This is a genomic window from Bradyrhizobium iriomotense, from assembly GCF_030160715.1.
Lineage (GTDB): Bacteria > Pseudomonadota > Alphaproteobacteria > Rhizobiales > Xanthobacteraceae > Bradyrhizobium > Bradyrhizobium iriomotense.
In genome coordinates this window covers 57,672-114,648 of sequence record NZ_BSOW01000030.1, presented here as the reverse complement: position 1 = coordinate 114,648, position 56,977 = coordinate 57,672, and the positions used below count along the sequence as shown (strand labels likewise).

Annotated in this window: 55 protein-coding genes and 2 pseudogenes (1 of these 57 running past the window's edge); 8 read left to right on the top strand and 49 right to left on the bottom strand. The window is 58.0% G+C overall.

Annotation, left to right across the window (positions count from 1 at the left end):
- The 7 genes and pseudogenes from QQL28_RS34020 to QQL28_RS33990 form a co-directional block, all read right to left on the bottom strand.
- A protein-coding gene (locus QQL28_RS34020; RefSeq protein ID WP_284272720.1) for a HyaD/HybD family hydrogenase maturation endopeptidase crosses the window boundary here: on the bottom strand, positions 1–329 show its 5' portion. It extends 220 nt beyond the left edge of the window; the window shows 329 of its 549 coding nt (coding positions 1–329); the start codon lies at positions 327–329; its stop codon lies beyond the left edge, outside the window.
- 51 nt (positions 330–380) lie between these two features.
- Positions 381–1,115: pseudogene (gene cybH / locus QQL28_RS34015) on the bottom strand (Ni/Fe-hydrogenase, b-type cytochrome subunit); the annotation flags it as partial.
- A gap of 15 nt (positions 1,116–1,130) precedes the next feature.
- Entirely contained in the window at positions 1,131–2,912 is a 1,782-nt protein-coding gene (locus QQL28_RS34010; RefSeq protein WP_284272681.1) for a nickel-dependent hydrogenase large subunit, read from the bottom strand.
- A gap of 21 nt (positions 2,913–2,933) precedes the next feature.
- Entirely contained in the window at positions 2,934–4,025 is a 1,092-nt protein-coding gene (locus QQL28_RS34005; protein WP_284272679.1) for a hydrogenase small subunit, read from the bottom strand.
- A 1,011-nt stretch (positions 4,026–5,036) separates the two neighbouring features.
- Positions 5,037–6,362, bottom strand: coding sequence for a DUF3422 family protein (locus tag QQL28_RS34000; RefSeq protein WP_284272677.1), 1,326 nt, complete (start codon positions 6,360–6,362; stop codon positions 5,037–5,039).
- A 74-nt stretch (positions 6,363–6,436) separates the two neighbouring features.
- Positions 6,437–6,652, bottom strand: a complete 216-nt coding sequence (locus tag QQL28_RS33995) for a hypothetical protein (protein ID WP_284272675.1) — start codon at positions 6,650–6,652, stop codon at positions 6,437–6,439.
- Positions 6,653–7,610: 958 nt separating this feature from the next.
- Complete coding sequence (locus tag QQL28_RS33990) at positions 7,611–7,970, bottom strand: hypothetical protein (RefSeq protein WP_284272673.1); 360 nt, start codon at positions 7,968–7,970, stop codon at positions 7,611–7,613.
- A 490-nt stretch (positions 7,971–8,460) separates the two neighbouring features.
- Here QQL28_RS33990 and QQL28_RS33985 point away from each other — a divergent pair, with 490 nt between their 5' ends.
- Positions 8,461–8,814 (top strand): hypothetical protein, encoded by a 354-nt coding sequence (locus QQL28_RS33985; protein ID WP_284272672.1) that lies wholly within the window; start codon positions 8,461–8,463, stop codon positions 8,812–8,814.
- Positions 8,815–10,524: 1,710 nt separating this feature from the next.
- On the opposite strand, the gene QQL28_RS33980 is transcribed toward QQL28_RS33985, so the two are convergent.
- The 10 genes and pseudogenes from QQL28_RS33980 to nifH (QQL28_RS33940) form a co-directional block, all read right to left on the bottom strand.
- Entirely contained in the window at positions 10,525–11,337 is an 813-nt protein-coding gene (locus QQL28_RS33980; protein WP_284272669.1) for a class I SAM-dependent methyltransferase, read from the bottom strand.
- 175 nt (positions 11,338–11,512) lie between these two features.
- Positions 11,513–11,809, bottom strand: coding sequence for a ferredoxin family protein (locus tag QQL28_RS33975; protein ID WP_284272667.1), 297 nt, complete (start codon positions 11,807–11,809; stop codon positions 11,513–11,515).
- Positions 11,810–11,847: 38 nt separating this feature from the next.
- Complete coding sequence (locus QQL28_RS33970; protein WP_284272664.1) at positions 11,848–13,155, bottom strand: FAD-dependent oxidoreductase; 1,308 nt, start codon at positions 13,153–13,155, stop codon at positions 11,848–11,850.
- Positions 13,156–13,167: 12 nt separating this feature from the next.
- A complete protein-coding gene (locus QQL28_RS33965; RefSeq protein ID WP_284272662.1) occupies positions 13,168–14,280 on the bottom strand; it encodes an electron transfer flavoprotein subunit alpha/FixB family protein in 1,113 nt (370 codons plus the stop codon).
- A 237-nt stretch (positions 14,281–14,517) separates the two neighbouring features.
- A pseudogene (locus QQL28_RS46295) lies at positions 14,518–14,601 on the bottom strand (nitrogen fixation protein FixA); the annotation flags it as partial.
- A gap of 373 nt (positions 14,602–14,974) precedes the next feature.
- Positions 14,975–15,313, bottom strand: coding sequence for a nitrogenase stabilizing/protective protein NifW (nifW, locus tag QQL28_RS33960; protein ID WP_284272660.1), 339 nt, complete (start codon positions 15,311–15,313; stop codon positions 14,975–14,977).
- Positions 15,314–15,449: 136 nt separating this feature from the next.
- Positions 15,450–16,616 carry a homocitrate synthase gene (gene nifV / locus QQL28_RS33955; RefSeq protein ID WP_284272658.1) on the bottom strand — a complete coding sequence of 389 codons (1,167 nt, stop codon included), beginning with the start codon at positions 16,614–16,616 and terminating at the stop codon, positions 15,450–15,452.
- Positions 16,617–16,754: 138 nt separating this feature from the next.
- Positions 16,755–17,150, bottom strand: a complete 396-nt coding sequence (locus QQL28_RS33950; protein WP_284272656.1) for a Fur family transcriptional regulator — start codon at positions 17,148–17,150, stop codon at positions 16,755–16,757.
- A gap of 106 nt (positions 17,151–17,256) precedes the next feature.
- Positions 17,257–17,991, bottom strand: coding sequence for a nitrogen fixation protein NifQ (locus QQL28_RS33945; protein ID WP_431309688.1), 735 nt, complete (start codon positions 17,989–17,991; stop codon positions 17,257–17,259).
- Positions 17,992–18,043: 52 nt separating this feature from the next.
- Positions 18,044–18,934 (bottom strand): nitrogenase iron protein, encoded by an 891-nt coding sequence (gene nifH, locus QQL28_RS33940; RefSeq protein ID WP_284272655.1) that lies wholly within the window; start codon positions 18,932–18,934, stop codon positions 18,044–18,046.
- Positions 18,935–19,694: 760 nt separating this feature from the next.
- On the opposite strand from nifH (QQL28_RS33940), the gene QQL28_RS33935 reads away from it, so the two are divergent.
- Entirely contained in the window at positions 19,695–20,174 is a 480-nt protein-coding gene (locus QQL28_RS33935) for a thioredoxin domain-containing protein (RefSeq protein ID WP_284272653.1), read from the top strand.
- 62 nt (positions 20,175–20,236) lie between these two features.
- On the opposite strand, the gene QQL28_RS33930 is transcribed toward QQL28_RS33935, so the two are convergent.
- From QQL28_RS33930 to QQL28_RS33860, 15 genes are all read right to left on the bottom strand, one after another.
- Complete coding sequence (locus QQL28_RS33930; protein ID WP_284272651.1) at positions 20,237–20,575, bottom strand: (2Fe-2S) ferredoxin domain-containing protein; 339 nt, start codon at positions 20,573–20,575, stop codon at positions 20,237–20,239.
- 225 nt (positions 20,576–20,800) lie between these two features.
- A complete protein-coding gene (locus tag QQL28_RS33925) occupies positions 20,801–21,034 on the bottom strand; it encodes a BolA/IbaG family iron-sulfur metabolism protein (RefSeq protein ID WP_284272649.1) in 234 nt (77 codons plus the stop codon).
- Positions 21,035–21,220: 186 nt separating this feature from the next.
- Positions 21,221–22,357 (bottom strand): DegT/DnrJ/EryC1/StrS family aminotransferase, encoded by a 1,137-nt coding sequence (locus QQL28_RS33920; RefSeq protein WP_284272647.1) that lies wholly within the window; start codon positions 22,355–22,357, stop codon positions 21,221–21,223.
- A gap of 71 nt (positions 22,358–22,428) precedes the next feature.
- Positions 22,429–22,698: a DUF6129 family protein gene (locus QQL28_RS33915; RefSeq protein WP_284272644.1), complete on the bottom strand. Its 270-nt coding sequence runs from the start codon at positions 22,696–22,698 to the stop codon at positions 22,429–22,431.
- 10 nt (positions 22,699–22,708) lie between these two features.
- Positions 22,709–23,062, bottom strand: a complete 354-nt coding sequence (locus tag QQL28_RS33910) for a DUF3024 domain-containing protein (RefSeq protein ID WP_284272643.1) — start codon at positions 23,060–23,062, stop codon at positions 22,709–22,711.
- Positions 23,059–23,313: a nitrogen fixation protein NifZ gene (locus QQL28_RS33905; protein WP_284272641.1), complete on the bottom strand. Its 255-nt coding sequence runs from the start codon at positions 23,311–23,313 to the stop codon at positions 23,059–23,061. The genes QQL28_RS33910 and QQL28_RS33905 overlap by 4 nt, the downstream gene beginning before the upstream one ends.
- Positions 23,310–23,630, bottom strand: coding sequence for a nitrogen fixation protein NifZ (locus tag QQL28_RS33900; protein ID WP_283037595.1), 321 nt, complete (start codon positions 23,628–23,630; stop codon positions 23,310–23,312). Before QQL28_RS33900 ends, QQL28_RS33905 begins: the two co-directional genes overlap by 4 nt.
- A 119-nt stretch (positions 23,631–23,749) precedes the next feature.
- Positions 23,750–24,280: a hypothetical protein gene (locus QQL28_RS33895; protein ID WP_284272639.1), complete on the bottom strand. Its 531-nt coding sequence runs from the start codon at positions 24,278–24,280 to the stop codon at positions 23,750–23,752.
- Positions 24,281–24,616: 336 nt separating this feature from the next.
- Positions 24,617–24,841 carry a 4Fe-4S binding protein gene (locus QQL28_RS33890; RefSeq protein ID WP_284272637.1) on the bottom strand — a complete coding sequence of 75 codons (225 nt, stop codon included), beginning with the start codon at positions 24,839–24,841 and terminating at the stop codon, positions 24,617–24,619.
- A 14-nt stretch (positions 24,842–24,855) separates the two neighbouring features.
- Positions 24,856–26,400: a nitrogenase cofactor biosynthesis protein NifB gene (gene nifB, locus QQL28_RS33885; RefSeq protein WP_284272635.1), complete on the bottom strand. Its 1,545-nt coding sequence runs from the start codon at positions 26,398–26,400 to the stop codon at positions 24,856–24,858.
- Positions 26,401–26,708: 308 nt separating this feature from the next.
- Complete coding sequence (locus QQL28_RS33880) at positions 26,709–27,575, bottom strand: SIR2 family NAD-dependent protein deacylase (RefSeq protein ID WP_284272633.1); 867 nt, start codon at positions 27,573–27,575, stop codon at positions 26,709–26,711.
- Positions 27,572–27,796: a putative nitrogen fixation protein NifT gene (nifT, locus tag QQL28_RS33875; protein WP_284272631.1), complete on the bottom strand. Its 225-nt coding sequence runs from the start codon at positions 27,794–27,796 to the stop codon at positions 27,572–27,574. The genes QQL28_RS33880 and nifT overlap by 4 nt, the downstream gene beginning before the upstream one ends.
- Entirely contained in the window at positions 27,793–28,989 is a 1,197-nt protein-coding gene (nifS, locus tag QQL28_RS33870; protein WP_284272628.1) for a cysteine desulfurase NifS, read from the bottom strand. Before nifS ends, nifT begins: the two co-directional genes overlap by 4 nt.
- Complete coding sequence (locus tag QQL28_RS33865) at positions 28,964–29,302, bottom strand: NifU family protein (protein WP_284272626.1); 339 nt, start codon at positions 29,300–29,302, stop codon at positions 28,964–28,966. Before QQL28_RS33865 ends, nifS begins: the two co-directional genes overlap by 26 nt.
- A 36-nt stretch (positions 29,303–29,338) precedes the next feature.
- Positions 29,339–29,659 carry a HesB/IscA family protein gene (locus QQL28_RS33860; RefSeq protein WP_284272717.1) on the bottom strand — a complete coding sequence of 107 codons (321 nt, stop codon included), beginning with the start codon at positions 29,657–29,659 and terminating at the stop codon, positions 29,339–29,341.
- A gap of 314 nt (positions 29,660–29,973) precedes the next feature.
- Here QQL28_RS33860 and QQL28_RS33855 point away from each other — a divergent pair, with 314 nt between their 5' ends.
- The gene (locus QQL28_RS33855) at positions 29,974–30,564 is read left to right on the top strand and encodes a hypothetical protein (protein ID WP_284272624.1); all 591 of its coding nucleotides are present in this window, start codon (positions 29,974–29,976) and stop codon (positions 30,562–30,564) included.
- A 515-nt stretch (positions 30,565–31,079) separates the two neighbouring features.
- Positions 31,080–31,394: a hypothetical protein gene (locus QQL28_RS33850; RefSeq protein ID WP_284272622.1), complete on the top strand. Its 315-nt coding sequence runs from the start codon at positions 31,080–31,082 to the stop codon at positions 31,392–31,394.
- A gap of 268 nt (positions 31,395–31,662) precedes the next feature.
- On the opposite strand, the gene fdxB is transcribed toward QQL28_RS33850, so the two are convergent.
- The 9 genes from fdxB to nifH (QQL28_RS33805) all read right to left on the bottom strand — a co-directional run bounded on the left by fdxB (position 31,663) and on the right by nifH (QQL28_RS33805) (position 40,309).
- The gene (fdxB, locus tag QQL28_RS33845; protein WP_284272620.1) at positions 31,663–31,947 is read right to left on the bottom strand and encodes a ferredoxin III, nif-specific; all 285 of its coding nucleotides are present in this window, start codon (positions 31,945–31,947) and stop codon (positions 31,663–31,665) included.
- Position 31,948: 1 nt separating this feature from the next.
- A complete protein-coding gene (locus tag QQL28_RS33840; RefSeq protein ID WP_284272618.1) occupies positions 31,949–32,158 on the bottom strand; it encodes a CCE_0567 family metalloprotein in 210 nt (69 codons plus the stop codon).
- A gap of 8 nt (positions 32,159–32,166) precedes the next feature.
- Positions 32,167–32,637: a NifX-associated nitrogen fixation protein gene (locus QQL28_RS33835; protein WP_284272616.1), complete on the bottom strand. Its 471-nt coding sequence runs from the start codon at positions 32,635–32,637 to the stop codon at positions 32,167–32,169.
- An 11-nt stretch (positions 32,638–32,648) separates the two neighbouring features.
- Positions 32,649–33,044 carry a nitrogen fixation protein NifX gene (nifX, locus tag QQL28_RS33830; protein ID WP_284272614.1) on the bottom strand — a complete coding sequence of 132 codons (396 nt, stop codon included), beginning with the start codon at positions 33,042–33,044 and terminating at the stop codon, positions 32,649–32,651.
- Between the two features lie 22 nt (positions 33,045–33,066).
- Positions 33,067–34,449 (bottom strand): nitrogenase iron-molybdenum cofactor biosynthesis protein NifN, encoded by a 1,383-nt coding sequence (nifN, locus tag QQL28_RS33825; RefSeq protein WP_284272611.1) that lies wholly within the window; start codon positions 34,447–34,449, stop codon positions 33,067–33,069.
- A gap of 21 nt (positions 34,450–34,470) precedes the next feature.
- Positions 34,471–36,129: a nitrogenase iron-molybdenum cofactor biosynthesis protein NifE gene (gene nifE / locus QQL28_RS33820; RefSeq protein ID WP_284272609.1), complete on the bottom strand. Its 1,659-nt coding sequence runs from the start codon at positions 36,127–36,129 to the stop codon at positions 34,471–34,473.
- A 103-nt stretch (positions 36,130–36,232) separates the two neighbouring features.
- Complete coding sequence (gene nifK / locus QQL28_RS33815; RefSeq protein WP_284272607.1) at positions 36,233–37,792, bottom strand: nitrogenase molybdenum-iron protein subunit beta; 1,560 nt, start codon at positions 37,790–37,792, stop codon at positions 36,233–36,235.
- Between the two features lie 47 nt (positions 37,793–37,839).
- Positions 37,840–39,342 (bottom strand): nitrogenase molybdenum-iron protein alpha chain, encoded by a 1,503-nt coding sequence (gene nifD, locus QQL28_RS33810; RefSeq protein ID WP_284272605.1) that lies wholly within the window; start codon positions 39,340–39,342, stop codon positions 37,840–37,842.
- Between the two features lie 76 nt (positions 39,343–39,418).
- Positions 39,419–40,309 (bottom strand): nitrogenase iron protein, encoded by an 891-nt coding sequence (gene nifH / locus QQL28_RS33805; RefSeq protein WP_284272603.1) that lies wholly within the window; start codon positions 40,307–40,309, stop codon positions 39,419–39,421.
- 381 nt (positions 40,310–40,690) lie between these two features.
- Here nifH (QQL28_RS33805) and QQL28_RS33800 point away from each other — a divergent pair, with 381 nt between their 5' ends.
- Complete coding sequence (locus QQL28_RS33800) at positions 40,691–41,128, top strand: response regulator (RefSeq protein ID WP_284272600.1); 438 nt, start codon at positions 40,691–40,693, stop codon at positions 41,126–41,128.
- A gap of 725 nt (positions 41,129–41,853) precedes the next feature.
- Here the strand turns inward: QQL28_RS33800 and QQL28_RS33795 are convergent.
- The 3 genes from QQL28_RS33795 to QQL28_RS33785 form a co-directional block, all read right to left on the bottom strand.
- Positions 41,854–42,048 carry a 4Fe-4S binding protein gene (locus QQL28_RS33795; protein WP_284272598.1) on the bottom strand — a complete coding sequence of 65 codons (195 nt, stop codon included), beginning with the start codon at positions 42,046–42,048 and terminating at the stop codon, positions 41,854–41,856.
- Positions 42,049–42,518: 470 nt separating this feature from the next.
- Complete coding sequence (locus QQL28_RS33790; RefSeq protein ID WP_431309687.1) at positions 42,519–43,358, bottom strand: SDR family NAD(P)-dependent oxidoreductase; 840 nt, start codon at positions 43,356–43,358, stop codon at positions 42,519–42,521.
- An 886-nt stretch (positions 43,359–44,244) separates the two neighbouring features.
- A complete protein-coding gene (locus tag QQL28_RS33785; protein WP_284272596.1) occupies positions 44,245–44,460 on the bottom strand; it encodes a hypothetical protein in 216 nt (71 codons plus the stop codon).
- Between the two features lie 339 nt (positions 44,461–44,799).
- Between QQL28_RS33785 and QQL28_RS33780 the strand changes: the two genes are divergently transcribed.
- Entirely contained in the window at positions 44,800–45,657 is an 858-nt protein-coding gene (locus tag QQL28_RS33780) for a host specificity protein (protein WP_284272595.1), read from the top strand.
- Between the two features lie 529 nt (positions 45,658–46,186).
- Here QQL28_RS33780 and queD read toward each other — a convergent pair.
- The gene (queD, locus tag QQL28_RS33775) at positions 46,187–46,543 is read right to left on the bottom strand and encodes a 6-carboxytetrahydropterin synthase QueD (protein ID WP_284272593.1); all 357 of its coding nucleotides are present in this window, start codon (positions 46,541–46,543) and stop codon (positions 46,187–46,189) included.
- A gap of 505 nt (positions 46,544–47,048) precedes the next feature.
- Here queD and QQL28_RS33770 point away from each other — a divergent pair.
- Positions 47,049–47,960 (top strand): pectinesterase family protein, encoded by a 912-nt coding sequence (locus QQL28_RS33770; RefSeq protein WP_284272591.1) that lies wholly within the window; start codon positions 47,049–47,051, stop codon positions 47,958–47,960.
- Between the two features lie 220 nt (positions 47,961–48,180).
- On the opposite strand, the gene QQL28_RS33765 is transcribed toward QQL28_RS33770, so the two are convergent.
- The 4 genes from QQL28_RS33765 to QQL28_RS33750 form a co-directional block, all read right to left on the bottom strand.
- A complete protein-coding gene (locus QQL28_RS33765; RefSeq protein WP_284272590.1) occupies positions 48,181–48,981 on the bottom strand; it encodes a glycoside hydrolase family 12 protein in 801 nt (266 codons plus the stop codon).
- 610 nt (positions 48,982–49,591) lie between these two features.
- Positions 49,592–50,704 (bottom strand): glycoside hydrolase family 28 protein, encoded by a 1,113-nt coding sequence (locus QQL28_RS33760; protein WP_284272589.1) that lies wholly within the window; start codon positions 50,702–50,704, stop codon positions 49,592–49,594.
- Positions 50,705–51,211: 507 nt separating this feature from the next.
- Positions 51,212–53,038, bottom strand: a complete 1,827-nt coding sequence (gene glmS, locus QQL28_RS33755) for a glutamine--fructose-6-phosphate transaminase (isomerizing) (protein WP_284272588.1) — start codon at positions 53,036–53,038, stop codon at positions 51,212–51,214.
- Positions 53,039–55,052: 2,014 nt separating this feature from the next.
- Positions 55,053–55,232: a hypothetical protein gene (locus QQL28_RS33750; protein ID WP_284272587.1), complete on the bottom strand. Its 180-nt coding sequence runs from the start codon at positions 55,230–55,232 to the stop codon at positions 55,053–55,055.
- A gap of 433 nt (positions 55,233–55,665) precedes the next feature.
- Between QQL28_RS33750 and QQL28_RS33745 the strand changes: the two genes are divergently transcribed.
- Positions 55,666–56,283: a hypothetical protein gene (locus QQL28_RS33745; RefSeq protein WP_284272584.1), complete on the top strand. Its 618-nt coding sequence runs from the start codon at positions 55,666–55,668 to the stop codon at positions 56,281–56,283.
- Positions 56,284–56,977: the final 694 nt, after the last annotated feature.

Here is a 56,977-nt window from a genome sequence, read left to right as displayed (position 1 = left end):
AGATGTTTCGGGCAATGTCCGAGCAGGCAACATGCACTGATAACTTCCTGAAAGCCGGTATGATGCAGGCTCATCTTCCTGACACCCGTGAAGCGCGGCACCTCCTCGTCACGCACGAGCTTCAACTCTCCAGGCTCCAGGCCATAATCGATCGCGTCGAATACGATCAGGCGGTGGGATTCCTGAAGATAGTTCACGAGTTGGAGCCCCTGCGTACCACCGTCCAGGATTGTGACCTCAGCGGGTACGGCGTAGCGGTGATGGAATTCCTCCACTGCACGCACCCCAAACCCTTCATCTGCCCAAAGAATGTTGCCGATACCGAGCAAAAGGACGCGCCTTGGCTTTGAACATATCGGCGCCGCTCCTCTTCTCCTGTTGTCGCGGCACTGGCGTACACCCGAGATCATCGAGGAGATGATGCTCTGGGGCGACATGATGTCTTCGCGGACGGCGGCATAGATATGGACCATCAAGAATATGGTGAGCGCCCACATGCCGAGACGATGCCAAGTGTGAACGTCGTGGCTGTTCGGCCAAAGGGCGAACACCCAACCAAACAGCTCGTGCTGCCAGCTGTCGATCCCCGCGCCTTCCGAAAAGAGCGCAAAGCCTGTGACGATCATGAAGGGGACCAACAGCGTGAAGCCCGTGAATATCGCGGTCTGCGCCAGGGGATTGTGGTCGACATATATCTTAGGTTCGCGTTCCAGGAAGGCGTACCAGCGAATCTCGTGCAAGACGTCCTTCCAGAACTGCTTGCGATGCACCGGAATGTAGAAAATCTGCCGTGAGTGATGGTTCCCGAACAAGGCCCATAGGATACGTACGAGAAAGAATACCGCGAGCACCTGCGCCGCCGCGAAATGAGCAAACCGGATGTAGCCAATCACGAAATTGCCGGACGCCGCGACCATCGGCGGCGGTGTGCCGATCAGATAGCCGCTCACCATAAGAACCAGGATCGACAACGCATTCACCCAGTGGCAGGTCCGAACCGGCGCTTCGTAGACATAGATGGTGGGCCGAGCGGCGGCTTGTTCGCCAGCGGCATCAAGCGCGATTGCTGCAGAGGCCAGCTCTGACTCTGCCGGACGTGAACCTGCATCCATCATGACGTTCCTGCCTCTTTACCTGACTCTGACGGCTGCCATTTCCTGACCGTCCGGGCTCATCACGTGGGTCGAGCACGCAAGGCAGGGATCGAAGGAGTGGATCGTACGTAGGATCTCCAGGGGCTGTTCCGGCGCCGCCATCGGCGTATCCATCAGCGCAGCTTCAAAGGCGCCGATGTTGCCCTTGGGATCCCGTGGCGATCCGTTCCAGGTGGTCGGCACCACGCACTGGTAGTTGTCGATCTTCATCTCCTTGATCTTGATCCAGTGCGCGAGCGCGCCACGCGGCGCCTCGGTGAAACCATAGCCCCTGGCTTCCTTCGGCCAGCTCTCCGGCTCCCATTTGTCGATATTGGCAGTTGAAGAGTCGCCCGCCTTGATGCGTGCCACCAGCTTGTCCTGAAAATAGCGCATCTGGTTGGCCGCCCATTCGCATTCCAGCGCGCGTGCCGCGGTGCGGCCGAGAGTGGAAAACAATGCGGTGGCCGGCAGGCCGAGCGTCTTAAGCAGCTTTTCGGTCGGCTCCTTGAATTCGGGCTTGTTCTGCGCGCAGCCCACGATGTAGCGGGCGAGCGGCCCGACCTCGACGGCATTTCCGCGCCACCGCGGAGCCTTGATCCAGGAATACTTGCCGCCTTCGTCGAGCTCCTTGATGTCGGTCTTGGTGCCCTTGGCATTGGGACCGAGCAAGTAGTTCGGTTCGGTGATGCCGTCCCAGGGATGTCGGCCCTTAGACTCATCGTCATATTTATACCAGGAGTGACTGACAAACTCCTGTATCTGCTCGGGATCGGCATGGTCGAGCGGCAGCACCTCGTTGAGATTGCCGTTGATGATCACACCGCGCGGCAGTTTCAGGTTCTTCGCAGAATAGTCGTTGGCGTTCTCCGGAATGTCGCCATAGGCCATGACGTTCTTGCCAGAGAGCCCGCCGCCATAGAGCCAGTTCTTGTAGAAGGAGCCAATCGTGACGATGTCGGGCAGGTAGACCTTTTCGGTGAACTCGATGCAGCGATCGATGACGGACGAGACGAGGTTCAGCCGCTCCATGTTGATGGCGCCGACCGCGCCGGTGCCATCGACATTGATCGCGCAGGATACCCCGCCCACCAGCCAGTTGGGATGTGGATTCTTGCCGCCATATATGGCGTGGATCTTGACGATGTCCTTCTGGAAATCGAGCGCTTCCAGATAGTGCGCGACTGCCATCAGGTTCGCCTCCGGCGGCAGCTTGTAGGCGGCATGCCCCCAATAGCCGGACTTGAACGGACCGAGCTGACCGGACTCGACGAACTTTGTCAGCCGGATCTGGAGGTCTTTGAAGTAGCCGGGAGAGGACAACGGCCAGGACGAGATCGATTGCGCCAGCGCAGAGGTCGCCTTTGGATCGGCCTTCAATGCCGACATCACATCGACCCAGTCGAGCGCGTGCAGGTGATAGAAATGCACGAGATGATCATGCACCTGGAGGCACAGCTGCATGATGTTTCGGATCGAGTTGGCATTCTCCGGAATGGCGATGCTCAGCGCGTTCTCAACCGCACGGACCGAGGTGAGCGCATGCGTTCCGGTGCAGACGCCGCAGATCCGCTCGGTGAAGGCCCAAGCGTCGCGCGGATCGCGGCCGTTCAGGATGATTTCGATGCCCCGCCACATCGTGCCCGACGAGACCGCGTTGCGGATCACGTTGTTGGAGTCGACATTGACCTCGACCCGCATGTGACCTTCGATCCGGGTTACCGGGTCGACCACGATGCGCTTGCCGGGCTTGAATCCCTGGGATCCGTGGAGTTCCACTTTTGCCTTACCTCAAAACACTCAGTGACGCCGGTTCGCATCATCGCGTTTACCGGCGTAGCGCTTGAGGGCCGTCACCGCCGCATGTACGCCGATCCCTGCGCCGACGGCGCCAGCCGCCACCATACCGATCTGGTCCGCATTTTTCTCGATACCAAATTGCTTGATGTTGGTGAGGCGGTCGTAGAACGAGCCCTTGTCCCAGAAGCCATCTTCTGAGCAGCCGATGCAGCCGTGGCCCGACTGGATCGGAAAAGAGACGCCGCCGTTCCAGCGCACTGACGAACAGGCGTTGTATGTCGTCGGCCCCTTGCAGCCCATCTTGTAGAGGCAATATCCTTTGCGCGCCGCCTCATCGTCCCATTCCTCGACGAATTGGCCTGCGTCGAAATGCGCCCGTCGGTAGCATTTGTCGTGAATGCGCTGCGAGTAGAACATCTTCGGCCGGCCCTGCCGGTCGAGTTCAGGGGGCTTGCCAAAGGTGGTGATGAAGGTCACTACGCCCGTCATCACTTCCGCGATCGGCGGGCAACCCGGCACCTTGATGATAGGCTTGTTGGTGATGACCTTGTCGATGGGCGTAGCCTGCGTCGGATTGGGCCTTGCCGCCTGAACGCAGCCCCATGCAGCGCAGGAGCCCCAGGCGATGACCGCCATCGCGTCCTCGGCCATCATCTTCAACTTCTCGACGAATGGCTTGCCGGCGTGAATGCAAAACATGCCGCCCTCGTTCAGCGGCGGATTGCCCTCGACCGCGAGTACATACTGACCCTTATACTTGGCACGGGTCTCTTCGAGAATCGCTTCCGCTTGATGGCCAGCAGCGGCCATGATGGTATCGTCATAGTCAAGCGAGATCATCGATAGCACGATATCCTTCATCAAGGGATGGGCTGAGCGGATAAAGCTCTCCGAGCAGCAGGTGCATTCGAGCCCGTGCATCCAGATCACCGGTATGCGCGGCTTTGTTTCAAGCGCATTTGCGATGCGGCTCGCCGCCAGCGGCCCAAGCCCGAGGCTCGTCGCGGTCAGGCTGCAGAATTTATGAAAGTTTCGACGGGTGATACCCTGTCGTCTGATCACGCCATAAAACGTTTCCGTCGCTGCTCCCATGAGCCTCCCCAGCTATTGGGCCGATTGATGAGTTATCGATGAAGCGAACAGCAAGAAGCAGGCCAATGGCGCCGGGTATGCGCGAACTGAAGACGTTCCCGTTTGTTAGGATTTTGGTCGACCAAACAGGCGCACGACGACGTCGGAATCACGACAAACGAGCACAGCGAATGGCAATCGGCCGATCCCAACATTGGTTCATGCAGACGATAAGGATAACTTAGCGCGGGGAAACTACGCGATCAGCCATGAATGGCGACTTTCCTTCACGTCCCTTGCTGGGTCTGCTCCAAATCGGCGGCTTGGCATGCGCCATGGAACGGGACTTCAGGCGCCTTTTACAGAAAGCAGTGACGTTCTAAATGACACCCTGGCTTGCCGATGTGAACGGAACGGTATCGGCTTTGTGTGGGTCGAATCTCTGTCAAAATTGTCTGAGATGTGGCGTAATCAACATTAGCGCTGTGCAGACGTGTATCTCCGCCTATACCCGAACATGCGCAGCGGGGCGGCCCCGACGCCTGGACCTGGGATGCGCCGAGTCCGCCCCAACACCACCATGGGGGGCCTGGTGATGTTGTGTTTGGCAGAGCAAGCAGCGTGCCAGACGGAGGCATCATTTAGGCAAGCTTTCTTATCGGGACCCGATCGAAAGCGCCCGCATTGCTTATCGCCACAGCCTGCATACGCTTGGCCCAGCGCCCAGAACAAAACCTTCATCAAGACCGCTACGACGAAATCTCCGGCTCGGTTGTCCCACATCTGTTCGGCGCTATCGAACTATCGAATCCAGCGTTGTCTGGCGATCGAGAAACTCACGCCACTTAGTCCGCCAATCGTTCGCTTTTCAACAAGCGACCAGAGGACGCCCTCTCATGAGCATTAATTTAGCCCACCAAACCTATCGTCCTTCGCAAAGCTAGCACGCAAGGTGGCCGCGACCGTAGAATATTCCGTCGCCGACCTCGCCCAAGCTGCAGGACCGCGCGATCGATGTTGTCTCAGGAAACTCTACTCGCGAGCCCTGGACGATGCGTCCTCTGGCTTAAGGTGTCGTTTCCGAACATTGTAACTAACCAGCCAGATCACGCCGACGGCGATCGGCACGAAAGCCGCGGTTACGGACGCCGGCTCTACGTGCAGTCCAACATCGTGGGCGCCTTTGGCGAGATAGCCGAACAGGCTGACCACATAGTATCCAATGGCCCCGACCGACAATCCCTCGACCGTGGACTGCAGGCGAAGCTGCTGCCTCGATCGTTCGTTGATCGATCGCAAAAGGTCGCGATTCTGTTGCTCGATTTCGACATCCACGCGTGTTCGTAGCAGATCCGCGGCGCGTGCCAGCTTGTCCGATAAATTTGCCTGACGCTCCTCCATCGTCGCACAGGTTCGTATCGCAGGCGCCATACGGCGCGCCAGGAAGGACGACCAAGTCGGATAATCCGCGACACCCTCGCCTTCAACGATCGACAATCGCGATTGCACCAGCTCGTTGTATGCTCGGCTGGCACCGAAACGGAACAAACTGCCGGCCACGTCTCTTTCGAACGAGACTGCCAGCGCTGTCAGTTCCTCAAGGAGATGGTTGTTGACTTTTAGCCCTTCCGCGCCCTGCATCTCTTCGAGCACCTCTACGAGGCGACGATCGATTTGATCGACCGATGGCGCCAGCTCGAGCGCAGTTGATAGACCGAGCAGCGCTAGGGAGCGATAGGTCTCGATTTCTAACAGACGTTGCACCAGCGCGCCGAGATCGTGCGGCGTCAGTCCGCGGTCGTAGACCAGAATTCTCGTGAAACCTTTATCGTCAGCGCGAAAATCGGAGGCTACAACGCCTGCCCCGCCCTTGACGTTAACCATCGCGAGGCTACTTTTGTCAAAAATCTGCTCGGCCCGCTCGACCGGACAGGCGCCCCGCTCTGCCTCTAACTTGATCGCGGCGAGCAATTCTCCAGCTTGCGATAGTCCACGGATTAATGATTGAGCGGAGGCACGGACGTCGCCAAATTGGCGGGCGGCTGGACCGTTCGCGGTGCTCCAGATCCAAGTGAACGTTGCAAATTCGGCATGCTGCTCCCAGCGTAGCACCACTGGCCCGACTCCGATCTGATGATGTTTAGCGGACGGCTCGGGCGGGGTCACCTTGTGCTCCCGACAGAAATCGATAAACCGGCGGCGATCGCTTGCGGCGTCGTCGCCCTTTGCGAGAAACACGAAGCGCACCATGCCGAGAGACGAAACTAGACCGGTAAACGGGCGTGCATGCACTTCCCCGAGTACTGCCTCCCGCTCGGGATGCAGCTTGAATGATGCCAAATCCAATTGATCGACCATCGAGATCTCCCGAGCCCGCAACGCCCCGCATCACCGCGAGCCGGATCGCCGGCGACGCCAAATCGGTACGCCCGCTAGCAAACGATCAAGGACGGAATGACGGTCCTCAGCTCGCGAAAGAGTACTTGCGCGACCCAGATCGGCGCCAGCCAATTGATCTCGAACCACGTCATCGAGGCCTCTGCTGAAGTCATGGGGGCCATCAGCTTTGCGCCGTCCAGCCTCTTGGGCGAATTGCCGCCATTGTTCACCAGCAGTGGAGCCGCGTCGGCATCGACGCTTTGATACATAGAGTTTCAAATAGGCCTCCGTTTCGTAAGCCCCAACGTCGCTCTTTTTGTGCGGTGCAGGATTTGGGCCAGTGGCAAACACGAACACGCGTGTTGCCTTTCCGGCACAGTCTGCCGACAACTTGCTAACTTGTTGACATTGGCACGTTTGCGGTCGGACAGCCGGACGCACGACGTCGAACAGAAGGATCCGCGCGGATCTCGCAAGTGACGTGCGCTCGAACGGACATGGTTCAAGTTCTGGTACGGCATGTTGCGCCGAAGGAGCCATCGCGCATCGGTCGGCTATTAATGCGATTCAGCGAGATCAGTCAGCTAATTGTCGGAGGTTCCGACCTGCATTCTTTCTTCGATTCAGCTTGTTCGATACGCAGAAGCGAGTAACGCTCCACAGCATCTAACCAAGCTCCTCAGACCGCCGCATTCGTTCTCTCTTGGGCGAATTGGACCTGATTGGTCGCGCCAAAAGGCGCCCCGTCCTCGGGCAAGGCACCGTGCGGGCGTTTCCAGTTGCACTCGACGTGCTGGTTGAACGCTTTGGAGTTGTCGTATCGAAGCGATCGATCAAAGATCTTGACGCGGCCATGGCCACTTGATGGCTAAAGGGCGCGCGAATATGAACGCCTTGCACCTGAGCCGGCGTTAACATGCCCACCCCTGGAAGGCCTGCCTCTCAACCGCTGCAAATTAGCTTCTCCGCGGAACGGCGGTGGACAGGCGTCGCTTCACCGGCGGATATACATAACTCCTGTAGCGTGCCAGCAGCTCAATGCGAGAAACATTGGATGTCGCACACACCGTTGAACCCCTGCCGCTCACGCTCAAAGCGTAGAAGCATCTGTCGTATGGCGATTCTGCGTCCCGACCTACAGATCTAGCCAATCATGAAGGACAAGAAGGTTTTGCTACATAAGGCGCCGTTTGCACGTGAGCGCCCGCGGCTTTTGTTGACGAACGGTTAGTCCGTAAACTCCAGCCTGAATTGCCCAAAACCGGTGGGCTTGGCCGTGAACTTAACAGTCTTCTCTGTGAGACATTCCAGGGTACCGGATGCGAATTTGAACGACGTCTTACCGTACGCTTCAATTCCAACGGCGTTGTCGCCCTCTACGACGATGTCGCCGATGCCTTCCAAAAGCTGCTCAGCTGCAAAACCATGGGGCGAGCGGTGAAGACTAAACGAAGCCAAAAAGGCTCCCTCCTCGTTATTGAGCTCCACGACAGATATTGCTGTAATCACGGCATTTTTGAATACCCCATCGACGCCGTTGCACGTATATTGGAAGCTGACGACGTCGTGTTCACTGCGATCACCCACTGGATATCGAGATGTGGCGACAATGGCGCAGTCGTAGCGTCCGATTGGGCCAGCAAGCGAGACTCCGACCATCCCAATCAGACCGAATATGGAACATAGTATGGTAGCAAGGAAGGATCGCGTCATTTCGGTTGAGGCCTTCTGGAAAGGGCTTTCGCTTCCAGGTACAACTTGACGCAACGTCCGATTCAAGCCCTCTTCGGAAGAGATTATCCTCATCACATTCGCGAGGTGACGACCGCCGGCTCACGTCAGGCGCTTATCACTGCCATGTCGAAGATTCGGCGCATGATGGCCCGGACGCCAGATTCTTCGAGAAGCGGTCCTTGGACGGAATGCTCGCAGCCGCTTCAGCCGCGGTTCGGCATACTGCTTGCTTCTTGAGGCACAAATCGCCACGCCACGTAGAGGTGGACATGGCGCATCTCTCGGGCGCGCATCAAACCACGTCTAACCCCAAGTTTCTCCGATCAGTCAGCAAGGAGGCAATGTGAAACCCTGTATTCGGGCGGCCGCAGCTGCGGTCGCTCTGGCTCACAGTCTCGGGCGTCTTGTCACCAAGGTGTACGAACACGAGGCCAACGCCTACAACAGAATCAGCGTCTGCGTTCAGAACGGCAGAGTTAGCGGGTATGACTACATCAGCCATTGTTACGTTAGTGGCGAGTTAGCGAACGTCTATCACCATGGAGAGAATTCGCATTTCACGCTCATGCCGAACGGCTCGGGGGCGTACAACGGCTTTGATCACGACACGTCTTCCTACTTCTCAGTGAAAGTCGAGCGTCGTGAAGTTCACATGTTCGACCACAACGAAGACTCGTACTTCGCTTACAGCATTTGACCTCCGGAGCCCCCTCTGATTTCATACTAGACGTCGCGGGCGACGAGCAGCACGATGGCACGCTCAGTATTCTACAGGTCGAAAGATAGCTGGCCGCGGCGGCTCGCAAGGGCGAACGGTCTTGCGAACGCCACAACGCCTGTCAGTACTAAACCCGTTACCGTTTCCGACCGCATATTGCGAAGGCCGTCCGGCTTGTAGCTTCGCGGCGGTTGTTCGGGACACTTGGCATGAAGTCGGCTGTCTTTTCGCGAACCCAGGTGACGATCGATTGCTGTAACGCCGAGATCTCCCGCGGCCAGCTCGGTGAGGCACTGACGACAAAGCGTGAGCAACAGTGAGGCTCCCCGGAGGTTAACGCTTAAAGGCTTCTCTCTACTATCCCATTTGACCTCTGGATGGCCCGGGCACATCCCGACTTCCCATGGTGTCGGTAGGTCGATGATTGGCTGATGCACTGTGGACGATGCAGAACTCACAACATCAGGCGCGGGCTTTCTGCAATGACCGGTCTGGGACGAGCCCTCGTCCAATGGCAATTCGGCATAGCCGGCACGTTTGCCTGATGGAAGCGGTATGGGTCGAAAGACCCGCGGACCGTTCTGCGAGAGGCCGGAGGGAGAACTCAAGCAGCCTACTCGCTCATGGTACCAACCGCGCTGATTCAAACCCCTGCAGTTACTCGGAGGCCCGCGGCGTGAGACGAACCGCGCCCTCAACAAACTCGGCTAGATAGGGCCGTTGGCTGATGTTGACAATTGTGGGGCGGTTTGCACTCGGCATAAGATTCGCATCGCGCAATGCGTCCATCAGCGCGAACGAGGCCCATTGCACGTAGTTCCTTGGGTTGATATGTCGCCGAAATCTGGCCCCGGCTGACCCGCTGATGGCCTGACAGACTACGGCCCGGCTTCATTCACCTGCTGATTTCGAGCGCGGGGATAGTGTGTAAGACGAATGTCGGTGCGCCCTCCTGGCCCCAACTCACTCGTGTAGCGCTCACCGCGGATGTTGTAATGCATCCCCGGCTGGTCCGAATCCGGCGCGAGACCCATGTGGAACAACGCGTCCGCTAGCTGTCTGGGCGCGCGTTGGGTGCCGTGAGAAAAGTTCCGCGGAGCAAGACGATTCCCCCAATGCCTGTCGAAGCAGCTCGGCATCCTCTTGAGTAAGGACGTAGGACCCTGGGGACATTGTTGGGGACCCGGCACCGTTGATTCGATTAAAGTCCATAGCACTCTCCTTTCCTCCGAGAACCTAAGACGGCGCGACCGTCGAAAGGCCAACTATCTCTCCCGGTCAGCCACACACGGAATTTTGAAAACTAGTGGAAAGCTACTGGCTATTAAGGCGTCGAAAGCACAACGCTCTTCGCACAAGCGTCGCTCGAGATCCTGATGCTCGAGTCCAGTTGGTTGCGTCTTCAGTAAACGGCGATAACGATGAATGCGGTCACGATGACTGCGCATGGCAGCAAAATCCTCGTTTATCATCGCCTTCACGCTTTTGTCCTCGCGTGCTTCATTGGTGCAAATACGCTCGTGGGAAAACCCAAGCGTCTTGCCCGCTTCCGCCGCTGGTTGCTATCGCGCGTACGGCGAAAAACGGCCCGGCAGCAGGCTTCACGTCATGCAGTGTCAAACCATCGTCACGCGCTCTCACACCATCGTGGAGCTCGCTCGAGGTATAGCAAGCCGGCAGACTCAAGCTTCACCGCCTCCGTCCCCAGGCATGGAAGATCCGCGGCAACCCTACAGTCGTGTTAGGCCGATCGAGGAACGCTTCGAGCTCGGCCGTTAGGCCGCTGATCTCCTGGATACCGGTGAGCCCTAACTGAATCAGCGCGTCGCGAATTGCGGCGAAGGTCAGCAATGGAACCTGCTTGACGTCACCATCGCGCCCGTAAGGCTGAACCATTGACGAGTGAACGTCTGAGAAGCCTGCGGCTTCGAGGAGCGCGACGAGCCTACGGCCAATCAAGGGATCTCCCCCGCGCCTGCGCACGGCTTCAATGAAGAGTTCGCCTTTGCGACGAAATGCGGCGGACGGCGGATCGCAGAACTCGCCGTCACAATCGATATCCTGCACCACGATCATACCCCCAGGTCGGAGCGCCTCGTATGCTTGTTTGAGCGCCTCACCAGGATCGACGAGATGAGTAAGCACGAACCGAACGCTCACCACTGATACCCCGCGCACCGGCCAATGATCTGTAACGTCTGCGCGGCAGAATTCCACATTTGGGATGCCAAGCCGCTTAGCCTCGGTCCGTGCCAGAACGATTTTTTCTTCGTCGAGATCCAGACCGAAGACTTGGCCGGCTCTGCCAACCCTCTTTGCCAATTCGAACGTTATATCGCCACCGCCGCAGCCTGCATCGATGGCCGTGCACCCCTCGAGCGGCTCGGATCGATCAAGCAGCAAGCGTGTCGGTTCCGCCAGCACGCGAGCGATTACTGCAAGACGTGCCCGGCCCTCTTCTCCACCCCTTAGAATGTAGGAGGGGAGATCTTCTATCCTCATCACGATCCTCTGCGATGTTATTTAGTTCTGCTCTGATCGTGCGCAGAGGTCTGCTGTTCGCCCAAAAGCCCGATCATGCCTCATAGCCCGCGGACAGGAAGACGCCGCGAAGCCCTGGAAATCGCGCCTTGATAGCTGCGGAATCGCGACTCTCCGGGAGACTCTCCATTTTTCTTCATCCGAATTTAAATAGAACGCCGTAGCCACCTCGTGGATAGCTCCATTCGATGTCGCCGCTCTCCTCGCAAATTATTCGGCAAGTGCCGCATTCGATGCAGCCGTCGACGGTAGCCTCAACCTGGCCCTGTTCGCTGAGCTCATAGCAGCGCGCTGGGCAAGCCTTCAGCATTGACAAAAGCTGCGGCGATGGTTTGGCATGCGGCCGCACCTTGATGTGGGGACGACCGGTATCGACGAGATAGCGGTTGTTAAATAGCTTATCTTCGACACGCATAGATAGTTCGATCGACATAATTCGGTCTCCCTCGTTGACACGTGCTGCTCTTCCGTTCACCGCCACGCGCGCACGAGGCGAAAGGCATCGCCAAACAGACCCCTGCGCGAGCGAGTTTTGGTGAACGATCTGAGTGTGAGCTTCTCTTTTTCGATTTTAGGCGTGCCGTCGACGCGCAGAAAGTTCTGCATAGCCTTCGAGACGAGCTGCGGATAGGTCAGAAAGAAGTTTTGCGACCGAGTGTGCATCAGCGCCGGCATGTCTTTGTACTTCCTTAGATCCTTTATCACGAAAGACTCATCGAGCATCTTCTTGTATAGCGACAGGTTTTGCGGGGTCATCGGTTGATTCCGCGACTTGATCTGAAGGATCGTTTCTGCCGCAATCCGACCCGACGTCATCGCGAGGTTTGATCCTTCGCGATGAATTGTGTTGTTAAGCTGCGCGGCGTCGCCGATCACGACCCAGCCCTTGCCATAGAGTTCAGGTATCGCCTTGAAGCCCCCTTCTGGGATCAGATGGGCAGAATATTCCTTCACCTCGGAGCCTGCTATGAGCGGGGCGACCGAAGGATGCCGTTTGAAGCGATCGAGCAGGCCGTACGGCGTCTCGCCCGTTCGCTGGAAGTCGGCGACCAGGCAGCCGATACCCAGCGAGATGCATTCCTTGTTGGCGTAGATAAACCCCATGCCGGTCATGCCGCGAGAAATCGTGCCTACGGCCTCGATCACTACGCCTTCGTCACCCTTTAGATTGAACCGCGTCTCAATGACCTCGCGCGGCAGGAAGTGCATTTCCTTGACAGCGAGCGCAACCTTCTCGGGCTTCGGCCGCTGGCGCAGGCCAGCCCGCGTACCGAGCATCCCGTTGACACCCTCCGCCAACACGACGATGTCGGCGTGGATCTCCCCATCGCGGCGATCGGTCCTTACACCGATGACCTTGCCATGGGAGTCTCGTGCCAGGTCGGTGACAGTTGTTTCGCATAGTACCGTGGCGCCGGCTTCGCGAACCTTTTGCGAAAACCATTTGTCGAATTGAGCGCGGATGATGGTGTAGCGGTTCGGCTTCTCCTCGTTGAAATCCTCGGAGCGGTAATGCAAGCCGGTGTGGGAACGATCGTCCATCATCCAGAAGCGCTGCTCGACCAAATGTCGCTCAAGCGGAGCGTCCTCACGGAAATCTGGAACGAGCTTCTCGAGCATGTCGGCATAGAGGATCGCGCCCTGCACGTTCTTTGATCCCGAATACTCGCCGCGTTCGAGCTGCAGCACCTTCATGCCACCCTCGGCCATGGTGAGCGCGGCCGCATTGCCGGCCATGCCCGCGCCAACGACGATGGCATCGAATTTTTCCTCGATCATGATCGTACTCCTTTAACCTGCTATCCGATCGCTGGAATGCGGCGACAGCCGGTCGCGGAATGCAGCGGTGAGCGGCGGCAAAAAATGAATGGCATCCGTGACGATGCCTATATGAGCGAAGTCGAAAATCGGCGCGTTCTTATCGGTGTTGATAGCAACGATCAGATCGGCGCCCTCAACGCCAACTCGGTGCTGGATCGCCCCCGAAATGCCGGCAGCGATATAAAGTTTTGGTCGGATCGTCTTGCCAGTCTGGCCGATCTGGCGATCGGAGGTGACCCAGCCCTTCTGTACAAGCGGCCGCGAACTGCCGTATTCGGCCCCAAGCGCGGTCGCCAGCTGGTGCACCAGATGGAAATTCTCTGGTGATCCGAGCCCAAGGCCGCCCGCGACGACGGCATCGGCATAAGCGAGGTTAGATTTTGCTGAGTTGCGGTCAGGCAGGAAAGAGAGAACTTTTGTGACGATGTCGTGTTCGACGAGTCCGAGTAACTGGGTGATAGTCCGACCGACTGGGCGCGCGACGCGCTTTGGCATCGGCATCACACGTGGGCGGACGGTTGCCATTTGCGGGCGAAAGTTCAGCGTATAGATCGTGCAGAGTAACGAGCCTCCGAAGGTCGGGCGCGTCGCAGCGAGCGAACCGTCGGCATCGACATCGAGCTCTGTGCAATCGGCAGTCAGTCCCGTAAGCAATGTAGTTGCGACCGAGCCCGCGAGATCGCGGCCGAGTGTAGTTGCCCCCAAGAGCAGAATTTCCGGCTTGTAGAGGTTGACGAGATCGGTCAGAGCCTTCGTGTAGGACTCGTTACGATAGTCGGCCAAGAGATTGTCGGCAACCATGTACACGAGGTCAGCGCCATAACAGAAAGACTGGGCAGCCGCTTGCTGTGTGGCCTCGCCTTCTGGGCCGATGACGACCGCGGCAAGATCGACGTTGAGCTTGTCGGCGAGCTTACGGCCGGCACCCATGAGTTCCCAGGACACCGGGTGCACACCCCCGCGTTCCTGCTCGACGAAAACCCAAACGTGCTTGTAGGCCTTAAAGCGCTCGGGCAACTCCTTCTTGGTCGCGGCACGGCCAGAGGCGGCGGCCGGAGCGCGGCTTTTGGGGGTACTGCTCATGGTATTAGTCTTCCTTGTTATACTAGCCGTGCGCCAACATCGCGAGATCGGCTTTGCGAGTTCGTCTGGCGCTCGAGGGGCACTCCCTTTAAGGGCGTGGCCGAGTTGCTCGCCGAACTTCGATTAGAAGCGTCTTGCTGCGTGACCCCGGCCCAAACTGACGTTCGGCACAGACGGCGAGCCGCGGAGGTCGCATTGCAGGAGTGCAAACGGGGCTTGGAGGTCGGAACTTCCCGTTTGAGGCATGATGGTCTTGCTCACAGCGTGCACGCTCATCTGCGCGGAAACCGGGACTTGCTTAATGCAGACGACGATGTGCATACGCTTCTCCAACGCTTTGCTGCCAATGCAGACAGCAAGTGTCGTACCAACTGGGCGCATGTTCGAATTTCGGTGTTAATACAGAGGCTTACAAAATCAGCGGCATGCCCCTCGGCCGACAGAGGCTCGACCCGACAAAAGAATGCGGCGACCACGCGTCGCAAACCGAACAGCGGCGCCAGGTCCACGCTTATGATCGTCCCCAGGCAAACCTAGCCACGACAAGGCGGGTTAGCGTGACGTCGCAATTCGGAATGTTCGTATCACGACAGCCCTTCGAGCAAATCCAGGCGCCCACGCTCAGCAGCGGCCTCGTTGTTGCGGGAAGACCGGGAAGAGGCAGCGAACGAAAGCGAGGTGAGGTGAAACGCTGTCACTTCAACCTATCCAGTTGCACGAAGGGTGGCGCTTTCTTCGGCCGTGGCGCGACGGCTTCCTTCAGAACCTTGAAAACGCGTTGATCGATTGGAGAGGAGGTCACGAAGTCGGCGTATGCCCGCTCCAGTACGGCTTTACACCGTTCAGCGACCTCCGCATCGGTTGCAGCAGTCAAGTCTTCGGCTGCGAGATACTGCCCCATGCGTCGCAGGATGTGGAGCCGCGCTACATTGACGATTTTGGGATCGTACTTGACGCCGAGCAACTCAAAGAACTCCTCGGCCGCAGCGGCCTTGCTCAATTGAAAAAGGATTCCGTTTGCCATCGTTTCCATCCGTATTTCTACCATTGCGCTCGCCGGGCATGGCCCGCATGCTCGTCATCGGGGCCCAACACGCTGGCGTGCTGGCCTAGCTACCCGTTGGAGAACAGAGAGGGCCGCTATTCGGGACATAGCGGCCTTACGTTCCCTAAGGCAGGGATCGCTCGCGGACCTCGCGCCAAATCGTCATCACAGTCTCGCGCCCCACCCCACCCTTGTGCTCAACGGCATGCTTGCGGACGCGCGCAAGAATCACCCTACTTTCCTCGGCACTGACGGAAAGCTGCAATTCGGACAGCAGCGCGGTGATCGCGGCGATTCCCGAATGTTTACCGATCACAAAGCGATTGGAGCGACCGAGCAGCTGTGGATCGAGCGCTTGATAGCTGCGCTGATCCTTCAGCAGACCATCGATATGGATACCGGATTCGTGTGTAAAGACATGCTCGCCCACAATCGCCTTGTTGAGCGGGATGGTGCGGACGGCGGCGGCCGCGACGAGGGCAGCGACATTCTCGAGTTCCGGAAGCACGACACCGGTATCGCATCCATACAGCTGTTCGAGCGCGACAGCGACCTCTTCCAGCGGCGCGTTGCCAGCGCGCTCGCCGAGGCCAATCACGGTGACTGAGGCATGCGTTGCACCGGCCTTGATTGCGGCGAGCGTGTTGGCGGTTGCAAGGCCCAGGTCGTCGTGGCCGTGGAATTCAATCTCGAGATCGGTGGTGGCACGCAGCGCCGCCACCAGCGCAAAGGCCGAATCGGGATCGAGCACGCTGAGCGTGTCTGCGACACGAAAACGCCGGGCACCGGCGTTTTTTGCCGCGGCGACCAGCTCGACCAGGAAGCTGACGTCGGCGCGCGAAGAGTCTTCGCCTCCGACTGCGACATCGAGCCCCTTATCGCGAGCGTAGCCCACGATCCGCTTCAGCTGCTCGAGCGCGGCGACCCGACCGGTGCCGAGCTTGGCGGCTATTTGCAGGTCGGAGGATGGCACCGAAACATTAACCATTGAAACGCCAGATTCGATTGCCGCATCGACATCAAAACGTTTCATCCGGCACCAGGCGATGATTGTCGCTTCCAAGCTGGCTTCGACAATTGCGCGGATCGCGCTGACTTCTTCATAGCCCATCGCCGGCGTGCCGGCCTCGATCTCGGTAATCCCGGCGCTTGCTAGCACACGTGCAATCGATACCTTTTCCGCTGTTGTGAAGGCCACGCCGGGAGCCTGCTCGCCGTCGCGTAACGTGGTATCATTCAGGACTATCTGTCTCGTCTGCAACTTGCCAGACACGGTCACTCCAAAGGCCATTGGCGGATTCCGCCTTCCCCGCTGAACTGGGAGCAACGGCTGTGCCAGCGCAATCGTTGACGCAGACTTCTGAAATCAAGCTACTAATAGTAGTAACTGGGCTGGTCATAAATACAACAATGTAGGAGATCCGACGTATCAGATGTCGGCTGCCCTACGGCGAATGTAGACGATGACGTCGAGCCGAGAAATCTCGTGGCCCGGTAGGGCCCTCGGCGTCTGCGCAAACAGAAGCTTTTCAGGGATATTGATCAAAATGCCTTCGTCGACGAGATAGAGATGCGGATGTATGCTTGTATCGGTATCAAAGAACAGTCTTGAGCGGTTGGGCATGATTCGGCGCAACAGGCCAGCTTTTGTGAACCGGGTTAGCGTGTTGTATATGGTCGCAATCGAGAGTTCGATGTTGGCTTCGATCGCCTCGTTGAAGAGAATTTCGGCGGTAACATGGCGATCGCCCCTTGCGAAGAGTAACTGAGCCAGAAGTACGCGCTGGCGCGTCGGCCGCATGCCCGCCTCACGCAGTCGCCGCATGCACCCTGTCGCGGAACTTCCGGTGCAAAGCCGTCGCGCGAGTTCAGGCTGCGGAGCTTCCGGCGCTCCTGCGAGGAGATTGGCGGAGATCCCGTCCACAATCGATTCACTCGCGCCTGCCTGGTGGCTCCGATATGACCTCCACTCCGCGCAGATAGTCGCGGCGGCGCTCCGCCATCCTGCTCTCGCCGGTCTCCTCGCCGAAGCAGTGATCGAAGTCGTTGCATTGTGTACACACAGGCGTCGTGCACGTGGCCATACCTTCGTCCTCGCACAATCTGCGATAGAAGAAGCGCTTCCAGCGCATATTCTTGGTATTTTGTGCTGCGAGGGGCGCAAAATGGCGCGCCAATAGACGCGACAACTCAGGCCGCGCGCGCAATCCGAGATCTTCCCACAAATGGTTCGGCTCCATCGCTCGCCGCGCGATCATGGCCGCCAACCAGCGGCTGACCTCACCCTCCGTCGATCGCTGTGCAAGCAGAAGGTCACGCACCATGATCTCCTCGTCGCTGGTCGAAACGACGTTTTCCATCGAGACGATAGTGTGTACGGGCGCTAATGAGAAACACTGCGCCAGCAGTTCATTGAGGTCCTCCGTGGTCAGGCCCGCGCGCTCGGGAAGCGGCCCGCCATCCATGACGGCGGCACAAAGAACTGATGCGAGCACATGCCGATCAAAGTCTCCATTATCGCTTATGTTGGCATCTGCAGGATCGCAGCCAGTTAGAAGACGGTAGAGTTCAATTCCGGCCTGCCGTCTGTCAGCGGGGAGGCCGCCCGACGAAATTGACATCGCATCGATTGGCCGCTCCTCCGCTACAATCACGGACAACTCCATCGTTAGGCCTTCAATTGTGATTCCGGCCTTTTCGGGAGGCCGGCGCGCTGGGTCACGCCGAAAGGGTGGCGAGTTCGGAAGCGGTCTTTCCGACCTGGCTTTCGTCGATTTGCTTCATGATGCCGTGTTCCATCAGCATATCCTCAAGTTCGTCCATGCTGATCGGCGTCGGGATAATGCCCTTGCCGCCATTGTTGTGAACTTTGGACGCGAGATTGCGATAGTGTTCCGCCTGCTTGGAGTCCGGCGCATATTCCAGCACCGTCATGCGGCGTAGCTCGGCATGTTGGACGATGTTGTCGCGGGGGACAAAGTAGATCAGCTGGGTGCCGAGCTTCTTGGCGAGCGCTTCCGCCAGCTCCAGCTCCTTGTCGGTCTGCCGCTCATTGCAGACCAAGCCGCCGAGCCGCACGCCGCCGGAATTGGCATACTTCAGAATGCCCTTGGAGATGTTGTTGGCCGCGTACATCGCCATCATCTCGCCGGACATGACGATGTAGATCTCTTGCGCCTTGTTCTCGCGTATCGGCATCGCAAAGCCGCCGCAGACGACGTCGCCGAGCACGTCGTAGGACACGTAATCGATGTTCTCGTAGGCGCCGTTCTCTTCCAAGAAGTTAATCGACGTAATGACGCCCCGGCCAGCGCACCCGACGCCCGGCTCCGGACCACCGGATTCGACGCAGCGGATATCCTTATAACCGACCTTCAAGACGTCTTCGATCTCGAGATCTTCGACGCTGCCGGCGCTCGCCGCGAGACTCAAGATCGTGTCCTGTGCCTTGGCGTGCAGGATCAGGCGGGTCGAGTCGGCCTTCGGATCGCAGCCGACGATCAAGATCTTGTGACCCATCTCGGCAAGCGCTGCGAGCGTGTTCTGTGATGTGGTCGATTTGCCGATACCGCCCTTGCCGTAAAACGCGATTTGTCTCAGTGACGACATGTTGTTCTCCATCTATCGATTTCCAACGATTTCGCGCTGGGCTTGTGCGAGATTGTTTCTCTCTCAGAAAGGTGGGCACACGAGCGTCGGGAACGAGAAGATGCTCGCCAGAAGCACCAGGCGCGCTCCAGCCTCACTCCTGCAGCATCCAAGTAGCAACTGGCGTGCCATTTGCCGCGCTTGCGCTAAGCGCTTGATCTTGCCCGAAGAACCATTGAAGTTCACGACCAACAAGCGCCGCCGACCGATAATGGTCCTGTCAGAAGCAGGACAGAGCCGGCTCCGAAAGTAAGATTCTGCGGCGAAGCAGCCGTACATAATGCGGAACAGAGATTGCTACCTCCTCACTAAGTGGCGATTTGAGGAGAGCGCGACATGCAGATCTGCTTCGAGGCAGCCAAGGCAGTACCCCTGGCGCGCGCCGGGGACGAGATCCGCCGCGCAGCCATTGCTGTTCACACTTCATGGCGATGTCGAGACCGACGAACGGGCACGCCCGAACGGACCTACGCAAAACCACCAACTGCCTCACGCGATGCTGCTCCGGCGGCTTCTTGTGAAGCGCTGCGGACCGGGTCCGATCGGTCAAGCCGAGACGTTGAGCGGTCTGCGCATTTTGATCGCCTAGACAACCTCGACGACTGGAGAGCATGAGGGCTGGCCGCGGAGCAGTGATCAACCACCCCTCGATCGCGCATGCAAAGAGGACCGACAACGACGTCAGTTGATCCAGCTCACTGTAAAGAAAGAGGTATTGGACATGGCTACTGTTCTGTTTTGGCAGAAGCCCGGCTGCAGTACGAACGCGCGCCAGATTCGCGCCCTGGAGGCCGCGGGACATCGCGTCGTTGCAAAGAACTTGCTGACCGAGCTCTGGACAGCGCCAAATCTGATCACTTTCTTTGGTGACACCCCGGTTCGATCCTGGTTCAACCCCGCCGCGCGGCAGGTGAAATCGGGCGCGGTTGACCTGACGGCGATCAATGCAATCGACGCGATCGCCTTGTTGCTCGAAGATCCTCTGCTGATCCGGCGTCCACTGATCGAAGCCGTTAATATGAAATGTGCCGGATTTGACTGGGAACCCGTACTGTCGCTGCTGGGCGGAAGCCTGAGAAGCGAGCTTCAGAACTGCACGCTCACGGAGGCACTATTGCCTTGTACCAGCGCCGGGCATTTCTGCGACGGGGAGGGACGCGAGGCATCCTCACAGCAAGCGGCTCCCGCTCAAGGGCGATAATCCCCTCTCTGCGCCAACATGGATGCAACGCAGCGACGTCTGTCTTCATACCACAAGCGGCGCTAACTCCGCGTGAGCACGATGACGAGGCGGTCAACACGGCGGCCATTTTTCAAATGGGAGTCAACAATCTCGTCAATGTCTTCCGGTCTACGCGGACGATACCAGACACCGTCAGGATAGACGACCATTAGGGGACCAGAGGCGCAGAAGCCGAGACAGCCGGCTGCTGTGAATCCGACATCGGTGAGACCTCTCGCTTCGATCGCTTTGCCGAGCCGTTCCCACAAAGGTCCACCGCCTGCCGTCCCACAGCTGCCGTGCGGATGGTCAGGTGGGCGCTGAGTCTGACAGGAAAAAACGTGATGCCGGTAGAGCTGCGGAAGTTCAAACTCGTTCATGTTGTTGTCCATGCGACAGTTACCCCAATTTGTTATCGGCACAGTGGTAAGCTCACCCTCTCTGGACATCTCGGGAGCAATCTCGCAGTCGCCGAGAGTCCCTGCTCTAACATAGAGCTGTAGGATGATCAGCCGGTTCGAAACGGTTGGATGTCACCTCCAGCACTGAAGCCATTAATGCATTGTCCGGTTGGGTCACTCATTGAGTCTTTCCTTGCAAGCGGCTTATTTTGCAACGGCGGTTTCGAGCACGAGCGCCTCGAACGTGTCGGTTATCTTGCCCTTTAGCGCCTCATAGATCATCCGATGCTGCTGGATACGGCTCTTGCCGGCAAAGGCCTGCGACACGATTCGTGCCCCACAATAGCGCCCGGTGCCTCCGAGCTCGGTCACGACCACAGCCGCGTCGGGAAATGCCTCGCGGATCAAGGCCTCAATTGTCGGTGCAGCCATCGCCATGGTCGCCCACTCCTGTTCTGGCACAGCTTCATGCAAGCTCCAAACCAACTGTAGCTACGGTCATCTGACGAGAGGGGCCGCGACGCGGATGCTACTCTGACATCCGCGCTTGACGATCGAGCCGGCGGACTGTCGCAGAGCAACAAGAATTCCTATTGATACGCATTTACTGCATTTATCGGCTGTTCAGTAGATCGCCGCCCCGGCGCCCACATTGATCGAGGCGTCTTTCATGGTCTCGACGATGAATTCGATCTGGCAATCGGTGAGATGCGTATGAAACGGCAGTGCGACGGCGCGATCGGAGATCTTTTCGATCACCGGCAGATCGCCACGGCGGTAGCCGAGATCGAAATAGTGCCGCTGCAGGTGCAGGGGACGGCTGTAGGCGGCAGCCTCGACGTGCTGCACGCGCAGGTCCTCTACGACCGCGTCGCGGCTGGAGCGCGTGAAACGCGTCCCGAGATGGACAACATAGAGGAACCAGTTGACTTCAGTCGCGTCGGACTCGACATAGGGAGGTTTGATGCCTTCGAACGACTGCATATGCGTCGCATAAAGCTGCTCGATCAGCCGGCGCCGCTCCAAGATCTCGTCGATACGCCTTAGCTGCGCGAGTCCCAGCGCAGCGGAAAGATCGCTCATCACGGCCTGGTATGGCGCAGCCGAACCGACGGAAACGGAAGAACGATCGTCCAGCCGACGCGAGCGGTGGCGACGTAGCGCCACCGCTCGTTCGATATCATCGGTTACCACTATGGCGCCTTCGCCGCAGGTCAGAAGCGAGGGCTGGGCCAAGTCAAACACGGCGACATCGCCGAAGGCGCCGACCAGTTGGCCCTTGTAACGCGAGGCGATGGCCTCAGTGGAATCTTCCAGCAGCAGCAGATTGTGCCTACTGGCGATATCCCGCAGTTCCGACCAGGCTGCAGGATGCCCATTAATGTTGGCGGCGAGAATGGCGCGGGTCTTTGGCGTGATGCGTTCCTCGACTTTCTGCGGCGCGAGCGTCCCGGACCAATAGTCAATGTCCGCGAACACCGGCCGTGCACCCGCGAGGCTGATTGCGTGTCCAGTTTCGCGATATGAATGGGACGAGGCAATCACTTCGTCGCCGGCGGCAATGCCGCAAGCCTTCAGGCAAAGCAGAAGGCCGATGGTGCCGCTCGGTACTGCAACGGCATAGTTCCGCCCGAGATAGGCGGCAAATGCCGCCTCGAATTGTTCGGTGACCGCGCCGTTAGAGAGCCGTTGCGAACGCAACACGCGATCGACTGCTGCGATTTCGGCCCGGGTAATGTCGGGATCCGACAACGCAATCAACGACCTATGTCTCGCTTCACCCGGCTCTTCGCCGGCCTCTGCAACGCAGCCATAGGTTAGGTGTGGACCGGTCACAGCTCGGCCGCCCGCCTGGCCAACACAATGCCGGTCGCGCGCATCGGATCATGTGTGATCCGCGCACAATGATCAGCGCCATCGAGCAAATGCAGGTCGAACGGCCCGATGCTGCAAAAGGGTATTTCGGTAAGATCGGAGGAGTCGCAGCGAATCCAGGATAGATTCGGGTATCTTTGTCGCAAAGCCGCATAAGCTTGAGATACATCATCGAATGACCCGAGCTCCTGTGCGATGTCCGCGATTTCGTCTGCTCCCAAAGCCATCCATTGGTCCTTATTGCCAGAACACGCGTTCCGGATCGGCGTTCAAGAGATCGGTCACCGCTGCCAAGCGCTGGTGGGTCGAGTGCAGCCTCCAGACGCGCTTCTTGTGATCCTTTCGGAACACCTGCCAGCAGGCGCTAGCGCTGTTGTGGTGCAGCAGGGCCACGTCAATGATCCCGCCGTCGATGTCGATGTTGCGCGAGCAGCATGGACTTTCGATCAAGTAGCCGCCGGCAACTGCGGTGATGCTCGCTGAGACATAACGGTAGCGTTCTCTCGATTTTAGCGCGCGCTCGATTCGCATACGATCGATGTCGTTAGGGTGCACGGGTCGTCCCGGATTTCTGCCTAAGCCGGCGATCATGCGTCCACTTCCGAAATCGGGCCAATTTCTCTTTCGAGGCACCCGACGACCACTTTTTCACCGAACTCGACCAGATAGATCGGCAGGTTCGCGTCTGTATGCCGGCCAACCTGAACGATCTCACCGATGTCACCGAGACTGACCAGGAGTCCTTCCGCTGGAGCATTGGGGAAGGACCCGTCATTGGTCAGGTCGAACATCGCCTTCACGCGCTGACCCCGCTGAAATTTTGGCCGCTTAGCTTCGATCATCGTGATTTAGCTCCAGGCAAGAGCAGGTCTTCGACCGTGTCGCGAGGCACGATCGGATCGAGTTCCTTGCGCTTCATGCCGACCCTGTTGCCGCTTTCGATGAATTGGACGCCGTAGATGTAAAACCGCTGCAGGAAAGTGCCGATCGACACGACGTAGCCGACCTCGCCCTTCTTGGCCAGGATGTCGCCGATCTCTTTGCCAGCATAGGTGCCGTCATTGCGAATGGTGCGATTGGCCCTCACCTTCTCGCCGAAGTCGAAGACGGGTCCTGCCATCAGCTCGACGACGTCATCATCAGGAACACTAGTGCGCATGCCAGGGTCCTCGTTCTGGCTCGAGGGCCAGTCGCGAACGCGCGACCTCGAGCACTTGCCTGTATGGGTCATCGACAAGGCTCATAAGGCCCAGCCAGTTTCGGGCCGCGTCGATGTTGTCAGTCATCGTCTTGACCCATGTGTTCAAGCACACGTAGGAGAACCTTGGCACCGATCTTATCAGTGGGATCGAGCTCCAGCAGCTTTTGAACGGCTATCCGCCCTTCCTCGGTTCGACCGAGCCGCATTTGCAAATAGGCATATCCTTTCAGCGAGAATAGAAAAAAGCGCGGTAGAGTGTTTTCATAACGGCCGAACGCCGCGTCACCGGCACGGACAAGGCGCCAGTCCGACGAAAGATTGTTCACCTCGGCCGCCTTGATTATGCAGCGCTGAGCGACCTGCAGCGCCTCGGGGAGACGCGCCTTGTAGAAATAGAAGCGAAAGAGGCCGATCAGCACTGCGACGTGCTCTGGTGCGAGTGCCTCCGCCTGGCGCAAGTGACCTTCGGCGATCTCATCGAGATGATAGAAGAGGCTCGCCTCCCACAGGTGATGCTCGGCCTCGCTGGGCAGTCCATGTCCGAGCAAGGTGCTGGTAAGGAGCGCCTCGTCGATCTCGGATTGCGGGCTGAACAGAGCTTCTGGCATCGTTGGCAGCCCCTTACAATCAATAGTGCGCGTTGGAGACTTGCTTGTGATCTGGCAATACGAACCCGATCCGCTTCGGCCCATTTGGCAAGTCGATCGTCGCACTATCGCACAGCTGCGGGCTCTCCCGGAGCGGCTCGACGCGATCGTTCTCGACCTTGGCATCAAGGTCCCACGGACCTTCTATCAGGCTCACTCCACAGGCAAGTCCTGAACATCCGCCCGGGCTAATCGCCAGGCAAAGGTCGCAGCCGGAGAGTCTGTCAGACTGGAGCACCAAGCGGGCGATACGTCGCACGGCTCGCATATTCCTAACGTTCATGTCCTGTCCTCCGCTCAAGCGGGTTCCTGGTAGCGCGCAAGCGAGGTGTCGATGACACAAGTGTTGTCGACTGGGCAGACCGCCACGCATTGCGGCTCGTCAAAATGGCCGATGCATTCGGTACATTTTTTAGGATCAATCACGAACGTTCCGCCCTTCTCCGCGATCGCGACGTTCGGGCATTCTAGCTCGCAGGCCGAACAGCCTGTGCACTGAGAGGCGATGATCTTGAACGGCATTGATTTCTCCCATCTCACGCCGCGGAATTTAGCGCCCGCGGGCGGATCGCAGCATCACCACGTTCTTCATGTTGGATCGTGCCGCTGCTGACCCTGTCGAGATAGGCCACGAACCAGGCGATCGTTGACTTATCGATTGGCTCATGAGCGTACTGATCGACCGGCTCGACGCCGGCTTTGATCAATTCCGCCCTGGGGCGGCCGCCAATCTTGGCGATGAACACCGCATGGCAATCGCTAACAGCCCCGATGATAGTCGCGAGGCTTCCTTCCTCCGCATAGCCTCCCTGGCAGTACAGATCGGTGCGTCGATGGCCAACGAATTTGGCACCGCCGTTGGAGAGCTCATAGACCTGGAACTCCTTGGCATGACCAAAGTGTTCGTTGATCAGTCCCGCTCCCTTGGTCGCGACCGCGACCAACAGCTTGATGCCGCCAACGCTATCTGCGCGTTTCGTAAGGTCCGCGCGCTCGGCAGTGGTCTTGGCGGCGCGCTCTTCCTCGATTTTGGCCTGATAGCCCTTGCGGCTCTCGACATCGTATTTGACATCGATCTCCATGATTTTTTCGGTGGTGAACTCGGCGCGGCGGTCTTCGCCGAGGAGGCCGACCGCGTCGGCCCGACACTGACGGCAGTGGCGCATCATGCGCATCTCACCCTCGCAGCCATCCTGCAACGCCTTTAATTCCCGCGCCGTCGGGCCGCGCTGGCCATTCAGGCCGAACACGGTGCCGTGTTCGGGTGAGGAAATCAACGGCATGATATTGTGCAGGAAGGCACCGCGCCGTTTTACAGCTTTGTTGACCTCGAGGAGGTGCCGATCGTTTATCCCGGGGATCATGACCGAGTTGACCTTGCAGAGGACCCCGCGCGCAGTGAGCATTTCCAACCCCTGGAGCTGGCGATCGGTGAGGATCTTTGCAGCTTGGATGCCGGCGTAGCGCTTGTGCTGATAGAAGATCCAGGGATAGATCTTTGCGCCGATTGCGGGGTCGATCATATTGATTGTGATCGTGACGTGGTCGACATTGAATTTTGTGATGGTGTCGACGTAATCGGGTAGCGCCAGACCGTTCGTTGACAGGCACAGCTTGAGATCGGGTGCGGCCTTGCGGACGAGCCCGAACGTCTTGAAGGTCTTTTCGGGGTTGGCGAGGGGGTCGCCAGGACCGGCGATGCCGAGCACAGTCATTTGCGGAATGGTAGAAGCGACCGCCACGACTTTCTTAGCGGCCTGTTCTGGCGTCAGCCTCTCGCTAACCACGCCGGGGCGCGATTCATTAGCACAGTCATATTTTCGGTTGCAGTAGTTGCACTTGATATTGCAGGCCGGTGCGACCGCGACATGCATGCGCGCATAGTGATGATGCGCTTCCTCACTATAACAGGGGTGGTTTTTCACCTTCTCCCATGTCTCGACTGGCAGATCGCCGCGGTTCGCCTGCGAGGCGCAGCCAGCCCTGCCGCTGCCGCAGCCTGTTTGCTCGGCAATCACCCGCGTGATTTCGCCGATCTCGATGGCGCTGCCCGATGCTTCCTGTTGCGTTGGAGCATCCATTTGCCCAGTTCTCCCTTCAGACCTAGCTTCGTGTATCCAGGTCTTAGCAACCGGCGTGCCATGGTCGCCGCACGCGAGTTTTATGGTCGCGTTCAATGAGTTACAAAACGCACGGATGTTCTGTTGCCGAGGTATGTTGGAAAGACGACATGCCTTGTTGCTAAGCCGGCACGCAGCCGCGCGGGAGCAGAGATGTTGACTCTATCAGTCTCATTTTCCTCTGATTTGCTGGAAGGATCGCTCACCAGGTCCTGGCGATGCGGGGTGGAGCGTTCCCTTTCCGACTGCCGGAAAATTGACTGCTCCCGCTAATTGGTCCGGAGGATCTCGACGGCATGGGCGAGCGGAATTGCGAGTGGCCTCACGCCCTGCTCGAGCAGAAAGCGGCGCTCATTCTTGGAGAGCGTTTCGGGCTCGATCACCGCGTAGTGCACATCGGAAGAGCGCTTTAGCACCTGTCGTGCATAGGTACGCAGAAGCTGGTCGTTGAAGCGGCAGCCAAGAAATAGGAAGCTACGGCCGGCCCGGCGATCCATGACGTCGTCCGGAATCGGCGTCTGTATGTCAATTTCGGTTAGCACCTCAACATAATCGGCATCGGAGACAAGGAAATTCTTGGCCGGAACAACACAGCCGTGTGGCTTGTAAAGGATAGTTTGCCACCTTCTTGCCGAAGAGCAATCAACTTCAGTACCTGCGGCATCATAGAAGCGGCACCAACGATGCTCACCAATACCAGCGCGGGTGATTCCTTGGATTTCGCCCCAATTGCTACGTCCATTCAGCGCGTTTCTCATCGCGCCATCGTACCAGCTATCGACGATCAGCGGCAGCGGCAGCCCTGCGAGATGCCGCTGTAGCTGCGCCGGCTCGACCGGCGTGCTAAAGGCGTCCGCCATCATCGCTGTCAGGGTGGTGCGGTGCCTCGTGGTCTCAATGTGCTGTGCACAGGCCCAGGCGTTCCCTCTCGTGCGTCTTGGCAAGGCCAGCTTGCTGCCGAAGAATGCCGCTAGGTCCTCGGGACTTCTCGGTACACTCGCCTTCGACAACTCCGCTGAACCGGGTCCGAGATAGGGAACAACATTGCCGCGACGAAGCTCCTCGGCAACCTTGCGGAGGATGGCTTCGGCCGCCTGCCCATTAACGAACTCGATTCCTGGATTGAGCGCGTTCATGCCTCTTCGCGGTCGCCGCCACGCTTCCTTGCGTTGACTGTAATTGGCAAGGTTGTGTCGCTCGTCATCGGCGGGAGATCGAGCACCCAGCCATTGGCGATTCTGATCCAGCCGCCCCACAGCGTCTCGTACTCGGATTCAACAATCGGCTCTTCAAGATCCTTCTTGGGCACGTAAATCGAAAGACCAGCTTCGGGTGAACGACGAATAATGACCTTCATCGGATAGACTCGTTGAATCGAGAGATAGACCTTGCACGCTCCAGCGCCCCAGGTGATGCCCCTCTCAGTTTCGCAATGATCTTTCGGAGCACAACAAGGACACGATCGATCTCCTCGCTCGTGGTCTCGCGAGACAATGAGAAGCGAATCGCGCCCCGCAACCAGGCCGAGGGTACGTTCATTGCGCGCAGCACGTGCGACGGCTTCATAGAGCCGGACCTACAGGCAGATCCCAGGGACGCTGCAACGCCGGCGCGACTCAAATGATGAGTGATTGCTTCACCTTCCAGATGTTCAAAGGCGATATTTGATGTGTTCGGCAGGCGGTTCTCTTGGTCGCCGAGCACCACGCAATTGCCGAGCTCCAGGACGCCCTGCTCCAACCGATTGCGCAGCGCGGCTATTCTCATCCGCTCCCGTCCGAGCTCCACAGCAACGAGCTCCGCAGCCTTACCCAGCCCAATGATGCCGGGCACGTTCTCGGTGCCGGAACGCCGGCCGCGCTCCTGGGGACCGCCGAAGATCAGCCGCCTGAACTTGGTGTCTTTGCGCACATAGAGGGCGCCAATGCCTTTTGGACCATGCAGCTTGTGGCCGGAAAGCGACAGCATGTCGATCTCTGTCGTCTTCACGTCGATGGGGATCCGCCCGACAGCCTGCACTGCGTCAGTGTGGAAGAGTGCGCCGACGGAGCGCGCCATCTTGGCGAGGACCTCGACCGGAAAGATCGTGCCGGTCTCATTGTTGGCCCACATGACGGAGGCAACCGCGGTACGCGGGGACAACGCGCGGCGATAGGCGTCAATGTCGAGTCGGCCCGCACAGTCGACAGGAATCAGATGACACTTGTTACCGCGACGGCCGATCTCGTCTGTAAGGGACAACACGGCGGGATGTTCCACAGCTGTAGTGACGATCTCGTCGCGGTGCTCCTGCACAGCAAGCGCCGAGAGGATCGCGGTATTGTCCGATTCGGTACCGCCTGAGGTAAAGACGACCTCGTGATCAAAGGCAGCACCAATCAGCGCCTGCACGCTCCCGCGGGCCCCTCTTATGCTTTCCGCCACCTGCTTGCCCACCGCATGCGCGGAGGAGGCATTGCCGAACTGCTCGGAGAACAATGGCAGCATCGCCGCGACGACGGACGGATCCGTGCGTGTGGTCGCGTTATTGTCCAGGTAGATGGGCCGCACGGTGCGTCTTCCTTAGTGTCCGGTGTCCGGTTCTGGCAGATTCCGCGACCGGGATCAGGCGGACAAATTCGCCTAGCCGCTCGATCAACCGCGCCTGGATGCCCGCCAGGGTCACACTTGCGAGCTTGCAGAAGAGGCAGGCGCCTGTGAGCTTGACCATGATCTTGTTGCCATCGATGCCGATAAGCTCGCAATCCCCGCCGTCACGCTTCAGATTGGGCCGGATGTCGTCGAGCACGGCGCGCACGATCCGCTCCCGTCCGGAAGACTCTTCGGTGGCCAATTGTCTTGATTGTTGAGTCTCAGCGAGCATTGTCCGGTTCCCTGTAGCCTTCTTCGCAAGTCGGCCTTAGCTAAACGACTTGCCACATGAGCAGCTCGACTTTGCGTTGGGATTGTCAAAGGTGAAACCAGAGCCCTCTAGCGCCACCACGAAATCGATCGTGGTTCCGGTAAGATGCTCGTGACTGTTGTAGTCGATAAACAGCTTGATGCCCCCTCGCTCGATCACGGTATCGTCGGGCTTCGGCGCATCGGCAAGTCCCATCGTGTACTTGAACCCGGCACAGCCGCCACCTTCAACCATAATCCGCAAGCCGCTCGCAGGCTGCGCTGCCGTGGAGATCGCGCTCTTCACCGCGTTTTCCGCGCTCACTGTCAGATTAATCATCGCTTTCCCTCTGCGCCAACTTGCGTTGGCAAGTCCCATGCCAACAATCGCGCTCCTGACAGCGCTTGGCTTTTCCCGATCTAGCCTGTTCGCGTTGCGTAGCGTGTCGGGCTTGCGACACAAGGGTTTGCTGCTTGGGAAGAGATTGTCGCGATCTTCGCGCTGCCGGACACGCTTGTCTACTTAAGCACAGACGAAGAATTGCCGTTGACTCTGCTGCGGGTGTGGGAAGCCGGCAAACAATTTGCATAGAGGGCAAGGTGAGCTCACGCGGTGCGACATCTGCGCCGGCCCCATCAAACGAGGAGGACTTCATGACGTCCATCGACAACACCGTACTTGGCCAGCTGGACAAGGAGGGCCGCTTGCTAAATGCAGTGCTCAAGGGCGAGACCACGAAACCCGGCCGCTTCGGCTTCCGCGGCGATATCGCGCTAAAGTTCCAGGCTCAGGTTGCCGACGAGAAGCGTCCGCCCGACTATTCGGTCGAGCAGGTATTGACTGTCGCAGACGAGGGAGAGACAGCGATCCCGGTACTGGCCGGCTACCTGCATTCTTTTGCCTATCTTGCCGATGTCGCAAGAGTGTTGGACGGCGCATTGAGTCAGAAGGGCAGCTACTTCATGTTCTGCAACAACATCGATCTATCGGCAAAATACCGTACCAAGATCGGTGACATCACATTCAGCGTGCTGCCATGTGACGAGTCGACTGTGTGGAAGGAGATGATGGATCTCGCTGGTGTCGACAAGAACGACATCAAGAAGCTAAATACTGCCGGCAAGCTCGACTATCTGCTCGACGCTGCCAAGAGCGTCGACGCATCTTATGCCGAACTTTCCTACGAGGAAGGTCTCGCTAAGATGAAGCCAGTGAAGAACCGCAACGAGAACCGCCCTGTCTGAGGTATGGGGTCGAATTTCTCCCCTGCTCTCGTGCTGCCAAGCTCGTGGGCGCGACAGTGCAATTTTCCGCTGGGTTGGAACAAGCACGCGATCGAAACTGTAAAATCTCCTTGCATGCAAGGTACCCTCGAGCAACTTGCCATTTCAAGTTCGTCACCGAAGACGGCCGGCTCGAGCGGCCTGACGACGAACATGCCCATCCGCGTCCGGACTTCGCGTTGCCGACCTTTTTGTCGCGTCGAAAGAGCCAGTGCGAAGATGTGTGAAGCACCAGTAGACCTTCTGCTTGACGCGACCAGATTCGCGTTGCCGGCCCACAGCAAACCGTCCGACCTTGTGCTGTGGTCCCAGGCAGATTTCAAAAGCGGACCTGCGCCGCAGGCGTGTCACGATTCGGGGCGGATTATCGCGCGGTCTGAAAGGACGGCTACTCCACCTAAAACTGCGACCAAGCCGTGACGCGACTCCGGGAACATGGTGGCTATACTGGTTTGCCGCGTAGGAGACTGAATGAAATGGCAACTCTGATCAAGACCACTCAGGACGGCCGCAAGGTTGAGGTCGTCGGGCTCGCAATCATGCTTGGGGGCAGGCTCGAAACTGACGAGCTCATCGAAATCAAGGATCATCCATATCGCCGAGCGATTTTGGCCGCAGTGCCCGAGGCCACTCACATGGCTGGCCGCGTCCCGCTGACACGCGAGGAAGCGACGCTCGCTTTCGCGGCTTTAAATAGAGCCGAGGCCGATATGCTCGGCAATCCCCTCGCTATCCACGAGCGGTTTCGCATTGCTGCGATGAGGAAGGCACGTGAACAGGGGATCGAGTAGCAAGAGTTGAGCTGCCTCCGGACGCTGGCATCAAGCACACCAAGCGTCGAGTTCCCCGCTTGCATACTGAATCGCCGCGAATAAGCCCCGCGATGACGGCGCACAATCACTCGCCACCCTCGTTGAATTTGAACCAAGCCGTGCCGCCGGCAGAGGCGGAGCAATGTCGCGCGTACTCTCATTAAGAGGTTTCCAGGCGCTCACACGCTCGGGCCACTGCGGAAGACCCGTAAGGACATTATCGCTCCGCCTCAAGCGGTGGCTACATTCAAGCGGCTGGAGCGTGGCACTGGCAGTTGGCCGGGCACACCCGTGCGCAGGCACCGCAGCCGATGCACGCTCCGTCATCATTCAGAACCATGATCTTCTTCTCGATCTCGTCATCATCGTCTTCGAGATCGATCATCTCGCCGGCCTCGTTAATGCCTTTCAGAATCATAACCTGGCGCCCGCAAACCTTGTAGCAGCGACCGCAGCCGATGCATTTCTTGGGATCGATAGAAATCAGATACTCGGGCTTCCAATTGCGGCCGTCGCGCGTTGCGAATGACATGTCACCACCCGTCTACTTTTTTCTGCGCCTTGAGATCCTCGCGCTTGCGCTCTAGCTCGTCGAAGGCGTCGTGGACCTGTTGGGCAACGCTAAGGATCGAGGTCCAATTCTCCGGCAGCCCCTCAGCTAGATCGTGGAGATCCATCTTTGCTTGAGTAGCCTTGACCGAGAGCTTCTTGATATCGGCTTTCAGTGCTTCAAGATTGCTCATTCATCACCTCAGTAGTTCGCAACTTCCGGGAATCTTCGGATCATCTCAATTCCCTTGTCGACATATTTGTCACCTTCCGTAATCAGCTTTGCGAGATGGTCAAAACCGAATCGATGCACGTCGCGCAGTTGCTTGTTTACGACAATGAGCCGACCGCCTATGAGCACTATGCGGCCAAAGCCTTCATGGTGCATTTTCAGCATCGGCGAGATCATCACCCCGGTGGCCTTTTCGATAGACACCGCAACGGCGTTGAAGAACAATTCCAATCGCCAGATCGTGTCCGGATCGGGATCGCCGACGATCGGCAAGGCGCGACGCTTTTCCCTATCGAGAATATAGGGCTCGAGCAGCTCGAGATCCCCTCTGCCATCCCAGGCGCCGTGGCCGTCCTCGGCGCGCCAGATCTTGACAAGCTCCCTCACAAAGGGTGCCTCCCCAGCGGGGCTGGTTTGGATCAATTCAGCCGTCTCGTTCATAGTCGTTTCCTTCAGTCCTCGAAATCGAACGAGCGTTTGTGGCCTTTGGCGAGCACCTTGCGCAACCAGGGTGGCGGGGAGCCCTTCAACACACCTTCGAGCTTGATACAGAGATCGTCGATGGCTTCGGGCTGGCTGACCTTCATCGGATGGATATTGTTTGCCACAACACGCGCTGCACCAGAGCCGCCGATCGCAGCAACGTAGAGGATGGCGCAGTCTTTGATGGCATCGATCTTCGGCGCGAGCTTGTCCTCATCGCCGTCCTCCTTGAGATCGCCGTCGAACTGGATGGCCTCGATCAAGTGGTGCCCTTCGGGCCTAACTTCATAGATGGCGATGTTTTTGGCCCAGCCAAAATGTGCATCGACGCGCTTTAAATCCTGAGTGGCGAATGCGACTTTCATCGGCTCTTTTCCTATTCTCGCATCAGTTCAGCTGCGGCGGAACGACGTGCAGTCCGGCGCCGGTGATTTGCCAAGTCGCAGGTGTCGGCTGGTGGTTGGCCTCGCGGTCAGCAATGATGAGGTTGGCGAGGTCAAAGATCAACTCGCGCGTGCCGCGATAGCTGACGCTCATCTGGTGACCTGCGCCGAGGCGATCGAACATCGGAAAGCCGGCTCGGTAGAACGGAATGTCCAGCCGTGCTGCCGCCTGGCGGCCGTGCGAGTGAGAAATCAGGAGATTGCAGTCTCGCGTCTTGGCAAGCTCCTCCAGATCTTCGAGATCACCAATGACGACCTCTTGGGCCTTGACGCGTTCGAGCACCGGAGATGCCGTTGTTGTCACCGCCGCGGTCACCTTAGCGCCCATCTCGTACAGCATGCTGGAGATGTCGAACAAGAGGTCCGGCTCGGCCCCAATCGCCAGCTTTCGACCTCCGATATGGAAATGCGCATCCAGCATGGCGTCCGCGAGTTGGCCACGCTGCCGGCGATATTTTGTCGGCACCGGCTTGCCGCCGACCACGCTCAGAAAAGTCATGAATTCATCATTGGGAACGAGGCCACACAGCCGCTCGAATAGCCGGAACGGCGTGCCAGTCTTCGCCTGCATCGCCTCGGCCGCGCGCCTCATCTGCGCTCCGATGGCGATCGTCCAGGCCGCCTGCCCCATGCTCGCGATCTCGTCGACCCCAATCCCACCCATCGTAGTCGGCGTGAATTCTTCGGGGATGTGACCGTCGAGCGACCCGGAGATGTCCGGCAAGAACGACGGCCTCAGCCCAAAGTCCTCAAAGATCGTCCGTAGCTCGTCAAGATCGCCAGGGGTGAGGTGGCAACCAGGCAGGACGTTAACGCGCGAGGAATCGCGCGGTGCGGCCGGATCCACGGGATCGACGAGCACCTCAACCAGTCGCGCCACGGTCTTTTCCCAGCCATCCTGAAACGCGTCCTTGAAATCCGGTGTCGAAACGTAGACGAGCGGGACATTTTCGAGATCCGGATGATTTTGCCGAATAAGGCGGATAAACGCCTCAACGTCGTCGCCCTTGGTCTCGGTGACGCCGGTCGAATTGATGCCGATAATTTCGGGCTTGACGCGTTTGTAGATATTAAGGATCGCCTGCTCGACATTCTCATAGCCACCGAGCACGGTCGAAACCTCACTCATTGCGGTGGTCTGCAAGGGCACGGCCTCCTTGAAATGGCGGACAAAAAGGGTCAAGCCGAAAGACGTGCAGCCCTGAGAACCGTGTAAGAGTGGCATCGCACCGCGAAGTCCCAAGAAGGCGAACGAGCCGCCGATCGGTTGGCTCATCTTCAGCGGATTGATCGTGCAGGCCTTCTTGGAACAGGTAACGATCGCCATAGCTTGCCCCCTGCTTACGCCCTACTCTGCCGCCTGCAGCGCGGACACAGGCTGGGCCGGCATCTTATTCTCGCTCGCTCGCTTAGAAGCGGCGGAAGCGTTGGTGTCCTGCGCCATAGTATCGACAGCGGTTGAGCCGTGAGCAGGAACGCAATCCTCGATGATGCTGAGCTCGACCGTCTTGCGCGAGCGGGTTCTCTTGGCGTGCGGGGCCTTCTCGGCACCGACCGAGCTCGGCGCCCCCCCGGTGGCCGACACATGCACTTGCGCAAGCGCCTTTGCTTGCCAATTGCCCTCCGCGTTATCCCACGGCGCGGGCGTACGGAGCTGATCCCATATCGGATTGTAGAGCGCCTTATCGATCTCTTCCATGAGCTTCACGATGCCGACATAGCCCATATAGGCGTGGCAGCGTTCCTGATTGATGTCGAGCCACGGCATAGCCGCCTTCAGGGCGACGAACTGCGACTTGCCGCCCGACAGCATGATATCCGCCTTCGCCTCCTTGAGCATCTTGTACATTTCACGCGGCGTAAGATCCTCGATCATGTGGGCATCATGACCCATCAATTTTTGAATACGCTCCTTATCTTCGCTGGTCGATTTCTTGACCGAAGTGCCAACAATCTCGAGCCCTGCCTCCTGCAGAGCCGCGACCACCGACCATGACTTCACGCCGCCAGTGACGAGCAAAACCTTCTTGCCTGCAAAGCGCGTCTTGAAGCGCTCGATCGCAGCGAAGGCCTTTGCTTCCTCGCGTGCGACTGCAGCCTCGGTGCGCTCCAGCAGTTGGGGTGGAGCGCCGCGCTCGATCAGCATGAGCGCGATCTTTCGCAAAGCCTCGCTGGTATCCTGGATCCCGTAGAATGACCCTTCGAAGAATGGGATGCCGTAGCGCTCCCTCATCTTGCGCGCGACGTTGATCATGGCCTTGGAGCACACCATCATAGCGACGCGCGCCCGATGGGAGCAAGCGACCTCGCGATATTTGCCATCGCCGGAGATGCAGGACAGAATGCGAATGCCGATTTCGTCCAGCAGTGGCTTGATCTGCCAGAGCTCGCCGGACAAATTGTATTCGCCGATGAGATTGATATCGTATGGCGTTGTGCGATCTGGCTCCTGGGTGCCAATCACGTATTCCAGCAGCGCTTCACCGGCGAGCTTGTTGCCGAGGTTCTTCGAACCGACAAATCCCGGCGAATTGACGGGAATGACGGACCTGCCGAATCTTGCCGCCGCGAACTTGCAGACCGCATTGATGTCGTCACCGATCATGGCCGGCACGCAGGTCTGGTAGACGAAGATCGCCGGCGGATCATACTTGTCGATGATTTCCTTGATGGCTTTGTACAGCCGCTTCTCGCCGCCGAACACGACATCGATCTCATGCATGTCGGTCGTAAAGCTCCTGCGCCAGAGATCGGGCCCTGAGGAGGCAGAGCCGCGATTGTCCCAGGAATTGCCTTCGCACGCGATCGGGCCGTGAACGAGATGAGCGACATCGGTAAATGGCTGTAGCGCAATCTTGGCGCCATCAAAGGCGCAGCCTCCAGCGACCCCGCCCGGCTGCAGCTGCTTGGTGCAGCCTTTCTTGCGCGCGGCCTCCGACTTGTTGGCGTTCTTGGCGCAGGCCGCCTCATTGAAGGCGTCCTGGATCGTGGCCGAGAGCGAAGTCACGGTAGTCTCCTTCCGCGGATGGTTTGTGGTCCTGGCACGGTCGAGGTGTAGATCCCCACCTCACGGCCGCGCCGCGCGGCGATGAGGCGGAGACACGCTCGCATCAGCGGATGATGTCGAAGCTGTAGTCGGTTTTACCCACTACGTTGGTGTTCTTGTCGATCTCCTCAAATATCTTGTCGAGTATCTTCACCAGCACATTCATGCCGCCCTGATAGCCCCACACCGGATAGCGGTGATGATGGTGACGATCGAACACGGGGAAGCCGATTCGGATCAGCGGCGTGCCGGTGTCGCGCTCCAGATACTTGCCGTAGGTGTTGCCGATCAGAAAATCGACCGGCTCTGTGAACAGAAGCGAACGCATGTGCCAAAGGTCCCTACCTGGATAGGCATGACAGTCCTTGCCGAACTGCGAACCGGCAAATAGCGCCTGCATCTTCTCTTCCCAGGCCTTAGTTCCGTTGGTCGATAGGACGTGTGTGGGTTCGGCGCCGAGCTCGAGCAGGAAGCCTGCTAAGCCATAGCAAAGGTCGGGATCGCCATAGATTGCGAACTTCTTACCGTGAATGTGTGCACTGGAGTCCGCCATGGCGTCGACCAGACGACCGCGCTCCTGTTCCAGGCCCTTCGGGATTGATTTTCCCGTAATGCGCGACAACGTCATCAGGAAGTCGTCGGTCGCGCTGACGCCGACCGGATGGTTGAACGCAACGACTTGCTGGCCATGGCTCTCGATGAAGGCCAGCGTTTTTTCCGTGCAATATTGCTGCATAGAGACGGTCGCCTTGGCATTGATGGCATTTGCGGCGTCCTTCAGCGTAGTCCCGCCTTCATACATGCGGAACTCACCGTCAGTCGGCGTGTCGAACACGTCGCTGTTATCAGCGAGGATCGTGTACTCGATGCCCATCAACTCAAAAATGCGCTTTATCTCGCGGATATTGCCCACGGTGTAGCCGTCGAAGCCGCCTACGAAGTTGATCTTCTTGTTCGGCTGGCGCTCGAGCTTTGGCTCAGAACCGGCTTTGCCGTCCCAGAAATACTCGATGATACCTTTTAGGGCGTTGTCATAACCGGTGACATGGCTACCGACGAAGGCGGGTGTATGAGCGAAGGGAACGTCGAACTTGGCCGGAACCGAGCCTTTCTCTTTCGACGTCTTGATGAAGGCGTTGAGATCGTCGCCGATCACTTCCGCCATGCACGTGGTCGAGACCGCGATCATCTTCGGCTTGTACATGTTGTAGCTGTTGGCCAGCCCATCGATCATGTTATTGAGACCGCCGAATACAGCTGCATCTTCGGTCATCGACGAGGAAACACAGGAGGTTGGTTCCTTGAAGTGCCGCGACAGGTGGCTTCGATAGTAGGCGACGCAGCCCTGTGAGCCGTGGACGAAAGGTAACGTGCTCTCGAATCCGACCGAGGCAAACACGGCTCCCAACGGTTGGCACGCCTTGGCCGGATTGATAGTCAGTTCCTCGCGCGCGAAGTTCTTTTCGCGATATTCGGGAGTTTTGGCCCATTCGCGGATACGTTCGACCTCCGCGGGATCATGCGCATTCTCGAAGAGCGCTCTTTTGTTCGCCAGCATTTGCTGGTATTCGGGCCCTCGGAATAGCTCGAAATGATCGAGCACGTTTTCGGCATTCTGTGTCATCGTGGCGTCCTTGTTAGATTCGTGTTCGATCGTCTGGACCGGCGCACTTATTCCGCCGCCATCAGGCTCGGACGCGGGGCATCCTTCCAAGGTGCCCTGGTCTTCTTCCAGATCGGGGAATTGATTGCCATATCCATGTCGCGGGCGAAGATCGCGAACCCATCATAGCCATGATAAGGACCCGAATAGTCCCAGGAGTGCATCTGCCGGAACGGCACGCCCATCTTCTGGAAAACGTACTTCTCCTTGATGCCCGAACCGACGAGGTCGGGCTGGATCTTCTCGACGAAGCGCTCGAATTCGTAGCCAGTGACATCGTCGTAAATCAACGTTCCGTCCTTGACGTAATGCTGGGCGGTACGCTGATAATCGTCGTTGTGACCAAATTCGTAGCCGGTCCCGACAACCTCCATACCGAGATCTTCATAGGCGCCAATCACGTGCCGAGGCCGCAGGCCGCCAACGAAGAGCATCACGGATTTGCCTTCTAGCCGCGGCCGGTACTTGGCGATGACAGCATCCATGAGTGGCTGGTATTTGGAGATGACGCGCTCGGCTCCCTCCTTAATCTTGTCGTCGAAGAAGCTCGCGACCTTACGCAGCGAGTCCGCGATTTTGGATGGGCCAAAGAAGTTATATTCGCACCAGGGAATGCCGAACTTCTCCTCCATGTGGCGAGAGATGTAATTCATCGAACGATAGCAGTGCAGGATGTTCAGCTTCGCCTTCGGCGTCGCTTCAAGTTCGGCGAGGCTACCGTCGCCCGACCACTGCGCAATCACGCGCAGGCCCATTTCCTCAAGGAGGATGCGAGACGACCAGGCATCGCCGCCGATGTTGTAGTCGCCGATGATAGCAACGTCATAGGGCGTGGATTCAAATCGTCGCTCTGTCTCAGGGGTGATCTTGTCGAAGATCCAGTCGCGTACGGCATCGTTAGCGATGTGGTGACCCAACGACTGCGATACGCCGCGGAATCCTTCGCAGCGCACGGGCACGATAGTCTTGCCGCCGTATTCCTTCGACTTTGCCCTCGAAACTGCCTCTATGTCATCCCCTATCAGGCCGATCGGACATTCCGACTGGATGGTGATTCCGCGGCTGAGCGGGAACAAGTCCTGGATCTCGTCGATCACCTTGACGAGCTTCTTGTCGCCCCCGAAGACAATGTCCTTTTCCTGGAAGTCGGAGGTGAACTGCATAGTTCCAAAGGTATCGATACCGGTGGTGCCAACATAATAGTTGCGTCGCGATCCCCAGGAATACTGGCCACAACCGACGGGGCCATGGCTAATGTGGATCATGTCCTTGATCGGACCCCACACCACACCCTTCGAACCGGCATAGGCGCAGCCTCGAATGGTCATTACGCCGGGGATCGATTTGAGATTCGACTTAACGCCGCAGTCCGACTTACCAAGCTCGTGCACGTTAAGGTGCTTGGCACGGCGTTTTGCGGTCTTCTCGGGATAGACCTTCAAGACTTGGTCAATCAATTGCTTGTTGCGTGCCTTGATCTCTGCGACGCTCTGGGTGGATGCCAGGCTCATGCGAATATCCTTCTGATTGCTCTTTGTGGCTTCGGGCCAACGCTTTCTCGAAACGCACCGAATATGAGGTGTGAGTTCAGGCCGAAAGGGTGACGAGTTCGGAAGCGGTCTTTCCAACCTGGCTTTCGTCGATTGGCTTCATGATGCCGTGCTCCATCAGCATATCCTCAAGTTCGTCCATGCTGATCGGCGTCGGGATAATGCCCTTGCCGCCATTGTTGTGAACTTTGGACGCGAGATTGCGATAGTGTTCCGCCTGCTTGGAGTCCGGCGCATATTCCAGCACCGTCATGCGGCGTAGCTCGGCATGTTGGACGATGTTGTCGCGGGGGACAAAGTAGATCAGCTGGGTGCCGAGCTTCTTGGCGAGCGCTTCCGCCAGCTCCAGCTCCTTGTCGGTCTGCCGCTCATTGCAGACCAAGCCGCCGAGCCGCACGCCGCCGGAATTGGCATACTTCAGAATGCCCTTGGAGATGTTGTTGGCCGCGTACATCGCCATCATCTCGCCGGACATGACGATGTAGATCTCTTGCGCCTTGTTCTCGCGTATCGGCATCGCAAAGCCGCCGCAGACGACGTCGCCGAGCACGTCGTAGGACACGTAATCGATGTTCTCGTAGGCGCCGTTCTCTTCCAAGAAGTTAATCGACGTAATGACGCCCCGGCCAGCGCACCCGACGCCCGGCTCCGGACCACCGGATTCGACGCAGCGGATATCCTTATAACCGACCTTCAAGACGTCTTCGATCTCGAGATCTTCGACGCTGCCGGCGCTCGCCGCGAGACTCAAGATCGTGTCCTGTGCCTTGGCGTGCAGGATCAGGCGGGTCGAGTCGGCCTTCGGATCGCAGCCGACGATCAAGATCTTGTGACCCATCTCGGCAAGCGCTGCGAGCGTGTTCTGTGATGTGGTCGATTTGCCGATACCACCCTTGCCGTAAAACGCGATTTGTCTCAGTGACGACATGTTGCTCTCCATCGATCAATTGATGATCTGCGTACTGCGTACTCTCGTAATCCCATCACTCGGCTCGCCGCATTCGCAGCTCGGTGAGATACAAAGGCCGACAGCCGGGCCGTTGCATAACGACTTTTGCAACGAGCGTGCCAGCGCCCGCTCGAAACAAATAACAGTGCAAGTGGAGATAGATACCGGTTGCAGGGGGCCATTGTCGCAAGTCCGACATCGGCAATTTTCGACCTGAGCGGTCGCACTCGCTTGTCTGAAACAGGGCAAACGCTTTGCTTTGCCCGACGAACGAAATCGACAGTTTTCGTTCGCACACGGTTGAACAGCTACGGTACGGAGCTTGCTTCGATGCGTATTAATCAATGCGCAGAGGGTATCATGCGGTTCGACACCGAGACTTGTACGAGGAGTGACGGTCCGAGCATTCTCCTGATCGAACCTGAGCAGGTTGTACGTTCCGCGCTCGACTACATCCTACGTGAGCGCTACCAGACACACGCTTTTGCCTCTGTGGATGACGCCATGACGTCGCCAATGAACACTCCCGACGTGGTTCTGATCGGCATCGCCATCCTGCGGGATCGAGGAGAGGCAATCCTGGACGAACTCATCAAGGTATTCGCAAGTCCCAAGATCCTGCTCGTAGCGGAGCGGAACTCCGATCCCCTGGTGCAGACAGGACTTGAACGGGGTGCACATGGGGTCATCAGCAATCCGATCTCCTTCAGTTCTGTCTGCGAGGCCGTCAGGATAGCGTTGGGTGCACCGGTCTCTCACGACGGACCATCCCGTCTCATTCCCGTCAGGTTGGATTAGAAACCTCTTACGCCGACTTTGGATGGCCTAGTTGCAGCCGACCTGCACCAGCTCACGATGCTCGCGGGACGGCTTCGCAACCGACATGAAAATGACGCCCTCTTCATCGGCTCCGCCTTGAGGGGCCGGACTATAGATACCGGTTTGAAGACCGCTTCGAGCGCAATTCGTGGGGACAGATCTGAAGCATCCCGACCTGGCGGAGGGGAATAGCATGCTTGTAGGTCTTCCGGATCTCAATCGGCCTTGCCTAGCGAGACGACCGCGTTTCTCGACCTCGGCCCCGCGTAGTAGTGGATGCCTGAAACTCGATTGTCGGATAGTCAACGCGCGCCGGACCAGCTCGGTCATGATCAGCGAGCGGAAATAGCCCTCCTGGTACCATGGGAAGCATCCAAGCGAGCTCATTCTTTCGCCGGCAACCTCTTAGTCCTTCAAGGATCTATCAGAGCCTCACGGTTGCGATTGGTCCACGTCAATGCCGCCGACCCGCTCGACTGCTTGTGAGCCGCTACCATCCACTACTCCGCATGCGAACCGATGTTATCGCCTCGGTCTGCCTTCGAGAGTGTGCGCCCTATTGGCCGCTGGCCATAACGCCGCTGACGCACGCAATTTCAAGGTTGCCGCAAGCCGGCTACGCCACTCGACGCTCGGCGGGGATGCGCCGACACTCACACTCTTTCGATTTGCTCTTATCGGCGATGATATCTCGATGAACATTGTCAGGCGGGAACGCATGTGTCCTCGACTGGACAGACCATCGCGCATTGCGGTGTATCGGAATGCCCCTTGCACTCTGTGCACTTTTCCGGATCGATTACATAGATGTCGCGCTTGAGGCTGATCGCGCCGTTCGGACACTCGAACTCACATGCACCGCAAACCGAGCATTGCGAAGCGACGATCTTGTAGGCCATGGACTGCGACTCCTAGGATTAAGCAGTGCGCTCGACACCTGCCTTTCAAGCCTCGTGCCACACGTGAGAGACTGGAACTCTCGACACCGACTTTCGCAAGTCTGTCGTCGCCGGCAATACACCACCTTGCAATCGGCATCGTCTTATCAGAACCGTTTGAATTCGACGGGGCTCTCTTGAGCGTGGAGTCGATCTGCGAGCGGGCATTCGCGCGCGCCGACTTTGGCTCGGCGGATCTGCCCGCAGCGACAGCCGCCGCCTTAGGCCGGGAACATCCGAGGAGGCTTAGACTTTTTTACTTCGTGCCGGGTCACGCGGGAACTCCACTTTACATTGTCGGCTTATCGGCACTCTGTTGTCGTCTTCGACGACTTGGCCAGTTTGCGACATTAGAATTGACATTGCACCAGGACAACCGAGATCTCGTCTTGATGAGCGCATCAAATCCGCGATGAACCACACCGGCAGTATCACACGTGTTGTCCGCCATTGATTGGCACTTCCGCACCTGTGACGTAGCTAGCGGCGCTGGAGCAGAGGAAGAAGATAACCTTCGCGACCTCATCCGGCGTGCCGACACGGTGTAGCGGTATAATCGGTGCCAACCTCGCTTCAGTTTCAGCTGACAGAATGTCGGTCTTGATCTCGCCGGGCGCGATCGCGTTGACCCGAATGCCGAACGGCGCGTAGTCATGCGCCATCTCGCGCGTGAGGCAGGCGAGCGCCGCCTTAGAGGTCGCATAGGCAGTACCTGCGAAAGGATGCACACGAGTGCCAACGATTGAGGTGACATTGACGATCGAGCCGGATGCCACTTTCAATTCTTCGAATAGACCTTGCGCAAGTAGAATCGGCGCGACCAAATTGACGTGAAACACGCTCATCCAGGTTCCGATGGATGTCGTCAACGAATTCAGCCGACCGCCATCTGGTGCCTTTGGGGAAATTCCGGCATTGTTGACCAGGGCGTGAAGCGGCTCTCCGTTGAGCCGCTCCTTGATCTCGGCAATCGCGCGCGGCAACGCGCTGTGATCGCTTAGCTCCACCTGCACGTGGTTGTTGATTCCCGAATCCCATGGACATCGACGGTCATCGAAGGGCTGTCGCGAGCAGGAGATGATTTGCCAACCAGCTTCGGAGAACAATTTACCCGTAGCGTGACCGATGCCGCGCGAGGCGCCGGTGAGTACCAGCGTCTTCCTTTCGCCAAGTCGCGCGTGGGATTTATCGTCGTGAAACGGACAGTGCGCCAGATCTGGCTCAGAGGTCTGACCAGCAACACTGTCTTCATCTAATCGATGAAGGGACAAGCGAGCTCCTTAAGAGTGATGAGATAAGTCGGCATCTTTGGCAGGAAAGTTTGCAATAATTGGGCCATGGCAGGTCAACGCACGAAGCGATTCTCTCGTTCGGATGTCGCCTCAGCGACATCTTTCCCGGTTTGGAGCCGGTGCCCGTCGCTTTCGAACCAAATTCGGTGTTGTGCTCGGCGTCGTTTGGCGAAGCGGCTGTCAAAGGCCGTGTTTGCACCGAAGCTGCCTAGATTTATGGCGTGCAGCTAGAGGCCGCACGTCAAAGCCCCGCCCTATGCACTCGATAGGTCTTCCACGCATTGCGGCTCGCGAAGAAAACCGAGGCGCCCGGCGCACTTTTGCCAGTCGTTAAATGCGCCGGGTCCCGCCTCTGCACCATCAGTACATCCGTGATGATGCTGCTCTGACTGACGCGAGCAGCGTGGCGAAACTTAGGCGGCTAGACCGGCTCCGCATCGCCGAGACATCATTTGCGCAAATAGTTCGAAAGAGCTTGAAACGTACGTAGCGTCTATTTGTACAATTTCTGATTCTGCTTTTGAATCCAACAAGACCGGCTAGGCAGCTCGCGCATTGCACGGCAAGACGCCAGAAGTGCCGCCATGATTAACGAAGATGCCCTGAGGTTCACATTTTCGTCGATCAGTTTGCTGACGGTCTTATAAGCATTCCCAAATTCTTCATGAGTCAGCAATGCGTCGCCCACGTCGAACCGGCGTGTGCTCGCGCATTAGGAGAAGGCAGATGGGGTGAAGAGCCTGTTCGGCGCCGGACGAGCCGGATCGAGCCGGATATGGAATACGCCATCGTCAACGCCACGGTCGTCGAGGTGCACCGCCACGGACAAGGTGCAAAAGGAGGACTCAAAGTCAGGCTATCGCCGTTAAGGCTGGCATGAACACCAAAAATCCTGGCCCTCACCGATGCGCCCGGCACTCTCGTGTGTTTCGTGCTGCTGCCAGGATAGAGCTTCGACATCGTCGGCGTTCGGCCACTCATCGAACCACTCATCGAAAAGGTGGTCTTCGAAACACTGATCGCCGACAAGGCGTTTAACACGAATGTCATCATCGCCGATCTCGGCGAGCAGCAGCGCCAAGGTCGTCATCTCCCAGCACCCGCGCCGCGCACAGCCGCACGCCATCGACGAGAAAACGTACAGATCACCTGATCGAAAACCTCCTCTGCAGGCTCAAGCGATTCAAACGCATCTCGCTGCGTGCAGACAAGCCGATCAAAGCTTCGCTGCCATGCCCCATTGGCCGCGACCGTGATAACCTCCCGAGAATCCCAACAGAACCTAGGCTAGTCGCGGTCGGCAGCAGACGCTCTGCGCCGGCGTGTCAGCTTATGGTCAGTTAGACTGCGTATCATTGTACCCAACGCTTGAGCGGCACAAGCGCGTAGCAAGCAATTTGCCGATAGGAGGGCGAATCCAATGTATAGCCGAATCACTGGCTCATCCAGCCAATCCACAAGCGCCAGCCAGGCTGATGAATCGAGACAGTCAGAGGACAGCTACCGCTTTGCGGAAACGGTTGCAGGCACGTCGGCGGCAAGGCCGTACTCCCTCGTTGCCGAGCCCCCAATCGATGAGATCGACAGGTCTTCCTTCATGAGAGAAGTGAGGGACTTTATGGGCGGCGATATCAGACACATCGCCGGAAATCCACAAGAGTACTCGAATTTCGTATCCAACAAAGCTGAGCGTGCAGCATGGGTTGCTGGGGGCTATGCCAGCACCTACGATAATCCGAGCAAGAGGGCGCGTTTCTTCCGCTATCAATTGGGCGACAACACTGTCGGTCTTCTAAGGTCAGGAGCCGGCTTTCCCCTCGAAACGGAAGAGGCACAGCGACGATTTCCTGAGAATAGCGAGGTCACATCCGTTCTGGACCTTAGGATTACTCATCCGCTGGTCGAGAACGCAGGCGATATTCTGCTGGAGCATCAGCTTCGGCTCGACGGCGAGCGGCCATTGGTCATGTCGCGTCCTGCCTTAGATGGGATTGAACCCCGTTTAGCGGAGATGGGCTTTGTTCATATGGGTGATATGGGCGATTGGGGCCATAACTGCTGGGGGCTCGATCCCACCCAACATCCCGAGAAGTGGACGAAAAACGCCAACGGTGAATGGCAGCGCGCCGATAAACCTCCCCTATATCTTTCGAAAGCGGAGAGCAATGATACCGATACCGAAGCAGGTAGCGAAGCATACTCGAGTGAAGCAGATTCCTCTGACGACGATCCTTCTTGGCACCTCGAGCGCGCCATGAGACGATTGGCTATGGGATAACAGTTGCAATGACGAGACCGGATTCGAGAGTGATTTGGTTTATCGTCGTTGCCCCCACCGGTGAACAGGTATAGCCAAAATGGGAGCGCGCGCCGCGCGCGCTCCTCTCCCATTCCACACGTTTGCCCTCGGCGAGTCGTTAGTGCGAACCACCGACCGTGTTTCGCTGTTGTGCCAAGTACCGAATATGAAAGTTTATTTGCTGCTCGGTCAGCCCAGCGCCTTGCGATGCAAGCGTTAGTCGGTGATCCAAGACGGCATGGCTAGATGGTTGGCATAGTATTGAGGAAGTTGCCTGGAGCGCAGATTTCGGCAGTCTTTCTCGAATGTACTGAGGTGATCCCGCTGGATTCCGGAATGCGCTCGCCAACCACTGGATGATCTCGCCCGGGCGTAGAAGCTGGCGGCTCTCCGGCGCTTGGTAAGCCGCGGTCGATTTGGATCACCGCCAGCGCAGTACGACCGCTCGCCTATCGCCGGCGTTGAGGCAAATCCAGGAGCAGAAAAGCTCAGAGAAGACTGATTTATCTCATCGTCCGTCATATTCAGCCCAGGAATCAGACGTTTCATAGACCCGAACGCACGAGATTTGCGGAACTTTGCGATACAATCGTTCCCAAATCCAAACCGCAATGTTTTCTGCCGTAGGATTATATAATCCTTCGACTTCATTCAGATATCGATGATCAAGTGCATTCACTATATCGACCAAAGACTCCTCTAGGTCAGAAAAATCGATGACGAATCCGGTGACCTGGTCCACGGGCCCATCAAGCTGCACCTCGATTCGATAGGAGTGCCCGTGTATGCGGCTGCACCTGTGTGTGGCCGGCACGTTGGGGAGGTAGTGGGCTGCTTCGAACCTGAACGCTTGTGATATCCTCATCGATCCTCAGATGCTTGCAGTATGTCTCAGCCGTTGCGAATGCGAACACCACCAGGAACTCAGGCAAGTTCTGCGGTGAACTCTGCGCTACCTTACGAGCAATGGGCGTGCCGCATGCTGCAAGCCCCGATTGAAGAAGACGAAAAGCAACGATTTTGGCGTCGACCGACGAGTCAGCCTCACCCTAATGTCGTGTTTCCGACATAAACATCTTCAAACAAGACACGTCCAAACATCACAATGCAAGGTTTGACGATTTTGCACGTCGCCTGCCCTTAGGCCGAGTTAGATGCGGCGTTCACGACTAGATTTACCAACGGTGCTATCAAGATTTGGAATGGGGAAGGATGCAACTACACAAAACGTTTGGCCGAGCATCGCGTCTCTAAGCGCAATCCTTGTTTCGCTCGACAAAGAGTGGGGGACCATTATGCGAATTCTCCTGATTTCCGCCGCCGTTCTAACCAGATGCTTGCAGCCATCGGAAGCACATGCGGAGCGGCTCTTGGTCTCGCAATTCGGGCACATGGCCTATCGCTCCGTCCAGGAGGCGGTAAACGCACTGCCGGCTCGCGGCGGCGAAATTCTGATCGCACCGGGCGTCTATCGCGAAAAGATCAAGGTCGGCAAACCTGGCGTTCACATCAAAGGCACCGGCGAGAAACCGGAGGACACAGTGGTCGTCTACGGCGACGACGCGATCAAAGTGGGTGGAACCGTTCATTCCGCCACCATGGACGCATCTGGCGATGACTTCCGGCTCGATAATCTGACGATACAAAACGACTATTCCTTGGATCCAGACAATCCGCCGTCGCAAGCGGTGGCGCTGTCTATTACCGGAGACAAGGACATTATTACCCGCGTCCGGCTCCTCGGCGCACAGGACACACTATTCGCCAACAAAGGGCCGAACGGCCGAACAGCACGGCAATACTTTTCGGACTGCTACATCGAGGGCCATGTCGATTATATATTCGGCAACGCCAAGGCCTATTTCCAACATTGCGAGTTGCACGGCATCGCCAACCAGGCTGTGGTGTATACCGCACAAAGCAAAGACTCGCCGGACGAAGACAGCGCGTATGTTTTCGACCATTGCACCCTGACCGCCGATCTGAGCGCTCATGGCATCGCCCTTGGCCGCCCTTGGCGCTCTTATGCCACAGTGATCTTCTTATTCACCCGGATGAATGCGCCGGTGATACCGGAAGGCTGGAGCGAGTGGGACCGCGGTAAGACCAACAGACTGAAGACCGCCTATTATGCCGAATACCAATCCACCGGTATCGGCGCCAATCCCAGAGGACGGGAGTCTTACTCCCATCAGCTAACCGACAGCGAAGCCAAGCAATGGTCGCTCAAAGCGTTCTTCGCTGATGACACGAACTGGCTGCCGAGCTCACCATCAAGATAGGAAACCATGGGGCGGTCGTGGAGATCTGGTACGTCTACCGCTGCGTCGTTCTGGATCTGGCACGTACAGCTGTGCACCGCCTTACTATCTGCTCGTTAGGGTCTGCGAACCACCTCGCGAACTTCCTCAGCTCCCCGTTCAGCCGTAAGCGGCAAGCTGCGGCCGTCAGTCGGCGTGGCTCAATGACATAAGCGCAGATTAGCTCACCGCCCGCGGATCTTCACTTCGAGGTCACGTTCCAGTTGTTGAAATTGAAGTGCATTCCCCCCGGGGACGAAGTGATCTCGACGCCGTATTGGACGCTACCAACCTTTATGTCGCCAAAGTAGCCCGTCGACTTGATCCACTCCAGGGCACTCTTGATGTCCACCGTGCCGCTGTTGGTTTTCGAAGTAGGTAGCAGTGAGATGACCTTGTGACCATTGAAGCCCTCAAACACGTTCCAAGTCGCTCCACCTATTTTGACATTGCTGTAGACCGGGATTGCGGCCCCGGAAGCGGCATAATTATACGAAATTGGCTTAACGTTGCCGCTACCGTCCGGGTTTCCGGTGTAGTTTGTCCAGAGCATTACCTCGTGCTCGTTTGAGCTATCCCAAATATCATAGGCGAAGTCCCAAGCGCCGCCTTTAGGAACTTGCTGATTGAAGCTCGAGGTCAGACTCTTGATGGAACTGAGCGGTTTTCCGATGTGAAACGCCTCATGCGGATAGCTCTTGATGCCAGGAGTGTTAGGCTGGTTCGACCACACGCCCCACTGGTTGACTGCACCCACCGAAATCGTCTGCGGCCCAGCACCCGCGCCCCATACGTCGTTATTCCAAGAGTAGCCATCGCGTGAATAGCTGCCATATGGATCGCTCGAGCGCCAAACCGGAGCCTTTGCCGATACAGGTGCGGCAGATGATGGTGACTTGGCATCATTCACGGCCTGCCTAAATAGATCATGATTCTCCTGTGTCCAGGCGTACCCACTTAGGGCCTCTGGCGAGCCGGCACCGTTTATCCGATTGGAATCCATGAAGCTCTCCTTTCGGTTCTGAGAACAGAGTCTCTTTGCAGATCCATTCAGCGGGTACCCTAGGTTCGTGGCCAGTTCCTTCATAGGCGGCATCGATATCTAGAGACCAAGTTCGAATGCTAGGGAGGTTGGCTTTCGAGAAGCTGACGAGCTAGAGGAGAAAAGTGAACCCCGACCGGGTTCGCCGTCTCGCATGACAGCAGCCTGGCTGAGACGGAGGCAACGATCCATTTGATGACGAGCCTGGTTCGAACATACTTGGAGCGAACGTCAAACAATGAGCGTGGTGCTCTCATTTCATTTGCCGGGGTTTGCAAGTTTGGTGACTGCCTTTAATTTCAATAGGTTGGCGACAAGCCTATCATCATCGGCCAGAGCCTCTTCATTCGACTGAAACGGATGATCGAGGGGGCACCTGCGGGCGCAAAAGTCTGACAATGAGCCGAAGCTGGAAAATAAGCGGCAAGCTGATTGTCTCTTTGTCGCTTACGTTCAGCCAAACATATCCCGCTGGGCGGTCGGGTGCGGATGGCACCGTATAAGCCAGCGGCGCTCAGAACGCTTGCTACCTGTTCGGTCACGTGCCGTAGCTAACAAGAGGCGATAGATTCTATCGGGGCGCGATGCCGTTCGCAGATTTGCTGGGTGCTTTTAGGAATGCCTTTGCACAGCCTTCCCATGCGCCAGACAACAGTTGGCCTTGCTCACCCCGCAAAGGCGGCCACACGGCTGAAACCACCACATTTGCATTTTCCACCTGCCAAGTCGCGCTATCGGAGAATCGTACATCCTCCAACGCAATCTCAAGCGGATGGGCTGGATCAAGCCCGTGCATCACCAGCGCACCGCCACCGCCACGCACGTGGCGCAGAACGATCTGTCGGTAGACCGGCACTTCGTCACCGTGCGCCCGGAGATCATAGCGTGTATCGAAATAGATAGGCCATCGGTTGCCGCGCAGGCACACATTCTCATAGGTGACCCTCTCCACCAGGCCACCTCGGCTGACGTCGCTCTTAATGCGCAAGCCAGATGTCGTGCTGTCCAGGGTCAGGCCATGCACCAGTATGTCGCTGACACCTGAGCTAACCTCGCTACCGATCGACATGCCGTGCCCCCACTCGAAGGAGTTGTCGATAATGGAAATATAGCGGGCAGGACCATTATTTCCGGCTTTGATAGCCACATTGTCGTCTCCAGTACGGATCTGACAGTGAGCAATTGTCACATCTTGGCTGGCGCCAGGATCGATGCCGTCCGTATTGCGGGCGTCGGCCGGTGTATCAATTGTGACCCCCCAAAAGGTGGCACCTTGGACCCGGTTCATCGCTACGTGGAAATTGGGCGCATTACGCAGTGTGATGCCGTGGAGGGCAATGTCCTGGGCATGGTCGATCTGGATGAGGCGAGGGACATTCTGGCTCCCACCCTCAGTTTGCGCGCGCCGCGCCAATTGCCACCAACTCTCGCTGGTGCCAACCATGAGCGCACCGCCCTGGCCGTCGATGATGCCATCGCCGTAGATGCCGCCTCCCCGTGTTTTGGAGAAGCTAATGAATGGGCGGCAGCCATCACCCTTGCCTCCGATGCGACCACAATTTCCCAAGCCTTTGTCATATGCCTTCGGCTGGGCAAGAGCGATAAGCGTGGCGTCGCGCTCGATCCATAGCGTTACTCCGGATTTCATCTCGAGGGGACCCGACATGAAGATCCCTTTTGCCAAGTAGACCGCCGAGCCAGGGGGACAGTGAGCAATGGCGTCTTGCAGCCTATCAGTGACGTTTTCACTAGACGGCGCCAGCCGAGCGCAGACATGACTAGGTGCAACGGGCTCGGCGACAGCGCGGCGATCCTTGGCTTGTGCGAGGCCTACTGTGGCAAGCATCGACACCAAAGCCAGATAATGCAAACGGGCTAACATGAACAACTCTCAGTTTAGCGGCTCACCGCCAATCTACCTCGAACTCCGAACCCAGGTGCCGTCGCCTTCGTTTACGAAGAGCTAGAATGGATCGCCTCACAACCATAAGGGCATGATGAAGGACCCGCTACGAACGAGTGGTAAGTCCACGCGGCGCAGAAACAAAAGACACGCGCCTGCGCCCGAACACCAGCAGGCGGCGCCCGTCAGCCAACCTAGACTTCTGTCGCTCCCCATTGACGGTGAAATGCGCCGTCATATGATGGTCCACGAACTTGACGTCCAGAGGTGATCGCACCCGTTCCCTGCTTATTCGACGGTCACCGACTTGGCGAGATTGCGCGGCTGGTCGACATCGGTGCCCATCACCACCGCCGTGTGGTAGGCCAAAAGTTGCACGGGGACGGCATATACCATCGGCGTGAAGGCAGACGCCATGTCGGGCATCACGATGGTGACAAGCGAATCCACCGTCGCCTCGGCCGCGCCCTTGGCGTCCGTCATCAGGATGATATTTCCGCCGCGGGCGGCGACTTCCTGCATGTTGGAGACGGTCTTCTCGAATACGCGATCGTTGGGCGCGATGACGACGACCGGCGTGGTCTCGTCGATCAACGCAATCGGCCCGTGCTTGAGCTCGCCGGCGGCATAACCCTCGGCGTGGATGTAGGAGATCTCCCTCAGCTTCAGCGCGCCTTCGAGCGCGAGCGGGAAGCTGGTGCCGCGGCCGAGATAGAGCACGTCGCGCGACTTGGCGATCCTGTGCGCAAGCTTTTCGATCTGCAATTCGGTGGCGAGCGCGTCGGCCATCAGGCGCGGGACTTCGACGAGCCCGTGCACGAGCTTGGTCTCGTCCTCCTCGGACAATTCGCCGCGCGCCTTGCCGGCGGCGACCGCGAGCGAGGCGAGCACCATCAGCTGGCAGGTGAAGGCTTTTGTGGACGCGACGCCGATCTCGGGACCGGCGAGCGTCTGGAGCACCGTCTCGCTCTCGCGCGCGATCGTCGAGGTCGGGACGTTGACGACGGCGAGCGTGTGCGCGCCTTCGGCCTTGGCGTAGCGGAGCGCGGCGAGCGTGTCGGCGGTCTCGCCCGACTGCGAGATGACGATCGCCAGATCGCCCTTGCGCAACGGGGATTCGCGATAGCGGAACTCGGAGGCGACATCGACCTCGACCGGCAGGCGCGCCATTCGCTCGAACCAGTATTTTGCGACATAGCCGGCGTAGCTCGCCGTGCCGCACGCGGTGATCGTGATCCGCTGGATATCCTTGAAGTCGAACGGCAGCTTCACCGGCAGCGACACGCGCTCGGAGGCCATGTCGATATAGCGCGCCAGTGTGTGACCGACGACCTCGGGCTGCTCGTGGATCTCCTTCGCCATGAAGTGGCGGTAGTTGGCCTTGTCGACCAGCGAGGTCGAGGCCGCGTGCTTGATCTTGTCGCGCTGGACGGCGCGGCCGTCCTTGTCGAAGATCGCAACGCTGTTACGGGTCAGCACGACCCAGTCGCCGTCCTCGAGATAGCTGATCGTATCGGTGAACGGGCCGAGCGCGATCGCGTCCGAGCCCAGGAACATCTCGCCATCGCCGTGGCCGATCGCCAGCGGCGGACCGTTGCGGGCGCCGATCATCAGGTCGCCCTCGCCCGCGAAAATGAAGCCGAGCGCGAACGCGCCGCGCAGCCGACTCAGGGCGAGCTTCACCGCCTCGACCGGCTTGTTGCCCCGCGTGAGCAGATCGTCGACCAGATGCAGCACGATCTCGGTGTCGGTCTCGGTGCGGAACACCGTACCCTTCGCTTCGAGCTCCTCGCGCAGCTCGCGGAAATTCTCGATGATACCGTTATGGACGACTGCGACGCGCTCGGTGGCGTGCGGATGGGCATTGTGCTCGGTCGGCTTGCCGTGGGTGGCCCACCGGGTGTGACCGATGCCGGTCGTCCCGTTCAGCGGCTTGTCACGCAGGCGTGCCTCGAGGTTCTTCAGCTTGCCTTCGGCGCGGCGGCGCTCCAGGTGATCGCCTTCGAGCGTGGCAACGCCCGCGGAGTCGTAGCCGCGATATTCAAGCCGCTTGAGCGAATCCACCAATTGCTCTGCAACCGGTTCGCGCCCGAGAATGCCGACAATCCCGCACATCCGGATCAATATCCCCCGACTCTTGGAACAATCATTCTCAAATCTGCTCCACTGTTTTGCAATACTCGATCGCCTGCTCTAATACTGCAGGTTAGACGTCTAATTCTGCGGCTTGCAGATGTGCACTTACGCATGAGGTCGCTTCAGCAGTTCCGGTTCACCTAGGCGCATCGCAGCCTTGGCGAGCACAATCGAACACCAGAACGTCACTGCAGCAAAGGAAACGACAGTTCCAAGGTGGGTCAGATATTCTTGCGCTATCCTATCGATGCTCCATTTGTTCGTGAACCAATGCGCGCCCAGTCTCTTCTCCTGGTAACGACGATAACAATCGTAGTCACAATAGTGCTGCCGCGCGGACATATCTCTCAAGTAACCGGTCTCTAGCGATTGACAACAATCGCTACAGATCGACGCGCCGTTGGGTGTCCTGTGATTTACCAGTATAAACTTCATGACTCGTCGGTCACGCTGAGGATCATTCATGAGGCCCAGCCAGTTCTCGAGAAGTGCGCCGCTGATGCCAGAATGAAGCAAATAGCTGACTGACGCTTCCGCCTCCAGGCTGTCGCATGTGTTCGGCCCGCAAAAGACGCCCGGCCACTTTCCGTAGCCGGGCAGAAGTCAGTCTCGGAGGAGCGACGCTGCTACACATCGCACCAGCTTCCGTCGGCAGAGGGAGGACTTCTACCGGCGGTCCATTTGCGGCGAGGGCATTCGCCGCCAACCTTAGCCGCACAAGAGCGATGTCCGCATCGAACGTGATCACGCATCGCCTTCTTCTGTGCCATTAGACCAGAGTTCAAAAAGCCCGAACTCATGATCGCGACCTACCACGCTTCTGCAGCAAGGCTCCGTTCTTCAGCCGTGACCGATCGCTTCCAACGCCCGCAACGTCAGGTGAGACAAGCACCCGAAAGCGGCAGCCTACACAAGCGCTTGGCTGGAAGTCCGACGTACACCGAAAATGCTCTTTCGCGCGCAGGCAAAGATCGATAACCATCCCGACTAGACCGAAGCCTTTCTCTAAACCGCCGTCGTTATGCAAGATCCTACAAGATTGGTAAAATCGATTGTGTTGATGGGCCGCATCTACAATATGGATGGTCACGCTCATTCGGCTTTGAGTTCGCTCGCCTAGGGCATCTGCACAAACTGGACGGGTCAGCCATCGCGCTGACGCGCAATCAGGCCGAAGCTTGGCTCTGCTCGTGGCGCTGCGCGCAACCGGTCCTCCCAGGATACGAGCGTCAGCGCATTTCCTCTCAGCTCGCGGCTCTGGCGCTGTCGGGGTGCTCGCGTGGTTGGCCAGACTGCCACACTCATGGCTCTGGTCGACGCACTCGGCAACGTCAATTGCTTCGTCCGATTGCCCGGCCAGTGTTACGTCAGCGGGGTGTCGAGCTTTGATCACTGGCTCGCTCTTGAAGTGCTGATCGGTGAACACGCAAACGAGCGATCCGTCTTCTAGACGTGCTAAGATTAGGTGCAGTTGCCGTCTGCGTTATTCTTTCAGTTTACGCAGCGGCAACTGCCATCTTGATTTCGCGCTTGTCTCCTGCCGCGATAAGCGGGCTCAGCTTGCCCTGAGATGTGCTGCGCTCACGTCTGAATAGAATGAATTCCGCGAGACAAGCAAAAATGACTTGAATCGCACGTTGCGTCAGCTTGTAGCAATCAAAGGATGACAAAAGACACTCACGGCGCCGTCTCGACGTCAGATGGGATGAAAGAATAGCGTGATGTATCGGATACTCGTCGCCGCCGGAGTAGGGCTGGCAAGCGCTCAGCGCGGGTCCACCGGAGAATTGGTGTTCCCTGCCTGCAAGGGTTGGCATCAGGTCGGCGAGAACGCGAGGAGCGCCGTCGGCTCAACACTGAATGGGCTGTTCGGGCGGAAGGACGGATCGGTCAATGGCTGCAGCCGAAGGACGAACAACTCTGGCATCACCTGGAATGAGTGGGCCTTGCATGATTCATCTGCAATCCGAACGCAATTGGCATCAGGATCGCATTATCTGGAATCAAAGAAGGCCGGGCGAGCGAGATTCTGATCGAATGTCTGCGCACTTTCGTCAAAGCGCCGGTCGATCTCGGGCAGCGAGATCGTCGCGCGGTGTCCGCGCTTTCGGTGAATCCGCAGACGCGGTCGGCCGATCGTTTGTTTCTGCGCCACCGGGCCTGCATCGTGCACGAGAAACCTTCTGGGCCGACCGTTCCGCATCTTCTTGCTAAGCTCGACTGAAGCACTTCGAATTGCGCGGCGCGAGCGGATCAACCCCATTGGACCGCCGCGCACGTCACCCGGGAAGAGGCCATAGTCGCTGTGTTCTATCCAGGAGGTGAATGCCCTCCATCACAACAATCTATTTTACCCACGCCGATGAAGGCTGCTAGGCAAAGCGGAGGTTGAGCTGGGGGATGGTGCAGGTCGTGAGGATTTACTGTCGACTGTTGAAGTCAGTTGCTCTAGGTGGCCAAGTTTGCCCCCCCGCTCAACAGTCAAGCTGAAGACAGTCCTTTCAAACGGTTACCGCAGTGTCTTTGTCAGGCCGCAACCACGCCGCGCTGGATGTGACCGCAGCGTAACAGAAGATTCGTGTGCCAGAAGGATACATGAGGCAGCCATGACTATGACAGTGTATGGGTCCAGCAAATCGAGGGTAATTGAGCGTCTGAATCAGGCATATCGGGTGATGACGTTAAGTTTTCTTGCGCAACTCCTTCGATATTTCGCGTTCCCCTTCCGCGTATTTGCCAACTCATCTTCCGTTCCACTGAAGGCTGATGCTGACCCACATATCTCCACTGCACAACCCTCCGGAAAATGTACTCGTCAACGTATTCAGCATCTTAAGCAAGCTATTGAGTTGCAAATCGAGGAGGTTGCGAGACTGATCTGCGAGGACAAGAGCGCGATCGAAGCGACCCGTCTCCTCAATGCACTTACAAGCGAGCTGGTAGCGGCGAAGCTCGGCATGTGTCCGAAACTCGACCAGCAAGCAGGGAATGCGGTCATCGGAGGCGACCGTCTCGAACAGGAGCACGGCAAACTGTACGAGCCGGAACAGCTTTCGGCTCTGGGGCAGCTTCTTGATGAGGCAATCCTGGCATTACCCCCAAGTATGCGAACTCCTTCTAACCGGATCGAAATCGCCAAACTCATTTTAGAACGCGCATCTATTACTCAAGTCGACCCTGGCCTTCTTATTAAGTTGATGAGTGCCCTTATCGCCGCCGCTTGATATAGCTGATACGCCTCCTCCGCCGCGACATCACGCGATAGAGGCACAGCACTGACGCCACTAAAGAGTGGCGTCGAGCTGCGTTCGTCTCCCGTGTGGACGGCTCGACAGTGCCCTGAGTGCTCTCGAGCAAATCGCTGTTTTCTAGTCACTCATGGCGGACCAGATGCGATTCGCGCCGTCGGCATGGTAGTCCGGATTCGCAGACGCTCGCGGACCTTCTCGCGCTCAATCGATCGATCCGAGCTTATTCACTAAAGTCCGTTTGCTCGTAGCGCCCGCCCAACTTGCCAACGTTTAGCTGACAGCTCGAATCACAGCGAGAACAATGGCTAACCATGTAGCGACGCAGAATAATAGCGCGAGGCGCCACGCTCTTACCCTGAATCGACGTCGCCAGTTTACCAGCTCCAATGCGCCGCCGGTAAAGCAGCGGCCTCGAACGACGCCGACCATCTGACGATAGCCGCGAAATTCAAACTGCGAACGATTTTTGCGGATGTACTTGATCCGCTCCTGAGGCGAGAGGCAGTCAGCCCATATGTTTTGCGCCTCCTCGTCCTTAGACCGGCCGCATTCATTAGATAGGGCACAGTGGGCTCCCGGCATCTCGATACGATGATCTATGCCGAGCGCGTAAATTGGTAGCATGTGCAGTAGAAGCATGGTGCGTACCTTTCGTGTTCCGCGATCC

Excerpts from the sequence above, each read along its gene's own strand:
- nifW (WP_284272660.1), bottom strand. The coding sequence starts at position 15,313 with ATGGAAACGATGGCAAACGGAATCCTTTTTCAATTGAGCAAGGCCGCT.
- QQL28_RS33745 (WP_284272584.1), top strand. The coding sequence starts at position 55,666 with ATGACTATGACAGTGTATGGGTCCAGCAAATCGAGGGTAATTGAGCGT.
- QQL28_RS33890 (WP_284272637.1), bottom strand. The coding sequence starts at position 24,841 with ATGCCGTTCAAGATCATCGCCTCTCAGTGCACAGGCTGTTCGGCCTGC.
- QQL28_RS34005 (WP_284272679.1), bottom strand. The coding sequence starts at position 4,025 with ATGGGAGCAGCGACGGAAACGTTTTATGGCGTGATCAGACGACAGGGT.
- queD (WP_284272593.1), bottom strand. The coding sequence starts at position 46,543 with ATGAGGATATCACAAGCGTTCAGGTTCGAAGCAGCCCACTACCTCCCC.
- QQL28_RS33795 (WP_284272598.1), bottom strand. The coding sequence starts at position 42,048 with ATGGCCTACAAGATCGTCGCTTCGCAATGCTCGGTTTGCGGTGCATGT.
- QQL28_RS33905 (WP_284272641.1), bottom strand. The coding sequence starts at position 23,313 with ATGATCGAAGCTAAGCGGCCAAAATTTCAGCGGGGTCAGCGCGTGAAG.
- QQL28_RS33880 (WP_284272633.1), bottom strand. The coding sequence starts at position 27,575 with ATGAACGCGCTCAATCCAGGAATCGAGTTCGTTAATGGGCAGGCGGCC.
- nifB (WP_284272635.1), bottom strand. The coding sequence starts at position 26,400 with ATGGATGCTCCAACGCAACAGGAAGCATCGGGCAGCGCCATCGAGATC.
- QQL28_RS33840 (WP_284272618.1), bottom strand. The coding sequence starts at position 32,158 with ATGAGCAATCTTGAAGCACTGAAAGCCGATATCAAGAAGCTCTCGGTC.
- QQL28_RS33995 (WP_284272675.1), bottom strand. The coding sequence starts at position 6,652 with ATGTATCAAAGCGTCGATGCCGACGCGGCTCCACTGCTGGTGAACAAT.
- QQL28_RS33950 (WP_284272656.1), bottom strand. The coding sequence starts at position 17,150 with ATGCGGCGACTGCGTGAGGCGGGCATGCGGCCGACGCGCCAGCGCGTA.
- nifD (WP_284272605.1), bottom strand. The coding sequence starts at position 39,342 with ATGAGCCTGGCATCCACCCAGAGCGTCGCAGAGATCAAGGCACGCAAC.
- fdxB (WP_284272620.1), bottom strand. The coding sequence starts at position 31,947 with ATGTCATTCGCAACGCGCGACGGCCGCAATTGGAAGCCCGAGTATCTG.
- QQL28_RS33935 (WP_284272653.1), top strand. The coding sequence starts at position 19,695 with ATGGCTACTGTTCTGTTTTGGCAGAAGCCCGGCTGCAGTACGAACGCG.
- QQL28_RS33945 (WP_431309688.1), bottom strand. The coding sequence starts at position 17,991 with ATGGAGTTGTCCGTGATTGTAGCGGAGGAGCGGCCAATCGATGCGATG.
- QQL28_RS33835 (WP_284272616.1), bottom strand. The coding sequence starts at position 32,637 with ATGAACGAGACGGCTGAATTGATCCAAACCAGCCCCGCTGGGGAGGCA.
- QQL28_RS33800 (WP_284272600.1), top strand. The coding sequence starts at position 40,691 with ATGCGGTTCGACACCGAGACTTGTACGAGGAGTGACGGTCCGAGCATT.
- nifX (WP_284272614.1), bottom strand. The coding sequence starts at position 33,044 with ATGAAAGTCGCATTCGCCACTCAGGATTTAAAGCGCGTCGATGCACAT.
- QQL28_RS33970 (WP_284272664.1), bottom strand. The coding sequence starts at position 13,155 with ATGATCGAGGAAAAATTCGATGCCATCGTCGTTGGCGCGGGCATGGCC.
- QQL28_RS33965 (WP_284272662.1), bottom strand. The coding sequence starts at position 14,280 with ATGAGCAGTACCCCCAAAAGCCGCGCTCCGGCCGCCGCCTCTGGCCGT.
- QQL28_RS33850 (WP_284272622.1), top strand. The coding sequence starts at position 31,080 with ATGGCAACTCTGATCAAGACCACTCAGGACGGCCGCAAGGTTGAGGTC.
- QQL28_RS33900 (WP_283037595.1), bottom strand. The coding sequence starts at position 23,630 with ATGCGCACTAGTGTTCCTGATGATGACGTCGTCGAGCTGATGGCAGGA.
- QQL28_RS33765 (WP_284272590.1), bottom strand. The coding sequence starts at position 48,981 with ATGGATTCCAATCGGATAAACGGTGCCGGCTCGCCAGAGGCCCTAAGT.
- QQL28_RS33930 (WP_284272651.1), bottom strand. The coding sequence starts at position 20,575 with ATGAACGAGTTTGAACTTCCGCAGCTCTACCGGCATCACGTTTTTTCC.
- nifV (WP_284272658.1), bottom strand. The coding sequence starts at position 16,616 with ATGGCCTTTGGAGTGACCGTGTCTGGCAAGTTGCAGACGAGACAGATA.
- glmS (WP_284272588.1), bottom strand. The coding sequence starts at position 53,038 with ATGTGCGGGATTGTCGGCATTCTCGGGCGCGAACCGGTTGCAGAGCAA.
- QQL28_RS33975 (WP_284272667.1), bottom strand. The coding sequence starts at position 11,809 with ATGTCGATCGAACTATCTATGCGTGTCGAAGATAAGCTATTTAACAAC.
- QQL28_RS33925 (WP_284272649.1), bottom strand. The coding sequence starts at position 21,034 with ATGGCGATGGCTGCACCGACAATTGAGGCCTTGATCCGCGAGGCATTT.
- QQL28_RS33855 (WP_284272624.1), top strand. The coding sequence starts at position 29,974 with ATGACGTCCATCGACAACACCGTACTTGGCCAGCTGGACAAGGAGGGC.
- nifH (WP_284272603.1), bottom strand. The coding sequence starts at position 40,309 with ATGTCGTCACTGAGACAAATCGCGTTTTACGGCAAGGGTGGTATCGGC.
- QQL28_RS33860 (WP_284272717.1), bottom strand. The coding sequence starts at position 29,659 with ATGATTAATCTGACAGTGAGCGCGGAAAACGCGGTGAAGAGCGCGATC.
- QQL28_RS33980 (WP_284272669.1), bottom strand. The coding sequence starts at position 11,337 with ATGAGGATAGAAGATCTCCCCTCCTACATTCTAAGGGGTGGAGAAGAG.
- nifH (WP_284272655.1), bottom strand. The coding sequence starts at position 18,934 with ATGTCGTCACTGAGACAAATCGCGTTTTACGGCAAGGGCGGTATCGGC.
- QQL28_RS33865 (WP_284272626.1), bottom strand. The coding sequence starts at position 29,302 with ATGCTCGCTGAGACTCAACAATCAAGACAATTGGCCACCGAAGAGTCT.
- nifN (WP_284272611.1), bottom strand. The coding sequence starts at position 34,449 with ATGGCGATCGTTACCTGTTCCAAGAAGGCCTGCACGATCAATCCGCTG.
- nifK (WP_284272607.1), bottom strand. The coding sequence starts at position 37,792 with ATGACACAGAATGCCGAAAACGTGCTCGATCATTTCGAGCTATTCCGA.
- QQL28_RS33910 (WP_284272643.1), bottom strand. The coding sequence starts at position 23,062 with ATGATCGCCGGCTTAGGCAGAAATCCGGGACGACCCGTGCACCCTAAC.
- QQL28_RS33895 (WP_284272639.1), bottom strand. The coding sequence starts at position 24,280 with ATGCCAGAAGCTCTGTTCAGCCCGCAATCCGAGATCGACGAGGCGCTC.
- nifT (WP_284272631.1), bottom strand. The coding sequence starts at position 27,796 with ATGAAGGTCATTATTCGTCGTTCACCCGAAGCTGGTCTTTCGATTTAC.
- QQL28_RS34000 (WP_284272677.1), bottom strand. The coding sequence starts at position 6,362 with ATGGTCGATCAATTGGATTTGGCATCATTCAAGCTGCATCCCGAGCGG.
- QQL28_RS33780 (WP_284272595.1), top strand. The coding sequence starts at position 44,800 with ATGTATAGCCGAATCACTGGCTCATCCAGCCAATCCACAAGCGCCAGC.
- QQL28_RS33915 (WP_284272644.1), bottom strand. The coding sequence starts at position 22,698 with ATGGCTTTGGGAGCAGACGAAATCGCGGACATCGCACAGGAGCTCGGG.